This is a genomic window from Compostibacillus humi, assembly GCF_014637175.1.
GTDB lineage: Bacteria > Bacillota > Bacilli > Bacillales > Amphibacillaceae > Oceanobacillus > Oceanobacillus humi.
Window position 1 is genome coordinate 1 of the sequence record NZ_BMEV01000019.1, and the last position, 51,371, is coordinate 51,371.

General features: G+C 43.2%; 52 protein-coding genes, 1 other RNA gene, 2 pseudogenes and 2 riboswitches. Of the genes and pseudogenes, 48 read left to right on the forward strand and 7 right to left on the reverse strand.

The features are described from left to right. Positions 1–770 precede the first annotated feature (770 nt). The 3 genes from IEV18_RS06535 (at position 771) to IEV18_RS06545 (ending at position 2,900) form a co-directional block, all read left to right on the forward strand. Positions 771–1,739, forward strand: a complete 969-nt coding sequence (locus tag IEV18_RS06535; RefSeq protein ID WP_188391587.1) for a nucleoside hydrolase — start codon at positions 771–773, stop codon at positions 1,737–1,739. Positions 1,740–1,804: 65 nt separating this feature from the next. After that, the gene (locus tag IEV18_RS06540) at positions 1,805–2,299 is read left to right on the forward strand and encodes a DUF1648 domain-containing protein (RefSeq protein ID WP_188391588.1); all 495 of its coding nucleotides are present in this window, start codon (positions 1,805–1,807) and stop codon (positions 2,297–2,299) included. A gap of 16 nt (positions 2,300–2,315) precedes the next feature. Further along, positions 2,316–2,900, forward strand: a complete 585-nt coding sequence (locus IEV18_RS06545; protein WP_188391589.1) for a nitroreductase family protein — start codon at positions 2,316–2,318, stop codon at positions 2,898–2,900. Between the two features lie 36 nt (positions 2,901–2,936). On the opposite strand, the gene IEV18_RS06550 is transcribed toward IEV18_RS06545, so the two are convergent. After that, positions 2,937–3,848 (reverse strand): alpha/beta hydrolase, encoded by a 912-nt coding sequence (locus IEV18_RS06550; RefSeq protein ID WP_188391590.1) that lies wholly within the window; start codon positions 3,846–3,848, stop codon positions 2,937–2,939. Positions 3,849–4,039: 191 nt separating this feature from the next. Between IEV18_RS06550 and secG the strand changes: the two genes are divergently transcribed. The 6 genes from secG to ssrA all read left to right on the forward strand — a co-directional run bounded on the left by secG (position 4,040) and on the right by ssrA (position 9,643). Further along, the gene (gene secG, locus IEV18_RS06555) at positions 4,040–4,270 is read left to right on the forward strand and encodes a preprotein translocase subunit SecG (RefSeq protein ID WP_188391591.1); all 231 of its coding nucleotides are present in this window, start codon (positions 4,040–4,042) and stop codon (positions 4,268–4,270) included. A gap of 105 nt (positions 4,271–4,375) precedes the next feature. Then, positions 4,376–5,122: an alpha/beta hydrolase gene (locus IEV18_RS06560; protein WP_188391592.1), complete on the forward strand. Its 747-nt coding sequence runs from the start codon at positions 4,376–4,378 to the stop codon at positions 5,120–5,122. Between the two features lie 35 nt (positions 5,123–5,157). Next, a complete protein-coding gene (gene rnr / locus IEV18_RS06565) occupies positions 5,158–7,353 on the forward strand; it encodes a ribonuclease R (RefSeq protein ID WP_188391593.1) in 2,196 nt (731 codons plus the stop codon). Positions 7,354–7,805: 452 nt separating this feature from the next. After that, on the forward strand, positions 7,806–8,612 hold the full coding sequence (zupT, locus tag IEV18_RS06570; RefSeq protein WP_188391594.1) for a zinc transporter ZupT: 807 nt from the start codon (positions 7,806–7,808) through the stop codon (positions 8,610–8,612). Between the two features lie 64 nt (positions 8,613–8,676). Beyond that, positions 8,677–9,144, forward strand: a complete 468-nt coding sequence (gene smpB, locus IEV18_RS06575) for an SsrA-binding protein SmpB (protein ID WP_188391595.1) — start codon at positions 8,677–8,679, stop codon at positions 9,142–9,144. Between the two features lie 133 nt (positions 9,145–9,277). Next, positions 9,278–9,643: a transfer-messenger RNA gene (gene ssrA, locus IEV18_RS06580) on the forward strand. 87 nt (positions 9,644–9,730) lie between these two features. On the opposite strand, the gene IEV18_RS06585 is transcribed toward ssrA, so the two are convergent. Next, a complete protein-coding gene (locus IEV18_RS06585; protein ID WP_188391596.1) occupies positions 9,731–10,339 on the reverse strand; it encodes a LysE/ArgO family amino acid transporter in 609 nt (202 codons plus the stop codon). Positions 10,340–10,463: 124 nt separating this feature from the next. On the opposite strand from IEV18_RS06585, the gene pdxR reads away from it, so the two are divergent. The 3 genes from pdxR to arsC all read left to right on the forward strand — a co-directional run bounded on the left by pdxR (position 10,464) and on the right by arsC (position 13,754). Continuing rightward, complete coding sequence (gene pdxR, locus IEV18_RS06590) at positions 10,464–11,903, forward strand: MocR-like pyridoxine biosynthesis transcription factor PdxR (RefSeq protein WP_188391597.1); 1,440 nt, start codon at positions 10,464–10,466, stop codon at positions 11,901–11,903. A 94-nt stretch (positions 11,904–11,997) separates the two neighbouring features. Continuing rightward, positions 11,998–13,266 carry an MFS transporter gene (locus IEV18_RS06595; RefSeq protein ID WP_188391598.1) on the forward strand — a complete coding sequence of 423 codons (1,269 nt, stop codon included), beginning with the start codon at positions 11,998–12,000 and terminating at the stop codon, positions 13,264–13,266. A gap of 11 nt (positions 13,267–13,277) precedes the next feature. After that, positions 13,278–13,754: an arsenate reductase (thioredoxin) gene (gene arsC / locus IEV18_RS06600; RefSeq protein WP_188391599.1), complete on the forward strand. Its 477-nt coding sequence runs from the start codon at positions 13,278–13,280 to the stop codon at positions 13,752–13,754. Positions 13,755–13,833: 79 nt separating this feature from the next. Here arsC and uppS read toward each other — a convergent pair whose 3' ends face one another. Beyond that, the gene (uppS, locus tag IEV18_RS06605; RefSeq protein ID WP_188391600.1) at positions 13,834–14,625 is read right to left on the reverse strand and encodes an undecaprenyl pyrophosphate synthase; all 792 of its coding nucleotides are present in this window, start codon (positions 14,623–14,625) and stop codon (positions 13,834–13,836) included. 277 nt (positions 14,626–14,902) lie between these two features. Here uppS and IEV18_RS06610 point away from each other — a divergent pair, with 277 nt between their 5' ends. Continuing rightward, a complete protein-coding gene (locus IEV18_RS06610; protein WP_188391601.1) occupies positions 14,903–16,618 on the forward strand; it encodes a sulfate adenylyltransferase in 1,716 nt (571 codons plus the stop codon). A 716-nt stretch (positions 16,619–17,334) separates the two neighbouring features. Here IEV18_RS06610 and IEV18_RS06615 read toward each other — a convergent pair. Then, positions 17,335–17,883, reverse strand: coding sequence for a short-chain dehydrogenase (locus IEV18_RS06615; RefSeq protein ID WP_188391602.1), 549 nt, complete (start codon positions 17,881–17,883; stop codon positions 17,335–17,337). A gap of 366 nt (positions 17,884–18,249) precedes the next feature. Between IEV18_RS06615 and IEV18_RS06620 the strand changes: the two genes are divergently transcribed. Continuing rightward, entirely contained in the window at positions 18,250–19,551 is a 1,302-nt protein-coding gene (locus IEV18_RS06620) for an aspartate aminotransferase family protein (protein WP_188391603.1), read from the forward strand. 49 nt (positions 19,552–19,600) lie between these two features. Here the strand turns inward: IEV18_RS06620 and IEV18_RS06625 are convergent, their stop codons facing one another. Both IEV18_RS06625 and rocF read right to left on the reverse strand, forming a co-directional pair. Continuing rightward, entirely contained in the window at positions 19,601–20,476 is an 876-nt protein-coding gene (locus tag IEV18_RS06625) for a LysR family transcriptional regulator (protein ID WP_188391604.1), read from the reverse strand. A gap of 182 nt (positions 20,477–20,658) precedes the next feature. After that, positions 20,659–21,582: an arginase gene (gene rocF, locus IEV18_RS06630; protein WP_188391605.1), complete on the reverse strand. Its 924-nt coding sequence runs from the start codon at positions 21,580–21,582 to the stop codon at positions 20,659–20,661. Positions 21,583–21,873: 291 nt separating this feature from the next. Here rocF and IEV18_RS06635 point away from each other — a divergent pair, with 291 nt between their 5' ends. The 34 genes and pseudogenes from IEV18_RS06635 to IEV18_RS06800 all read left to right on the forward strand — a co-directional run bounded on the left by IEV18_RS06635 (position 21,874) and on the right by IEV18_RS06800 (position 50,455). After that, on the forward strand, positions 21,874–23,238 hold the full coding sequence (locus tag IEV18_RS06635; RefSeq protein WP_229733573.1) for a YjiH family protein: 1,365 nt from the start codon (positions 21,874–21,876) through the stop codon (positions 23,236–23,238). Between the two features lie 25 nt (positions 23,239–23,263). Further along, complete coding sequence (locus IEV18_RS06640) at positions 23,264–24,619, forward strand: FAD-binding oxidoreductase (RefSeq protein WP_188391607.1); 1,356 nt, start codon at positions 23,264–23,266, stop codon at positions 24,617–24,619. Positions 24,620–24,696: 77 nt separating this feature from the next. Next, positions 24,697–24,882, forward strand: a riboswitch (cobalamin riboswitch). 699 nt (positions 24,883–25,581) lie between these two features. Next, positions 25,582–26,154 carry an ANTAR domain-containing response regulator gene (locus IEV18_RS06645; protein WP_188391608.1) on the forward strand — a complete coding sequence of 191 codons (573 nt, stop codon included), beginning with the start codon at positions 25,582–25,584 and terminating at the stop codon, positions 26,152–26,154. Further along, complete coding sequence (locus IEV18_RS06650) at positions 26,141–27,529, forward strand: histidine kinase N-terminal domain-containing protein (RefSeq protein WP_188391609.1); 1,389 nt, start codon at positions 26,141–26,143, stop codon at positions 27,527–27,529. The genes IEV18_RS06645 and IEV18_RS06650 overlap by 14 nt, the downstream gene beginning before the upstream one ends. Positions 27,530–27,646: 117 nt before the next feature. Further along, positions 27,647–29,074 carry an ethanolamine ammonia-lyase reactivating factor EutA gene (gene eutA, locus IEV18_RS06655; RefSeq protein ID WP_188391610.1) on the forward strand — a complete coding sequence of 476 codons (1,428 nt, stop codon included), beginning with the start codon at positions 27,647–27,649 and terminating at the stop codon, positions 29,072–29,074. A 34-nt stretch (positions 29,075–29,108) separates the two neighbouring features. Next, positions 29,109–29,894, forward strand: a pseudogene (gene eutB / locus IEV18_RS06660) (ethanolamine ammonia-lyase subunit EutB); the annotation flags it as partial. A 38-nt stretch (positions 29,895–29,932) separates the two neighbouring features. After that, entirely contained in the window at positions 29,933–30,106 is a 174-nt protein-coding gene (locus tag IEV18_RS06665; protein WP_188391611.1) for an ethanolamine ammonia-lyase light chain EutC, read from the forward strand. Positions 30,107–30,136: 30 nt separating this feature from the next. Then, the gene (locus tag IEV18_RS06670; protein ID WP_188391612.1) at positions 30,137–31,504 is read left to right on the forward strand and encodes an ethanolamine ammonia-lyase subunit EutB; all 1,368 of its coding nucleotides are present in this window, start codon (positions 30,137–30,139) and stop codon (positions 31,502–31,504) included. A gap of 11 nt (positions 31,505–31,515) precedes the next feature. After that, positions 31,516–32,400: an ethanolamine ammonia-lyase subunit EutC gene (gene eutC, locus IEV18_RS06675; RefSeq protein WP_188391613.1), complete on the forward strand. Its 885-nt coding sequence runs from the start codon at positions 31,516–31,518 to the stop codon at positions 32,398–32,400. Positions 32,401–32,442: 42 nt separating this feature from the next. Next, entirely contained in the window at positions 32,443–33,096 is a 654-nt protein-coding gene (eutL, locus tag IEV18_RS06680; protein WP_188391614.1) for an ethanolamine utilization microcompartment protein EutL, read from the forward strand. A 9-nt stretch (positions 33,097–33,105) separates the two neighbouring features. Beyond that, a complete protein-coding gene (locus IEV18_RS17520; protein ID WP_308421551.1) occupies positions 33,106–33,678 on the forward strand; it encodes a BMC domain-containing protein in 573 nt (190 codons plus the stop codon). Positions 33,679–33,747: 69 nt separating this feature from the next. Then, positions 33,748–34,038 carry a BMC domain-containing protein gene (locus IEV18_RS06690; RefSeq protein WP_188391615.1) on the forward strand — a complete coding sequence of 97 codons (291 nt, stop codon included), beginning with the start codon at positions 33,748–33,750 and terminating at the stop codon, positions 34,036–34,038. 139 nt (positions 34,039–34,177) lie between these two features. Beyond that, positions 34,178–34,963, forward strand: a complete 786-nt coding sequence (locus IEV18_RS06695; protein WP_188391616.1) for a cobalamin adenosyltransferase family protein — start codon at positions 34,178–34,180, stop codon at positions 34,961–34,963. Beyond that, a pseudogene (gene eutD, locus IEV18_RS06700) lies at positions 34,963–35,595 on the forward strand (ethanolamine utilization phosphate acetyltransferase EutD); the annotation flags it as partial. The gene IEV18_RS06695 and the pseudogene eutD, both read left to right, overlap by 1 nt. Positions 35,596–35,831: 236 nt before the next feature. Then, positions 35,832–36,098 (forward strand): EutN/CcmL family microcompartment protein, encoded by a 267-nt coding sequence (locus IEV18_RS06705; protein ID WP_188391617.1) that lies wholly within the window; start codon positions 35,832–35,834, stop codon positions 36,096–36,098. Positions 36,099–36,138: 40 nt separating this feature from the next. Further along, entirely contained in the window at positions 36,139–37,260 is a 1,122-nt protein-coding gene (eutH, locus tag IEV18_RS06710; RefSeq protein ID WP_188391618.1) for an ethanolamine utilization protein EutH, read from the forward strand. Between the two features lie 90 nt (positions 37,261–37,350). After that, positions 37,351–37,698, forward strand: a complete 348-nt coding sequence (gene eutS / locus IEV18_RS06715) for an ethanolamine utilization microcompartment protein EutS (protein WP_188391619.1) — start codon at positions 37,351–37,353, stop codon at positions 37,696–37,698. Between the two features lie 18 nt (positions 37,699–37,716). Further along, positions 37,717–38,238: a EutP/PduV family microcompartment system protein gene (locus IEV18_RS06720; protein ID WP_229733569.1), complete on the forward strand. Its 522-nt coding sequence runs from the start codon at positions 37,717–37,719 to the stop codon at positions 38,236–38,238. 42 nt (positions 38,239–38,280) lie between these two features. Then, a complete protein-coding gene (locus tag IEV18_RS06725; protein ID WP_188391620.1) occupies positions 38,281–38,487 on the forward strand; it encodes a hypothetical protein in 207 nt (68 codons plus the stop codon). A gap of 36 nt (positions 38,488–38,523) precedes the next feature. Continuing rightward, the gene (locus IEV18_RS06730) at positions 38,524–40,032 is read left to right on the forward strand and encodes an acetaldehyde dehydrogenase (acetylating) (protein ID WP_188391621.1); all 1,509 of its coding nucleotides are present in this window, start codon (positions 38,524–38,526) and stop codon (positions 40,030–40,032) included. A 15-nt stretch (positions 40,033–40,047) separates the two neighbouring features. Continuing rightward, entirely contained in the window at positions 40,048–40,323 is a 276-nt protein-coding gene (locus IEV18_RS06735; protein WP_188391622.1) for a BMC domain-containing protein, read from the forward strand. Positions 40,324–40,412: 89 nt separating this feature from the next. Continuing rightward, complete coding sequence (gene mdh / locus IEV18_RS06740; protein WP_188391623.1) at positions 40,413–41,357, forward strand: malate dehydrogenase; 945 nt, start codon at positions 40,413–40,415, stop codon at positions 41,355–41,357. Between the two features lie 78 nt (positions 41,358–41,435). Continuing rightward, positions 41,436–41,616: riboswitch (cobalamin riboswitch) on the forward strand. Between the two features lie 139 nt (positions 41,617–41,755). Next, entirely contained in the window at positions 41,756–42,730 is a 975-nt protein-coding gene (locus tag IEV18_RS06745; protein ID WP_188391624.1) for an ABC transporter substrate-binding protein, read from the forward strand. 93 nt (positions 42,731–42,823) lie between these two features. Next, entirely contained in the window at positions 42,824–43,516 is a 693-nt protein-coding gene (locus tag IEV18_RS06750) for an adenosylcobinamide amidohydrolase (protein ID WP_229733570.1), read from the forward strand. Further along, positions 43,516–44,496, forward strand: a complete 981-nt coding sequence (gene cbiB / locus IEV18_RS06755; protein ID WP_308421552.1) for an adenosylcobinamide-phosphate synthase CbiB — start codon at positions 43,516–43,518, stop codon at positions 44,494–44,496. The genes IEV18_RS06750 and cbiB overlap by 1 nt, the downstream gene beginning before the upstream one ends. Next, positions 44,453–45,529: a threonine-phosphate decarboxylase CobD gene (cobD, locus tag IEV18_RS06760; protein WP_188391625.1), complete on the forward strand. Its 1,077-nt coding sequence runs from the start codon at positions 44,453–44,455 to the stop codon at positions 45,527–45,529. Before cbiB ends, cobD begins: the two co-directional genes overlap by 44 nt. Further along, the gene (locus IEV18_RS06765; RefSeq protein WP_229733571.1) at positions 45,511–46,074 is read left to right on the forward strand and encodes a bifunctional adenosylcobinamide kinase/adenosylcobinamide-phosphate guanylyltransferase; all 564 of its coding nucleotides are present in this window, start codon (positions 45,511–45,513) and stop codon (positions 46,072–46,074) included. The genes cobD and IEV18_RS06765 overlap by 19 nt, the downstream gene beginning before the upstream one ends. Beyond that, positions 46,071–46,877 (forward strand): cobyric acid synthase, encoded by an 807-nt coding sequence (locus IEV18_RS06770; protein ID WP_188391626.1) that lies wholly within the window; start codon positions 46,071–46,073, stop codon positions 46,875–46,877. The genes IEV18_RS06765 and IEV18_RS06770 overlap by 4 nt, the downstream gene beginning before the upstream one ends. Beyond that, positions 46,874–47,665: an adenosylcobinamide-GDP ribazoletransferase gene (gene cobS, locus IEV18_RS06775; protein WP_188391627.1), complete on the forward strand. Its 792-nt coding sequence runs from the start codon at positions 46,874–46,876 to the stop codon at positions 47,663–47,665. The genes IEV18_RS06770 and cobS overlap by 4 nt, the downstream gene beginning before the upstream one ends. Continuing rightward, on the forward strand, positions 47,635–48,249 hold the full coding sequence (locus tag IEV18_RS06780; RefSeq protein WP_229733572.1) for a histidine phosphatase family protein: 615 nt from the start codon (positions 47,635–47,637) through the stop codon (positions 48,247–48,249). Before cobS ends, IEV18_RS06780 begins: the two co-directional genes overlap by 31 nt. Then, entirely contained in the window at positions 48,201–48,641 is a 441-nt protein-coding gene (locus tag IEV18_RS06785) for a bifunctional adenosylcobinamide kinase/adenosylcobinamide-phosphate guanylyltransferase (RefSeq protein ID WP_188391629.1), read from the forward strand. The genes IEV18_RS06780 and IEV18_RS06785 overlap by 49 nt, the downstream gene beginning before the upstream one ends. Further along, complete coding sequence (locus IEV18_RS06790) at positions 48,638–49,132, forward strand: ECF transporter S component (protein WP_188391630.1); 495 nt, start codon at positions 48,638–48,640, stop codon at positions 49,130–49,132. The genes IEV18_RS06785 and IEV18_RS06790 overlap by 4 nt, the downstream gene beginning before the upstream one ends. Then, positions 49,129–49,821 carry an AIR synthase family protein gene (locus tag IEV18_RS06795; protein WP_188391631.1) on the forward strand — a complete coding sequence of 231 codons (693 nt, stop codon included), beginning with the start codon at positions 49,129–49,131 and terminating at the stop codon, positions 49,819–49,821. The genes IEV18_RS06790 and IEV18_RS06795 overlap by 4 nt, the downstream gene beginning before the upstream one ends. 10 nt (positions 49,822–49,831) lie before the next feature. Next, entirely contained in the window at positions 49,832–50,455 is a 624-nt protein-coding gene (locus IEV18_RS06800) for a histidine phosphatase family protein (protein ID WP_188391632.1), read from the forward strand. A gap of 643 nt (positions 50,456–51,098) precedes the next feature. Here the strand turns inward: IEV18_RS06800 and IEV18_RS06805 are convergent. Further along, on the reverse strand, positions 51,099–51,371 hold a 273-nt coding region (locus IEV18_RS06805; RefSeq protein ID WP_188391633.1), incomplete at its 5' end, for a transposase.

Sequence of the window (51,371 nt, forward strand, 5' to 3'; positions counted from 1 at the left end):
TCAAACCGAAAAGCTAGTAACACAATAATTATGCCTTTTTTACCCCTCAAAACCTTGATACACAAAGCTTTGAGGGGCATTCGTTTACCTAGCAACTGTCGAACTCGGGTTTAAAAAGGCGGCTCTAAACTCCGTCTCGGTCGATTGTGCGGAAAAAATCGTAAGAATCAGCCGAGAGAAAGCCTATCACGGTCGATTGTGCGGAAAAAATCGTAAGAATCAACCGAGAGAGAGCTTATCACGGTCGATTGTGCGGAAAAAATCGTAAGAATCAGCCGAGAGAAAGCTTATCACGGTCGATTGTGCGGAAAAAATCGTAAGAATCAGCCGAGAGAGCGCTTATCACGGTCGATTGCAGGAAAAAATGCGTAAGAATGAACCGAGAGAGCGCCTGTCACGGTTGATTGTGCGGAAAAAAGCGTTAGAATCAGCCGAGAGAGCACTCATCACGGTCGATTGTGCGGAAAAAAGCGCGAGAATCAGCCGAGAGAAAGCTTATCACGGTCGATTGTGCGGAAAAAAGCGTGAGAATCAGCCGAGAGAAAGCTTATCACGGTCGATTGTGCGGAAAAAAGCGCGAGAATCAGCCGAGAGAGCGCTTATCACGGTCGATTGTGCGGAAAAATCGTAAGAATCAACCGAGAGACCACTCATTATGGCCGATATCCGAAAAAAGAATTAAACAGACCAGATGGTCGCATCCCTTGTTAAGACACAGGACAAAAATATATTATCATAAGCTAATATAAAACGATGGAAGGAACATAAGAATGGGGCAAAAGGTTCTTGTTTTTGGGGATATTGGCATTGATGATACGTTGGCGATAATTTATTCATATCTGTCGGATGAAATTGATTTGGCTGGCGTTGTTGCCGATTATGGCAACATACCAAGGAAAAATGCGGTTCGCACCATTCAATATATAACAGATTTATTTCCTACGAGTGAATCCCAGTCATTGCAAATCTTTGCCGGTGCTGAAATTCCGATGACGGCTGAAATTCCGACATATGTTACCGAGATTCACGGGCCGTTTGGGCTTGGCCCGATCATTCCGCCGCTTGAGACGGAAGAAGTATTTAATGAAAATTTTTATGATGTAGTTTCGTTAATCAGGGAAAATTTAGATGATCTTGTAATTGTAAATATCGGCCGTCTCACTTCATTGGCGACGTTGTTTATTTTATACGGGGATTTGATGAAGCAGGTAAAAGCTTATTACATTATGGGCGGTGCTTTTTGGGTGCCCGGGAATGTCACTGCCGTTGCCGAAGCAAATTTCCACGGTGACCCGGTTGCAGCACAAATTGTTTTAACGTATGCTGAAAATGTTACGATTATCCCGCTGAATGTTACCCAGCAGGCCATTGCCACACCGGAGATGGTCGATTATATCGATACCGTTGGAAAAGTTCCGCTTGTAAAAACGTTATTAGATTATTATTTTGATTTTTATAAGAAAAGAGACCCGTCCATTCAGGGAAGTCCGCTTCATGATGTTCTCACTTTAATGGCGATCAGTCATGAAGATATGTTCACCTTTAACGAACTTCCGGTCCACGTAGTTCAAGCACCCGAGGGGACAGAAAGGGGCCAAAGTATTGCGGATATAAGACCTTTTGGGAGTTTAGAGGAAGAAACTGAAAAAGAAATTAAAACCCATCGCATTGCCTTTGATCTGGATTATCCGAAATTTTTCCGGAATTTTATGACGACGATGTCCGGTGTCCGATTTTAAGCGAAACAAAAGATTTGGGTTAATCGTATAACAGATAGATGCAGAATAATAAAGGGGGAAGGACTTTGCAGCCAAAAATTGATATTGAAAAGCCGGTATTTCTAAAATATTTTGACCTTGTTGCCGTAACTATATTTTTGCTTCAGCTCGGATACGTCATTTCCATGTGGGCGTCCCTTCCCAATAAAATTCCGGCCCATTACAATGTTTTTGGAGAAGTGGACGCTTGGGGCGCAAAACCGATGCTTCTTATTTTTCCGTTAATCGGCATTATTATGTGGCCGATTCTCCATGCGTTGGAGAAAAATCCCCACTTACATAATTACGTTGGTCTTACGGAAGAGAACCGGGAGCGGCTATATAAAAATTCCATGATGATGATGAACGTTCTAAAAAATGAGATACTTATTATTTTCAGTCTGTACAATGTAATGAATGTTTATATCTCCAAAAACAATCTCACTGTTAGTCCTTTAGGAGAATGGGATTTTATCATCTTTATTGTCGTCATCTTAGGAACCCTCGGCTTCTTCGTTTGGCGTTCCTTTAAGCTGAGATAAAAGGGAGAGTGGACATGTGTCGCTGTTCGAGACAATCAAAAATCGGCGTTCCATCCACGTCTTTAAAAATGAAGAAGTGGATGAAAATATATTGCGCAATATTTTTACGTATGCCTCTTATGCGCCGTCCCATTATATGAAGGAATCATGGAATATAAAGCTATATCAGAAAAAGGGGAAAGTTGCATTTGTCCGGGAAATATTAAACAGCTACGTGCGAATCGGTATGATTCCTAAAGATGGACAACCAAAAACGGAGAAAATGATGGCATCCATAAAAAAGTTTTTGGAGGACATTCCCCATCACGCTTTAATTTATTTCGAAAAACCGGAAGACCCAATCCGGTATGAAGAGGAATATGCTTCCATTTGCGCTTTTATTCAAAATGCCCAGCTGGCAGCATGGGAGTACGGTGTCGGCATGTTATGGACGATAACCCCGTATATGCATGACGCAAAATTTTACGAGGCGGTTGGACTAAATGCGGATAAGCATAAAATTGCCGCCGTAATGCAAATCGGCTATCCGAAAAAAATTCCTCGGGCAAAGCCGAGGACGCCGATTGCCGAAAAATTACATATTATAGATGAACCATTTTAAAAAACAGCTGGCAACAGTCTGACCAGCTGTTTTTAATTAAAGATGCTGCTCCATCCATTTTAAGATGGAGGAAAACACTTCTTTCCGATTTATTTCGTGCAGTAACTCGTGCCTTGCTTTTTCGTAAAGAAGGACGGTAATATGCCGAAAACCAAGACTTTCGTAAAGTTCCGCGCTTTTCCAAACGCCTCGGCCGTAGTTGCCGACAGGATCATGGTCCCCGCTGATGAAAAGCAGCGGCAAATCTTTATGAACTGCTCTGTTGGCATTTTTATTTTGCATTTGCTCAATTCCGGTGAATAAATCAACAAAGAAACGTGCCGTCGGGATGTAGCCGGATAATGGATCTTCCACATATTTTTGCACTTCTCTGTCGTCCCGGGAAAGCCAGTCAAAAGCCGTTTTCGGGTAGGAAATTTTCCGGTTATATCCCCCGAATGCTAGTTTGTTCATTAGCGGTGAAGCTTTCTTTTGCTCCAGCCGGAGGGCGATTTGTTTTCCAAAAGCTGTTAAATGGTAAGGAAAGTATCCCGTTCCCGACAAAATTACTCCGTCTATTTCCTCACTATGCTGCTGCATGTAGCATCTTGCCAGAAATGAACCCATACTATGGCCGAATAGAAATAATGGGGTATCAGGATAATCATTTTTCATTTGCTTTGTGATTTGGTAAAGATCTTTTGCAGCTTTTAAAAATCCGTCCCTTTCCGAAAAGTAGCCTAACAATCCCTGTTTTAAGCCGGATTCACCGTGTCCCCGATGGTCATTGCCGTATACGAATATACCTTGTTCCACAAGAAATTGAGCAAACTCGTCATATCTTTGAATATGTTCCGCCATCCCATGCGCTATTTGCACTAACGCTTTCGGCTTTTTATCGGAAAAGAATTTTTTCGTGAAAATGGGTGTACCGTCAGCTTCCGATTGAATCCAAAAAGTTTCCTCCATACACGATGTTCCTTTCTGTTTCTGTTACTTTCATCATATTCCTTTCGCAGGACCCCATTCAAGTTTGAAGTGAGATTTCCATCGAACCAAAGGTGTTATCCCGGAAGGAAGAAACTATTGCGCGCATACATTGCTTTATGCTAAAGTAGGTATGAGTGATTTGTCGGTAATGTAGGAGGTGTCTTGGGCACATGGCTGGATTAGTCAACGTACTATTAATCATTGATGCAATTATTTTAATTACGCTGATCCTATTGCAGTCCGGAAAAAGTGCAGGTTTGTCCGGTGCCATTTCCGGAGGAGCGGAACAGTTATTTGGAAAGCAAAAAGCACGGGGAATGGATTTAGTATTGCATCGTTCCACCGTTGTTGCAGGTATCATTTTCTTTGTATTGGCATTCATAAGCGGATATTTAGTATAAACATAAGACCCTTGTCACCCGGCCGTGATAAGGGTTTCCTTATTTTATTTGAATGTAGTACAATTGCTTATTGCGGGTATAGTAATAGTATAAGGAGACAGAAAGATGAAGATAGTACAACCAAAACCATTTACCTTTGAAGCAGGAAAAAGAGCAGTATTATTATTACACGGGTTTACCGGCCATTCGGCGGATGTACGGATGCTCGGCAGGTTTCTTGAAAAGAAAGGCTATACATCCCATGCGCCGATTTATCGCGGCCACGGTGTTCCTCCGGAAGAGCTGGTAAAAACGAACCCGAGCCAGTATTGGGAAGATGTGCAAAAGGCGTATCAGCATTTGCTTGACTTGGGCTATGAGGAGATTGCCGTTGCCGGGCTTTCCTTAGGCGGCGTTCTCGGGCTGCGGCTCGCTTACTCCACGAAAGTGAAGGCAGTCATTCCAATGTGTGCGCCGATGTTTTTCGATAATCAGTTCCAATTATCGAAAGGGTTCCGGAAGTTTGCGAAAGAATATAAACAGCTGGAAGGAAAAGACGAGGCGGCCATTGAAAGAGAAGTTGAAGAACTGATGGAAGAATCGAAGCCATTATTCCAGGCATTAGGGGAAACGATTACCGACGTCAAAGAAAACGTCGATACGATTTATTGCCCGACTTTTGTTGTGCAAGCCCGGAACGATGAAATGATCAATACGGATAGTGCCAACTATATTTACGAACAAGTCGAAGCCGATTTGAAAGAAATCAAATGGTACGAAAACTCCTCCCATGTCATTACATTGGATCAGGAAAAAGAGCAGCTCTATGAAGATATTTATCAGTTTTTAGAAAAACTGGATTGGAAAGAATAAATAAGAGAAATTATAACTAGAAAGAAGGTGAAGAAATGAAAGAACGGGTTTTGACATTTTTTAAAGAATCCGGGACGAAACCGTTAAGCGTCCACGAAATTGAAGAGGCGCTTGGCATAAATAATGCGGTAGAATTTAAAGAGCTTGTCGTCGCGTTAAACGAACTGGAATATGCCGGGGAACTCGTCATGACACGGAAAAATCGCTACGGCCTGCCGGAAAAGATGAATCTCGTCCGGGGCCGGATTCAGATGCATCAAAAAGGTTTTGCCTTTTTGCTTCCCGATGATGAGGGAATTGGCGATGTGTACATACATTTTTCCGATTTAAACTCGGCGATGAATAACGACAAAGTGTTAGTCCGGATTGAAAAGGGAGATATCGGCGACAACCGTCCTGAAGGAAAAGTAATCCGCATTTTGGAACGGGCGGTGACCGAAGTTGTCGGCACTTATGAAGACAGCCGCTCCTTCGGTTTTGTCATTGCCGACGATAAGCGAATTCCGAATGATATTTTCATTCCGAAGGGTAAAACGAATGGTGCAGTTGACGGCCATAAAGTAATCGTCCGCATTACGAAGTATCCTGAGGGAAGAAAAAGTGCTGAGGGAGAAATTATCCAAATTCTCGGCCATAAAAATGACCCGGGCATCGATATTTTGTCGATTATTTACAAACATGGCATCCCGATTGAATTTCCGGAAGAAGTGCTGGAACAGGCAGCCAATACGCCGGATACGATTACGGAAAAGGATTTAGAAGGGCGCCGTGATCTCAGAAATGAGATGATTGTTACGATTGACGGGGCCGATGCGAAAGATTTGGACGATGCGGTCAGCGTCAAACGATTGGATAACGGCAATTACAAGCTTGGCGTATATATTGCGGATGTCAGCTATTATGTGAAGGAAAATAGCCCGATTGACAAAGAGGCGCTCGAGCGGGGGACGAGTGTTTATCTCGTCGACCGGGTCATTCCGATGATACCCCACCGGCTGTCCAATGGGATATGCTCCTTAAATCCTCAAGTGGACCGGCTGACGTTAAGCTGTGAAATGGAGATTAACGATAAAGGTCAAGTAGTAAGCCATGAAATCTTTCCGGCAGTGATCCGGACGACGGAGCGGATGACCTATTCTGATGTAAATAAAATACTCGTTGACAAGGACGAAGAATTAAGGAATAGGTATGAGCCTCTCGTTCCGATGTTCGAAATGATGGAAGAGCTGGCCAGCATTTTAAGGAAGAAACGGATGAGCCGTGGTGCCATCGATTTTGATTTTAAAGAAGCAAAAGTAATAGTCGACGAAGAAGGAAAGGCCATTGATGTCGTCATTCGGGAACGGTCGGTAGCGGAGCGGCTGATTGAAGAGTTTATGCTGGCCGCCAATGAAACGATTGCCGAACATTTCCACTGGCTCGATGTGCCGTTTATTCACCGGATTCACGAAGACCCGGACGAGGCGAAACTGCAAACATTTTTTGAATTTTTGGCCGGACTCGGCATTTCGGTGAAGGGGACTGCAAACGAAGTCCATCCGCAGGCATTGCAAAAAGTGCTGGATGATATTCAGGGAGAACCGGAGGAAATGGTCGTTTCCAAACTCATGCTCCGATCGATGAAACAGGCAAAATACGATCCGATAAGCGTCGGCCACTTTGGCTTGGCGACGGAATTTTACACTCATTTTACTTCCCCGATCCGCCGTTATCCGGATTTAATCGTTCATCGTCTCATTCGCACTTATTTAATCGAAAAGAAAATGGACGCAAAAACGATTTCCCACTGGAAGGAACGCCTGCCGGAAATTGCGAGACACGCTTCCATGATGGAACGCCGTGCCGTCGATGCAGAAAGGGATACGGACGACCTGAAGAAAGCCGAATTTATGCAAGATAAAATCGGTGAAGAATTTACCGGAATTATTAGCTCAGTAACAAACTTCGGCATGTTTGTCGAACTGGAAAACACCGTAGAAGGGTTAATCCACGTCAGTTTCCTGACCGATGATTATTACCGCTATGATGAACAGCATCAAGTTCTTATCGGGGAGCGGACGGCCAACGTGTTCCGGGTCGGGGATGAAGTGCGGGTGCGGGTTGCCGGCGTCAATATGGATGAATTTACGATCGATTTCGAGCTTGTCGGCATCGAATCGAGAAAACAGCGTCGGAACAATACGAACGAAAGAAAAAGCGAGCCGAAGAAAAAGAAGAAAAAGAAAAAATAGAATCATTACAAATCCAGGGCATTCAAGAAGCCGGCCAAGCTGCTTTTTGGAGGCTCTTTTTATTTCTGCATTATCTTCCATATGTATTTTTTCATTTCGCTGCAAGATGACTGCCAAATGGTCCTTTTGCCTATTTTCAGCGGGAGCGGTCATCCCTGACCTTTTTTCGAAATAAATTGCGATTCCGGGAATGAATAAATAAAGCCAAATCATCTCTTTCCTTTTTTTCATTAAGCATTCTCACGGAGAGATGGATACGAACAAACTGGGATGCCAAACTAATAAAAATAAGCAAAACGAAAAGTTGCACTAAGTAAAATTTATTGTTGACACCAAAGAAAGAGGCGCATATACTACTAATTAAAAGAGATCCTTTGCATTGCACAACTTATTTCTTGCATACATATAGTTACTGGGCGAATAATCGTTTCTTCTCGGAAGGAGTAACATCAATGAGTGTTCTTTCACTGGCATTTTTGCTGACATTTTTGGCCGGATTGGCTACGGGAATCGGGAGTCTGTTAGCTTTTTTTGCGAAAACGACGAATACGAAGTTTCTATCTTTTTCCCTCGGTTTGTCTGCCGGGGTCATGATTTACGTGTCAATGATTGATATTTTTTTTAAGGCGAAGGATGCTTTAACGGATGCATTAGGGGAAACGGAAGGGTATTGGGTAACAGTACTCGGTTTCTTTGCCGGCATGGTGCTCATCGCCCTGATCGATAATTTGATTCCAAAATATTCGAACCCCCACGAAGTGAAAAAAGTAGAAGATATGGATAAACCAAAATCTGCAGTAAATGACCCGGATTTAATGAAAATGGGGGTGTTCACCGCACTGGCCATCGGGATTCATAACTTTCCCGAGGGAATTGCCACCTTTGTTTCTACGCTGCAGGATCCGGCCATCGGGGTCGCTATCGCCATTGCGGTTGCCATTCATAATATCCCGGAAGGAATTGCGGTGTCCGTTCCAGTCTACTATGCAACGGGAAGCAAAAAGAAAGCATTCCGGCTTTCCTTTTTATCCGGATTGTCCGAACCCATCGGTGCCATTGTTGCTTACTTAATTTTAATGCCGTTTTTGAATGACATGGTTTTTGGCATCATTTTCTCCATGGTTGCTGGAATTATGATATTTATCTCCATTGACGAATTGATTCCAGCCGCAAAGAAATACGATGAAACCCATTTGTCCATTTACGGAATTATGACGGGAATGGCGGTTATGGCCCTTAGTCTTCTTCTTATCAGTTAATCCGTTGGAATGAATGGAAATTTTTGATAGAATAGTAACGATGGAAACAGTAGGAGGAAGGCTTATGCCAAAAGGACAGGGAAAGGTCATTGCCCAAAATAAAAAAGCACATCATGATTATTTTATTGAAGAAACGTACGAAGCAGGGATTGTGTTAAAAGGTACGGAGATTAAGTCAATTCGCAACGGGCGAGTGAACTTGAAAGATGCTCATGCCCGTATTGACAAAAATGGCGAAGTGCAGCTCGTCAATATGCATATTGCCGAATACACCCAGGGGAACCGCTTTAACCATGACCCGACGAGAACGCGGAAACTGCTCCTACACCGGAAGGAAATCGATAAGCTTATCGGGTTAATTCAGCAGCAAGGGTACACCCTCGTGCCGCTAAAGCTGTATATAAAAAACGGGTTTGCCAAAGTGCTGTTAGGTCTCGGAAAAGGGAAAAAGAAATATGATAAACGGGAAGACTTGAAGAAAAAACAAATGAAGCGGGATATCGACCGGGCATTAAAGGAGCAGTACCGGTAAAGGCTGGCAGAAAGCTCAGTCAAAGCTGGCCAGCTTGTGTTTGGCAATATTTGCCAGCTCTTGATTTCCGCTTCATATCTGTTATAATAAACATACAAGCTCATAATTGTTTATCTGAGCGTTTCTCATGCATGGGGACGTTTTGGATTCGACAGGGATAGATCGAGCTTGAGCTGCGCGTCGAGGTTACGTCTCGTAAAACGTTAACGCCTAAATATAACTGGCAAAGCTAACAATCAACCTGCTTTAGCTGCTGCGTAAGCGCACCTAAAGCGATCCTTCCTGACATCGCCCGTGTGTCAGCCTGAAGGGTCTCACATGGAGCGGGCTTTGACAATCTTCCGCCGTCTGAGGAAGGTTGTTGAAACAAATCAGACTAGCTATCTGGAAGCCTGTTGGTAGGCTGAAGGAATAGCGAAGGATAATATACCAACTACACGCGTAGACGCTTAAGTGGCGATATCTCTGGACGTGGGTTCGACTCCCACCGTCTCCACCAATACATATGTTGGTGGTAAAAATTTTTTATATTGACTACAACAACTAGACTAGTCGTAATGACTAGTCTTTTTTAGTTGCCCATGATTCATATCAACTGTATTCCTAAATATACCGCCATAATCCAAATAATCAGGGCAGAAAAACGATTCATGCGTTTCAGCAATTTTCCGCCTTGATCAATTTGGCCAATCTTTTTCCCGGCAAATGCAATCGAGAAGAACCATAGCCAGGAAATTAGAATACAGGCTGCCGTAAACATTAGCTTATCGTGCCCGGTATAAATTAATGAGCTTGTTCCGATGACGCCGATTGTGTCCAAAATCGCATGGGGATTCAGCAAGGAAACGGAAGCGGCAAAGAGTACTTGCCTCTTCGCAGTAAAAGAATTGGATACTTCGTTAAGACTTACTTCACTAGCATCTCTCCACATAAGCCAGCCCATGTAAACGAGGAAAAGAAAGCCGACCAAAAACAGAAAGGTGCGCAGCCACGAAAAACTTAATATGATAATGGATACACCGGCGACAGCCAATAAAATAAGCAACGTATCACAAACACTTGCGGTAATGATGGCAGGAAATGCGCGGATGAATTTTTTATGTACAGCTCCTTGATTAAATATAAAAACATTTTGTACGCCTAAAGGCAAGATTAAGCCAAATGCAAGCACAACTCCATGGATAAAAACTTCCAACACGAATCCCTCCCGTTATTATATAGAATAGGAAAGAAAACATAATTTGTCTCCAACCAATTGGACGGAAATTGAACCAACCATTTGCTAACATAATACGAGAGATAGTGGAGGTCGGTGCAACGTGGATTGGAAACCGGATAGATCTTCTTCCATTCCTTTGCATGTACAAATCACGGAATATGTAAAAAGGAAAATTTTGTATGGAGAATGGACAGTTGGTACGAAGCTGCCTTCGCAACGAGCATTAGCGGAGCAGTTCAGCGTCAATCGGAGCACCGTTGTTACGGCACTGCAGGAGCTGGCAGCGGATGGATTTATTGAATCAAAAGTGGGAAGCGGCACGATGGTCGCGAATAATACGTGGAGTCTTCTTGCTTCCGCACCCCCTCCGGATTGGATTAGTTATGTCCGTTCCGGCATACACGAGCTGAATTTAACGGTTATTCAAAAAATTAACGAGGCAGAAGCAGACCCGAATATGATTCGCTTAAGTACAGGTGAACTTTCCCCGGAATTAATGCCAAAGGAGCAAGTAATCGAGAACTTGCTCCGTGATAAAAAGAAAAATCTTTCATTAAATTATGAAGAGCCGAAGGGAAATCGAGAACTGCGGGAAACGATTAGTCAATATTTGAAAGGAAAAGGGATTGAAGCTGGACCTTCATCCATCTTAATCGTTTCAGGAGCGCTGCAGGCATTGCAATTAATTTCCGTCGGTCTGCTGAAACGGGGCTCCATCATCCTTCACGAAACACCATCCTATTTAAACTCAGTCCATGTGTTTCAGTCGGCTGGGATGAATTTAATGGGTATCCCGATGGATGAGGAAGGGATAAAAATTCAAGCTATTAGCCGGTTAAAACGCCAGCACCGTGCGGCATTGCTTTATACAATCCCATCCTTCCATAATCCGACAGGGACATTAATGACTGCTGAAAGAAGAAAGCAATTATTAAACATCTGCATGAAAGAATCCCTTCCGATGATTGAAGATGATGTTTACGGCGAGCTCTGGCTCGATGCTCCTCCGCCAAAACCGATGAAAGCTGATGACAGTCAGGGAGTTGTTTTATACATTGGCAGTGTTTCGAAATCTTTAAGTCCGGGTCTTAGGATTGGCTGGGTTGTCGGCCCGGAACCGGTAATTGAACGTCTCGCGGATATTAAAATGCAAACCGACTACGGTTCCAGTTCTGTTTCCCAATGGATTATCAATCAATGGATTAAAGGCGGTCACTACGAGGAATATTTGCAGCGTGTAAGAGCCGAGCTGAAATACAGACGGGATTTTATGGTCCATCTGTTAAACCGATACTTCTCCCAGCTTGCCGTTTGGAAAATTCCGCCCGGAGGGTTTTATATTTGGCTCAAACTAAAAACCGGCAGTTCGGTTAGAAAATTATTCGATATCGCCCTCCGGGAAGGCATATTAATAAATCCGGGAAGTATTTATGATAGCGATTGCCAAGAGTATATTCGGCTATCCTACGCTTATGCGTCTTTGGAGGAACTGGATAAAGGGCTAAAAATATTATCTGAACTCATTCAGAGATTGAAGTAGCTTATTTAGAAAAGAGTCCGGTGAACGGGGAATGTAGTTGTAATTTATCGTACGGTAAGGTTTTACCCTAATAAAAGAGGAGCAAAAATTTTTTATGAAAGAAAAACAAAGCATGAAAATAATTAAAACAATTGCTTTGGTAACGGCATTAAGCCTGCTGGGCGATTCCATGCTGTATATCGTTCTTCCGTTATATTGGGAACAGGCAGGCTTGGATGCTTTATGGCAAGTAGGGGTACTGCTTTCGATTAACCGTTTTGTCCGCCTGCCTGCTGCACCAATTGTTGGATGGCTATACCATCGGATTTCATTAAGAACAGGTCTTTTCATTGCCACCTTATTAGGCGGATTATCTACTTTAGGATACGGATTATTCCATGGATTTATTGCTTGGCTCATTTTAAGATGTCTATGGGGAATCGCCTGGTCCTTCTTTAGAATTGGCGGGTTGACTAGTATTTCTTTTTATTCGGATGAAAATGAGGTTGGAAAAGCGATGGGCACGTATAACGGGCTTTTCCGGCTCGGAAGTTTATTTGGCATGCTTCTTGGCGGAATATTTGTGCCTGTTATCGGACTGAAGCTGACAGCAATGATTTTTGGAATATTATCCCTGCTGGGTTTGCCGCTCATTTTGTATGCTTTTGAACGGAAAAAAGCCAAGCCGGCAGATAAAAAAGTTTCAACGAAAGTAAAAATATTTTCCTTACGTGAAATCAGGAATAAACAGAAAATCGTGCTGATCTATGCAAGCGGTTTTTTCATCACCTTTCTGATACAAGGAGTGTTGACCTCTACATTAAGCTCCGTCATTGATTATCATTATGGAGAGATTGTAAAGGTATTCCATTTTATCTTAAGCGCTGCCCTGTTATCAGGGATTATACAATCGTGCAGATGGGTCTGGGAACCATTTTTAGCAAGGCGAATCGGAATTTGGTCTGATGGAAAAATAGGAAGGATTCCGCTTTTTGTATTTTTCTTGGCTGCCACAGGGATGCTGTATGGCATGGTATTATATGACTCTTCTGTCATCCTGTGGATCATCATTACGTTACTTGTTATGGTTGGAACGACTGCCATTACAACTTTAATCGATTCGATTGCGATTGAATATTTAAAGTCATCGGCTGTAACATTTATTACATTGTACACAGTTATTCAAGATGTTGGCGCAGCGGCAGGCCCTTTTATCGGTTATATGGTAATCGAATTGGAAGCAGGATTTTTGTATTTATACTTAGGCGGAGCCGGGATATTTATCATATTAGCTTTCTGTTGGCTGCTGCTTTATCTAAAAGACAATAAGTCTAAACTAGGTAAGCTCACACTAAAAGGGAACATTATAACTTTATGTAAATGAAGGAGATTTTTATGGCTAAAAAAACAATTTACTTTTTATGTACAGGCAATTCTTGCCGGAGCCAAATGGCGGAAGGCTGGGCAAAGAAGCTTCTTGGGGAGGAATGGGAAGTTCGCAGTGCCGGAATTGAAGCCCACGGCTTAAATCCTAAAGCGGTGAAAGCAATGAAGGAAGTAGGAATCGATATTTCGAATCAGAAGTCGGAAACGATCGATCAGGAAATTTTAAATCATGCTGCGATGGTCGTTACGTTATGCGGGGATGCTGCCGAACGCTGTCCCGTAACACCTCCCCATGTCCGAAGAGAACATTGGGGATTTCCGGATCCGGCAAAAGCAGTAGGGTCAGAAGAGGAAATATGGGCGGTTTTCCAGCGGGTTCGGGATGAAATCGGCGAACGGATTAAAAAATTTGCGACAGACATGGGAATAAATACGGAAAGGAAAGAGCCCTTTCTGCCAAAGCAAAAAGGGGAACATCTCCGATAGAATGTGGAAGCTTAGCAGAAAAAAGCACATGTAAACTGCCTTAATAAAAAATCCATCCATCAAAGGATGGATTTTTTTCTTAATAACTGCTATGCAAAGTTCCATTCACTTTTTCTTCAATTCCGCCAAATCTTCTTTTTCGCTTTCGGTATTCCTCAAGAGCACATAGAAATTCTTTCTCAGAGAAATCGGGCCAAAGTACATTGGTAAACCAAAATTCGGTATATGCCAGCTGCCAAAGCAAGAAATTGCTCAACCGTTTTTCTCCGCCAGTGCGGATAAGAAGATCTGGTTCAGGCAAACCGGATGTATATAAGTATTGTGAAAACTGCTCTTCATTTATTTCCTCGTTTGCTAATTTTCCGTTGTTTATATCCTCCAGTATTTTTTGGATAGCGTGGATTACCTCATGTCTGCCTCCGTAATTTAAGGCAAAATTTAAAAGAAGACCGTCATTATTCTTTGTTTTGTCCATTGCATATTGCAAAGCATCACGGGTATAGGACGGGAGCTGCTCCAGATCCCCAATAGCCTGAATCCGTACGTTATTCGCGATCAGCTCCGGCAAATACACATTTAGAAATTCCTCTGGCAGTTTTAAAATAAATTCTACCTCAGACTTGGGACGTTTCCAGTTTTCCGTCGAAAAAGTATAAAGCGTTAAAATTTTTACCTTGTACTTCACAGCTGCTTTTACAGCTTTCACAACTGCAGACACGCCCTCCTTATGTCCGATAAACCTCGGCATTCCGCGCTTCTTTGCCCATCGCCCATTTCCGTCCATAATAATTGCTACATGCTTTGGGTTTTGTTCTTCTGAAGAACGGAAGGGTTTTGTTAAATTGTGTTTATTTAAAATCGAGATTTTCATCATCCATCATCCTTTTACAGTCAAAATGGTCCCCTGGCTCACAGGAGGACATTAGTAAAAAAATTATATTTTTAAAAACAGTTTACCATGTCATTTATCGTTTATCAATAAATATTTTATATTTTAGGATATTTTTTTATTGTATCTTGGTGTAGAAGCGGCTTCATATGCGTTGGCTTTGAAGGGATAAATGTTATTTATCATTTATGAATTTTTTGATTTTTAGGAAGGATTTTTTAGAATGAAATAGAATAGGAGTACTAAGGAGGGAGAAGAAATGAGTCAAGAAGCAAAAGTACTGGATAAGAAAAAGTATCCGCAACAGCCTCATGGAGGAAAGCTCGTTAATCGTGTTCTGACAGGAAAAGAACTGGAAGAAGCGATGGAAAGAGCAAAACAGCTTCCGAAGATTATGGTCGATTTGGAAGCCGTTATCACGCTTGAGATGATTGCAACCGGGGTTTTATCTCCAAATGAAGGCTTCATGAACGAAGCAGACTACAAATCAGTTCTTACGAAGGGAAGATTAAGCGATGGGACAATTTGGCCTGTTCCATTAAGTTTTGCGCCGATTGGCGACCGCAATAAGGAAATCATTCAAACATTATCCGTTGGCGATGAAGTAGCACTGGTTGATCATACGACGGAACCGGTTGCTTTGCTCAAGCTGGAGGATATTTTCCATTATGACAGGGAATTTCGTGCATCCCACTTGTTCGGAACGACGGACCGCAACCATCCGGGAGTAGATGCCATTTATCGCCGCATGGGAGATACTGCCCTGGCAGGTCCGATTCAATTGCTCCGCCGCGTTCATTGGGGACCGTTTGAAGAACTGCGGATGGAACCGAAAGATACGTGGAAACTCTTTTATGAAGAGAAGAAGTTTAAGTCTGTCGGAGGATTTATTACCGGAGCAAATCCGCTGCATCGAGGACATGAATATATCCACCGCAACGCGCTGGAGGAGCTGGACGGGTTATTTGTTCAACCGCTCGTAGAAATGGCAAAAAGAGAATATACGCGGCACGAGTTCCGCATGTTATCTTACCGGAGCGTGCTGGATACATATTATCCGAAGGAAAGGACGATTCTGGCACCGCTTAGAGTAACTTACATTTTTGCCGGACCACGAGAAGCGGTACTGCATGCTTTGATTATGAAAAACTACGGTTGCACCCATGCCCTTATTGGCCGGGACCATGCAGGAATTGGGGACTTTTATGATAAATATGCAAGCCATACCGTTTTTGACGAATATACGCCGGAAGAATTAGGGATTGATATTCGATTGTTCCATGAAGTATTTTATTGTACCCGCTGCCATACGCAAGCGACGGAACAAACATGCCCGCATGATGAAAAGTATCGGATCAACATTTCCGGTACGGGCATTCGGGAATTGCTGCGGTACGGTGTGCTTCCGCCGAAGGAAATCGTCCGGCCGGAATCTGCCCGGATTGCCATGCAAGGAGTACAGCCAAAAGGGGTGGACGAAAACAATCAGGCAATCTCCCCTGTCGGCAAGACAATCAAGAGCATTTTCCCTTATTACTTAACGCGAAAAGGAATCGGCGGACCGGAGCGGGAAACACCGCTTAACGTGGAAGAGCTGACGATTGAAGATTTAGAGTATGCGATTAAAGATGTTCGGGAAAACGCCGACCGAATTTACAAAGAAATCTTTAATGAATTCAGTTATGTATCCGATACGCTCCGTACGACCCAGCCGGATTGGGTAGCGGCAGCCCGGGAACAAATTCAAAAACAGCAGCAAATGGTAATTGCGAACTTGGAGGAAAAAGTGGATAAAGCTCCAGAAGAAGCATCGGATGAATTTATGTATCAAGATCGGGCAGAGGCAGAGCGCGAATTGGAAGTAGCACGCAAAATTTCCGAAGATATTCCTTCCCCGCTACGGAAAGAAGATTTGGAATACCGTGTCTGGAACCCGCTTCCATACCGACGCTACCGGGGCAGTGATGAAGAGTAATGTAAAAAAGCACCTGCGAATGGATTTCGCAGGTTTTTTTTGGAAAATAACAACATGCGACAGATTATTTTTGCACTGGCTTCTATAGTCCGATAAAAGAGGAGAATTCAATCATTTCTTCTCTTAGAATGTTTCTATGGACCGTTTGAGGATGAAGAACTGATTAAAACTGCTTATATAAAGAAGCTAATGCCCAATTGAGGATGGAATCTTGATAAAAACGGCTCATAGAGAACTTCTATGGGACGTTTGAAGATAAAATTCCGATTAAAACAGCTTTTTGAGGGCATCTAAAGCCCATTTGAGAATGGAAAACCGATTAAAACGGCTTATAGAGGGCATCTAAAACCCATTTGAGAATGGAAAACCGATTAAAACGGCTTATAGAGGGCATCTAAAGCCCATTTGAGAATGGAAAACTGATAAAAACGGCTTATAGAGGGCATCTAAAACCCATTTGAGAATGGAAAACCGATTAAAACGGCTTATAGAGGGCATCTAAAGCCCATTTGAGAATGAAAAATCGATTAAAAGTGTTTATAAAGAACATCTAAAGCCCATTTGAGAATGGAAAACTGATAAAAACGGCTTATAAAGAGCATCTAAAGCCCATTTGAGGAAGAAAAACCGATAAAAACTGCCTATAGAATGGTTCTAAATACAACAGAATAAGGAATGTTGAGTAAACGAGACAATGGAAAAGTTAAAACGTTGAATTAAGGACGCTTCTCCCAAGGTTCCAGCTGTCCTACGGTTAAAATTTTCTTTCGATGGCGTATTGCATCAATTACCCCAACTGAAATTTCTTTATGGCTTAGCCACCTGGAAAATTCACCTTCCAAGACAAACCCTAATTGAACTTGATAATAGTTACACCCTTCAGGCGCAGGAAATCCTTTCTTGATTTTCTCTAGATTGGAACTGCTTCCTAATACGTGGAACAAATCCCAATCATTTTGATGTTCGGTGATCTCATTTACTATTACATTCAACGCATTCGGTGCATTGGAATGGATCCAGGCAATCGCCAAATCAATAGGGCCATGTTTTTCAATGGCAGCACGCACTTTTGCTTGTAATGCATCATCTTTTTTATAATCAACAAGGAGCGGTGTGATGTTGTGTTTGTTATTTGTCCTTTCCAGCAAGCTGTTCATCCGAGCGGGATTTCTTGCAATAATGGAAACTTGATACCCTTGATTTACAAGCCATATGGAAACATCGGCCAGCATTCCTGTCCCGCCGACAACTAAAGCATGTTTCATTGCGAACACCTCTATTTTTCTTATTATTTAATCATTAGGAGGTCATCTTGTAAATATGCTCTCATTGTTCATTTGGCAGTCTGATTGAACCATCAGCTCCCACCAGATAATCCGATCCCGGACAAAAAATATTTCGTCATTCCCCTGGAACTCCAAGAGCATTCCCCGGAAATCTGCTTAGAAAAAAGGATATAATTTGTCTCAGTAATACCTATTTTCAAAATGAATTTCCAGCTCTTCTATTAGAGATGTTCAAGTTTAGCAAGACTATAAATTATTTTAATAATAGGAAATTGACGGATTGTTTCTCATATGAAAAGATGAAAGCAAATTACAGAACTTTTGCAACTGACAAAAGGGGTTGAGATGATGGCGGATTGGGAAAAAATCAATGAGGAAGGTTTACTGGCTCCTACGATGGCAAAGGATTTTCCGAACTTGCCTGTCATAAAATCAGAAGGTTTTTTTTATATCGGAACTGACGGGAAAAAATATTTGGATTTTACCTCTGGAATTGCAACAGAAAATACGGGGCACCGGCATCCAAAGGTAATTAAAGCGATAAAAGACCAAGCCGATGAACTGATTCACGGGCCGATTGGCATTATTAATTATAAATCGATTCTGGAATTGGCGAAGAAACTGACGACAATCCTTCCGAAACCGTTAGATTGTTTCTTCTTTGGAAACAGCGGCGCGGAAGCTATTGAAGGGGCGGTCAAATTAGCCAGACATACGACGAAAAGGCCATATGTAGTTTCATTTATCGGCGGATTTCATGGCAGAACGATGGGAGCGTTAAGTTTGACCGCATCCAAAAGCAAATACCGGAAATATCTTCCCGTTGGCGGAAATATGACATATCATTTGCCTTATGCAAATGTAAAGGAAACACCAAAGGGGGCTGACCCGGACGTTTATTGGACGGAACAAGCGGAAAAGGATTTTGCCCGGCTGTTTAATCATCAAGTTTCTCCGGAAGAAGTGGCAGCAGTTATTTTAGAACCGGTACTTGGCGAAGGGGGATATGTTATTCCGCCAAAGGGATGGCTGAAGAAAATCCGGGAAATTTGCGATCGTCATGGCATTCTACTGATTTTCGATGAGGTGCAGACCGGTTTTGGGAGAACAGGGGACTGGTTTGCCGCTAGCCGGTTTGGGGTTACGCCGGATATTATGGCGATCGCGAAAGGAATAGCTAGCGGATTGCCCCTCAGTGCAACCGTAGCATCCAAGGAATTGATGGCGAAATGGGAAGTTGGCAGCCATAGTACAACTTTCGGCGGAAACCCGGTAGCTTGCGCTGCAGCATGTGCAACCATTGATGTCCTCCAGGAAGAAGGAATGATTGAAAATGCGAGAGCAATGGGGGACTACGCGCTGGAAAAACTGCAGAAAATGAAAGAAAACCACCCAGCCGTTGGAGATGTAAGAGGCATCGGTTTAATGATCGGCATTGAAATCGTAGATCCGAAAACAGGACAGCCAAGCGGCGACGGCTTAATGAAAGTATTGGAAAAAGCATTGGAAAAAGGTGTTATCCTTTACTTAAGCGGAAACCAGGGGGAAGTCATTCGGATGATGCCGCCGTTAAACATTGATAAGGAACATCTCGATTTAGGAATTTCCTTGTTAGAAGAAGCGATAACAGAATACGAACAAGAATAAAAATAATCCCAACTACTTATTGCCTGGTAGTTGGGATTTTTACATTATACTAACTTAATGTTGGCCATGTTTGCTGCAAAATTTGGGTAAAGGTTTCAATGTTCGGTTCCTGCGAGCGCTCTTTTAAATGAATCGCATACGTATTAATCGGATCATCGATTTGCTGGAGAATCGAAATCTTGCCGTTTTTTATTTCATCTTGAATAATATTTCCTCCCAAGATGGCATACCCTGTATCGTTTAATACTGCCTGCTTAATTGCTTCATCTGTTCCGCAAATAATCGTGGATTTTGGTTTTATCTTCGTTTTATGGAAAAATTTTTCAATAATGTGATAGAAACTGCAATCTTCGTCATAAGAGATGAAAGGAAAATGATACAATATTTCCTGCAGATTTTTCCCTCTTGTCAATTGCGATGAGGCTACTAAAAAGGTTTGTTCTTTTTCAAGATAATATTTCTTCACTTTCGCCTCCCTTATTTCCCCTGCAACAATCGCAATATCAGCAACGGCATTTTTTACGCTGCGTATCCCGTGGGCGCTGTTTAGCGGAAGGAGACTAATATTAACATTCGGGTATAACATTTTATATTCCTGAATGACGGGGTGAAGATGGTGAGTCCAATAATATTCGGAAGCAGCGATGGTGAGCAGACCGCCCGGCTGACTATAAGCTTCCATATCGCTTTCGATTTCTTCCATAAGTTCAAATAAACGGTCCACGTGGGTTTTTAGTCTTTTCCCCGCTGCAGTCAGAACATTTTTATTGCCGACTCTAGTAATCAATGTTACATTTAGTTCTTTTTCCAATGACTGCAGTTGCAGAGAAATGGTCGGCTGGGTATATTTTAGCCGTTTTGCCGCTTTCGTCATATTCAGTTCTTCAGCAACTACCTGAAACGTTCTCAATTGCCTTAATTCCATTCCTTCACCCTCTGCTCAAATCTTTTAGACTATTATAAATGATAGTTCGGTATACGGCTATAGGGGTATAAGCAAAAAAATAGACAGGAAAATTAGAGGAGATGATTGAAGTATGATGCAAACGAAAGAATTCAATAAAAGACTTCTAGATCAGTGACATGCTCACTGATCTAGAAGATTCATTAAATAATTACCTTTTTTCCGGATGGTTCGAGAATTTTTTCCCCAAATAAGGAACCCATTAATGTTGCTGCCACATCGGCTGTTTTATTTTTTTCATCAAGAATTGGATTCACTTCCACAAATTCTGCTGAAGTAATAAGATTGGACTCGGCAAGCATTTCCATCGCCAAATGGCTTTCCCGATAGGTTACCCCGCCGATAACCGGTGTTCCTACTCCCGGACATTCCGTTGGGTCAAGGGCATCCAGATCGAGGGACAAGTGAACCCCATCTTTATCTTTTAAATATTCGATTGTTTCCTCGATTACCCGTGCCATTCCTAATCGGTCAATTTCATGCATGGAGTAAACTTTCAAACCTAATTTTTTTATCAGTACTTTTTCGCCCTGATCCAAATCCCGGACACCAATCATCACAACGTTTTCCGGCTTCACTTTCGGCGCAAAGCCGGCAATATTGGTCAGCAGCTCATGCCCGAAACCCATGCTGCTGGCCAGGGGCATCCCATGAATATTCCCGGAAGGTGAAGTTTCTGGTACGTTCAAATCACCGTGGGCATCGTACCAGATGACTCCCAGGTTTTGATAATTCTGAGAAATTCCGGCAAGAGTTCCTATGGAAATGCTGTGATCCCCGCCAAATACTAAAGGGAATTCGTTATTTTTTACAATTTCGTCTACTTTGCTTGCCAAAGCTTCGTTCGTCTTTACGATGGCATGGAGATTGTTTAAATTTTGTTCTGAAGAAGTATTATTTTTTTCCTCTGAAATGGCAATATTTCCAAGGTCCTGAACCGTGTAGCCAAGCCGTTGTAAGCGCTCTACAATTCCCGCATAGCGAATAGCGCTTGGACCCATATCCACCCCGCGGCGGGATTGCCCTAAGTCCATCGGTACACCTAAAATGGATATTTTCTTCTCCATCACAGTTCCCCCTCTCTTTATCTACGAATATTGTAGCCTTATGTATCGACATGCATCAACTAAGCAAAAAAGCTTATATATATGCAAAAAAATGCGAAATAATCGCTTTCAAAGTGCTGAATTTCTTCCATTGGAAAATTTATAAATGTTGTATTTTCAAAGAAAAATATTGGGAAAGGTCTGCTATTAAATTTTTTAATAATTGCATATTGACTTAGTTTTTGAATTATGGGAAAATTTATCCACTATTATTTATGTGGAGGTAGTCAAAAGGAGGAGTATTCATTGAGTGTGAACCCAAAGCAGGATGCAGTGTCGAAAGATTATCAGTTTACGAGAAAGGAATTTTTAAAATTCCTTTTGCCTTCATTGTTCGGGGTATTTATTTTCCTTTTTCCCATCATCGAAGACGGATCCTTCAATATACCGCTGGGGATTATTACAGAATTTTTTATTGATGCGCTTACCAGCATATTGCCAAGCGTGATTACGATTTTCATGGTTTTCTCCACTATAGTGACGATTATAGCAAAATTGGCAAAGCCGAAGTTTATTCAGCAGTCTGAATTTTTATCTTCCACCTTTGATGTATCGATTTTCTGGACAATTGTACGAATCTTGGGTGCCGTTTTTGCGGTAATGACATTTTATCAGGCTGGAGTTAATTTTGTTTACTCAGAAGTCACCGGCCAGGTCATGTTTGGGCTATTAACCAGCTTAATTATGTGGTTTCTTGTCGCATCCTATTTGATGCCATATTTAATTAATTTTGGCGCGATGGAATTTGTCGGTACGCTTTTGCGGAAGGTGATCAAACCATTATTTACGCTGCCGGGACGCTCGGCAATCGACTTGTTGGCGTCATGGGTAGGAAATGTAAACGTCGGTGTGGTCATAACGAGAGAGCAGTATCAAGATGGTTTTTATACCGGGAGAGAAGCAGCGGCAATCGCAACATGTTTTTCTACGGTATCTCTCCCGTTCTGTCTTGTCATAGCCGGTGTGCTCGGAGTCGATCACATGTTTCCGGTATTTTACTTAACGATTGTCATTGCCGGAATTGTCTGTGCCGTCATTATTCCGAGAATTCCGCCGGTTTCAAGAATTCCTGACACCTACTATAAAGAAAGCAATATTCAGGAAGATATTCCTAAAGACATGTCCCCTCTCCGTTGGGGAACCTACCAGGCGGTGCAACGGGCAAAACAGGCCGGAAACTTGCAGGCCCAATTAAAACAAGGTACAGAAATATTTCTGGGAATTGTCTTCGTATTGCTGCCGCAAGTAATGGCAATCGGTACGGTTGCATTGATCATTGCAGAATTTACGCCGTTTTTCCAGTGGATTTCCCAGCCGATGGTTCCGCTGCTCCAATTATTGCAGCTTCCGGAAGCTCAAAGTGCGGCGCCGGCAACCATTATTGGTTTTATCGACATGTTCCTGCCAGCAGTATTGGCGTCGGGTATTGAAGCAGAAATTACTAGATTTTTCGTAGGTGCTCTTTCCTTAATCCAAATCATTTATTTAACGGAAATGGGAACACTTCTGCTAATTTCGAAAATACCGATAAAACTATGGCATTTGCTCGTAATCTTTATTGAACGGACATTAATTTCCATTCCGATTATCGCTCTTATTGCCCATATCATCTATTAAAATTTAACAGCAAAGGATGATCTTCATGTATATTAAAAAATTGATTGCTGCCCTCGGTGAGTCGAAGGTCAGCCAGAATGAAACGGTGTTATTTCACCATAGTAAAGATGAGTCGATTCACCCGCCGGCATATCCGGATGTTGTCTGTTTTCCCGAGTCCCGGAAAGATGTGGAAGACATTTTGGCGATTGCATCGGAATATAACATTCCAGTAACCCCCTTTGGAGCAGGTACTGGATTGGAAGGACAGGCTATTCCTATTCATAAAGGAATCACAATCAGTTTTGAAAAGATGAACAAAGTAGTTGAATATTCACCGGAAGATATGCGCATTGTTGTTCAGCCGGGAATAACCCGGACTGCTTTAAATCAAAGGGTCAACCGGGATGGGTTATTTTTCCCGATTGACCCTGGTGCAGATGCAACGATCGGCGGAATGGTGGCGACAAATGCGAGCGGAACAACGGCGGTTCGCTATGGATCGATGCGGGATCAAATTCTCGATTTGGAAGTGGTGCTGGCGGACGGAACGGTAATTCATACCGGAACCAATGCGAAAAAGTCTTCCTCCGGCTATCATTTGACAGGGCTGTTTACAGGTTCAGAAGGAACACTTGGTTTAATTACACAAGTAACATTAAAGCTCCACGGCATTCCCGAGTATTCGATGATGGCAAGGTGTACTTTCGAATCGCTGGAAGATTGTATTGGGGCAGTACAAACATTGCTCCTGAGCGGCATTCCTTTTATGCGCATAGAATTAATCGATTCTGTCAGCATTGAAATGATGAATCAGCAAAGCGGACATTCCTTTCCGGTAAAACATTCGATTTTTATGGAATTTGCCGGATTTAAGAGGGCGGTAGAAGAAGAAGTAAAACTTGCTTCTGAAATATTGCTAGATTTTCATGCCTCGGATTGGGCAGTTGCAAGGAGCGAAAAGGAAAAAAGTGAAGTATGGAAAGCGAGACATGAATTATCCTATGCGTTCCAGCACTTGGACGGATTGGAAGAAATCGGCGGTGACGTTTGCGTTCCAATTTCCCGTTTGCCGGAGCTTGTTACGTTTGCCCGGGAACGCATCGATCAAAGCGGGCTGAAAGGCGCCATTTGGGGGCATGTCGGCGACGGAAACTTCCATACGAGTATCATTTACAATCCAAATATCGAGAGAGAAAGAAATGCAGCGATGGAAACAAATGATGCGATTGTGCATTTGGCGATAGAGGCGGGCGGCACCTGTACCGGCGAGCATGGAGTCGGACTGGGCAAGAAAAAGTTCCAGCAGAAAGAGCATGGCGCTGCCTTAGATGTAATGAAGCGGATGAAACAATTTTATGATCCAAAAGGAATATTAAATCCGGGGAAAATATTGGATTAAATATGCGTTAAAAATTGTTGCCCTGTTCATATTGCAATTTTACGATTATGCTGTATACTAAAAAGTAAGCAAAAACTAAATATTTAAATTATTTTGGTTCAATTACTGTTTCAGTAATTGATTAAAAAGGAATCAGGTGAAAATCCTGAACGGTCCGGCCACTGTGATGGGATGTTTGCTCCATGATGCCACTGGTGAAAGCTGGGAAGGCGGAGCAAATGGATGCCCTAAGTCAGGAGACTTGCCAAAATAATGTGTGCACATCAACCTTCCGGGAAAGGGGGATGCATGACTTTGGTATTGTATGAATTCATGTGTAAACTCTCATCCTGATGAAGGAGAGAGTTTTTTTAATTGGCTTTGACTGTTTAGCTTTACAATGAAGTAAGCTTCCCTAAATAAAAAAATTACAAGGATGTAATAACCATTTCCGGTTACAACGGCGTAGCCGGATAAATAAGGAGTTAGTTACAAAGATGTAGCTGCATTCTTATTCTATTAGTTACAATGGAGTAACTTTATTGATCTTACATTTCGATTCGGCCTAGCAAAATATTTTTGCTAGGCTATTCTTATTTATAATGTGAGATCTAAATACTTTGCTCGCTCTCGTATTTTGGCAATAGAAAAGACCTTTCAGCGCGAATTATATAATAAATGACAAGATATTTATTTAAATATTTAACATAAACAAAAAATTCAATAAACGAGTTGCGTGAAACCGCTTTTAGATATATAATATGTACAACAGAATAAGCACAATGGCGTGCTTAATTCATTGGAAATGAAAATATGAATCTAAAGCAAGGGGGCTTTGGAAAAGAATTCGTTCTTTTTCGGGGCTCCTTTGTGTATTTTTATAATAAAAGCTTTTTCCTGCTCCAGCTATTTCTAGGATTGAAGCAGAATCACTTCCTGCTCAACAGAAATAACGGCAATCATTAATTTTTAAGGAGGGGACCATGAGTTACAAAATTGTGATAGTCGATGATGAGCCTATTACAAAGATGGATTTGACCGAACTTTTAGAGGAAGCTGGCTACGATGTTGTAGGACAGGCTTCTGACGGCTTTGAAGCAATCGATGTTTGCAAGGAGACAAATCCGGATTTAGTCATCATGGACATTAAAATGCCTGTGCTTGACGGTTTGAAGGCAAGCAAAAAGATAATGCACGATCGCCTTGCCGGAGGAATTCTATTGTTGACAGCCTTTTATGATGAAGATTACATCAATAAAGCAAAAGAAGTCGGGGCATTAGGCTACTTGGTGAAACCCCTTGATGAAAAATCTTTCATTCCAACCGTCGAAGTATGTATTTCAAGAGCAGAACAAATCCGGAATTTGGAGAAGCAGGTAGAAAAGGTGACAAAGAAGCTGGAAGACAGAAAAGTAATTGATATTGCCAAAGGCTTGCTCATGAAGGAAAAAAATCTCAATGAAGATGAAGCATACAAATTATTGCGCAAAATGAGCATGGACGGCCGTACGTCCATGGGGGAGATTGCGAGGACGATAGCCCTTGTATACGACTGAAAAGACGAAAATAGTAGAATTGTGCAGAAAACATACGGATCTGACCGAACGTGAAATCGAAATTATTGTAAAAAAAGCACATGCATTGGACGAACTGGCAGAAATTTTTGATTGTGATATTTTCATTGATGTGCCTTTAACGAACAGTACTGCTTCTCTTGTCGTATATCATGTGTTCCCTGTAACAAAAAAATCTTTATATAAACAGTCCCCGGTAGGACAGCCGGCACTGAAAATGAACGAGCCGGGGGTATGGAAAGTTTCCCGGTTTGGCGGCTCGCTAAAAGGCTATAAAGCCTTTACTCAGGAAAACGTATTTATCCGGCAAAATATCCACGCTATTACAGATGGCGACAAAATACTGGGAACTTATATTATGGAGCGAGCTTTCCATGAGGCAACCGATGAAGGGGAAAATGCGGAAGACGACTATATGACGATGACCGCCAAGTTAAATAATTACATCGATGATGCTATTTACTTTTTCGATAACTCGGGAAAATTGATTTTTCAAAACGATAAAGCAGACAGTTTTTCCAATAATATTTCCAGTGAAAATGTATATTATAATGAATTATTCGGCGAGCAAGTGCCCTATGAGGAACTGATATCCAATGAGGATGAAAATTTCCATACGGAAATCCAGCTGGATGATCGGTTTTATATGATGAAGCGGGTGCTGCTTAAGGATGACAAGCTGAAATTTGCGATTATATTAAGAGATATTACCCAACTGAAAGATAAAGAGGCGGAAATCATATCGAAAACAGAGGCCATACGCGAAACCCATCATCGCATTAAAAACAATTTGCAGACGATGGCATCTCTTCTAAGAATGGAAAGAAGAAGGACGGATAGCATCGAAGCAAAACATATTCTGACAGATAATATGAACCGGGTTTTATCCATTGCTGCTACCCATGATATTTTGGCGAGACAGCTTGGCGATAAAGTGGAATTAAGCGAAGTGCTCAAATTTATTGTCAATAATATTTACCGCAGCTATTCTCTGATGGACAATATTGAACTTACCATAGATGCCGAGGAATCGATCATTGTCCTCAGTGAGGTTGCCACGTCGGTTTCATTAATCGTCAATGAACTCGTGCAAAATTGCTACACCCACGCCTTTCCGGAACATCGGGAAGGAAAGATAAACGTTTCTATGAAAAAAGAAAAGGAAGAAGTTGTCATAACGGTAACAGACAATGGTGTCGGTTTCTCGGTTCATGAAGTGGAAGGAAACAGTCTAGGACTGTTTATTGTCAGAAATTACGTCAATGAAAAGCTGAAAGGAAAAATACAATTTAATAGAAAAAAGCAGGGAATGGAAATATCATTCCGGTTCAAAGAAGGCTTTTACAACGGTGTATAAGCCAATCCGAAAGCAAAGAAGCTTAAGGTATAACCGTGTCCAGGTTTTCCGGGCAATATGTGTACCTTAAGCTTTTTTGCTTTCTTTTGTATTTACGGCTGATGGGAGGTGAACCGTATGGCAGAAAAAATATTAAGCGTTGGGATTGATATTGGAACATCAACGACCCAATTAGTTTTTTCCTTGCTGACAATTGAAAATGTCGCTTCAGCATTTAACGTGCCGAGAATTATTATTACCGACAAAGAAGTGATTTATAAAAGCGACATCATCCACACCCCGCTTTTAGAAGAGACTAGGGTGAACCAGGAGCTTATTCAGCAGTTTGTAGAAAAAGAATATAAAAAAGCCGGGATTGAAAAGGAAAAAATTCAAACCGGTGCCGTCATCATTACCGGAGAAACAGCGAGAAAAGAAAATGCGGAGGAAGTATTGCAAGGGTTAAGCGGTTTTGCCGGGGACTTTGTCGTAGCAACAGCAGGTCCTGATTTGGAAAGTATTATCGCTGCAAAGGGGGCGGGAATACATACCTATGCGAAAGACCAATCGGTAAAAATAGTAAATTTCGATATCGGCGGCGGAACTAGCAATCTCGCGGTAATAGAAAGGGGAAACGTGACAGACACCGGGTGTTTGGATATCGGCGGAAGGCTCATCAAGATGAACAGGGACACGAAGAAAATCGAATATATTTCCCCAAAAATAAAAGATTTAATTAACGATTTCGGCTGGAATATTCAAATTGGCCAGACCGCATCCCGGGAACTGCTGCAGCCGGTAGTAGACAAAATGGTCGAATTGCTGGAAGAAAGTGCAGGAGTGAGGCCGGCGAGTCCGCAGCTGGAAAAAATTATCACCCATAAAGGAATCAGGGATATGGAAAATATTACCCATATTTCTTTTACCGGCGGTGTGGCGGAAGCAATTTACAAGCCTGCTGAAGGAGACGTGTTCCAATACGGGGACATTGGCATCATGCTCGGGGAAGCCATTAAAAATTCAGCATTGGCAAAACATTTCGTACTAGTTGAGCCGAAAGAGCTCATTCGGGCAACGGTAGTCGGAGCCGGATCCCACACAACGGAAATCAGCGGAAGTACAATTGCCTATTCTGAGGATTTATTCCCTATAAAAAACATACCTGTCATTAAAATCCGGGATGAAGATATGAAGGAACCGGGGGAATTTTCCAAGACGATTCGCGAGAAATTGCAATGGTATGAAGTAGAGAAAAACAAGCAGACAGTAGCGATTTCATTTACGGGCAATCAGCATGCAAGCTTCCAGGAAATTGTTTATATCGCTGAAGAAATTGCAGCAGGAACGGAGGAGTATGTCCGTTTAGGCTTGCCGCTAATCGTTATTACGGAAAAAGATATCGCGAAAGTACTCGGGCAGACATTATTTGCAAAATTGGGCCTGGAACAGCAGTTGATATGCATTGATAGTGTCTTTGTGGAAGATGGCGACTTTATCGATATCGGCCATCCCGTTGCCAATGGCAGTGTGCTGCCTGTAGTCATTAAAACGTTAGTATTTAACTGATTCCGAATCTCATTTCAAAGGGAGGGGAAACGTGTTGAAACTAAGCGTTACGTTATCCGGCAATACGTATCAGTTCACATCAATTAAGGAAGTACTGGCGAAAGCAAGCGAGGAAAAATCTGGAGATAAAATGGCGGGGATTCAGGCAGAATCTTCATTGGAAAGAATGGCTGCGAAGTTAATGCTAAGCGAGCTGCAGCTGAAGGACATTTATGAGAACCCGGTCATCCCTTATGAAACAGATGAAGTAACGCGTGTTATCTACGATGATATTAATCAATTTGTCTATAAGGAAATTTCCGGATGGACGGTAGGGGAATTAAGAAATTATATTTTATCCCATAAAACGACCGCCAGTGATTTGAAAAGACTTAGCAGAGGGCTGACGAGCGAAATGATTTCCGCCGTCACAAAGCTAATGTCCAGCATGGATTTAGTATATGCATCGCAAAAGATGCGCCATCAGGCCCATTGCAATACGACGATCGGAGAGCCCGGAAGACTTGCCTTCCGCATTCAGGCAAACCACCCGATTGATGATCCGGACGGAATTATTGCTTCTGTGAAAGAAGGATTATCCTATGGCTCCGGGGATGCGGTCATTGGGATTAACCCAAACAATGAAGATTTGGAATCCGTCAAGAAAATATTTCATATCACCTACGACCTGATGCAAAAATGGGAAATTCCAACCCAAAATAGTGTCCTTGCCCATGTGACGACACAAATGAAAGCGCTCCAAAGCGGTGCTCCTGTCGGGTTATTATTCCAAAGTTTGGCAGGTACCCAAAGGGCAAATGAAGACTTTGGCGTTTCCAAAGGCCAGGTTTAGCAACGGCAAAAAGCATCAGTGCATACATGATCTATCGGCCAAATGAGCATTCGGTGGAAGCAGACCGGACTGTATATTCCAATATTCATAATAATGGCGTACCCCCGGCAGAAGCAGGAGCCCATTTAGCCGATACGATTGCAGAAATGCTGAAATACAAAATGAGCGGAGTGAAATTCGCTCGGCGTCATGAATCATAGACAGTTTTTATTATCGAGAGGAGGCTAATTATGAAATTACGTACAACTTTATTTGGAAGGACTTACCAATTCCATTCCATCAATGAAGTGATGGCAAAAGCGAATGAGGAAAAATCGGGAGATATTATGGCTGGCATTGCAGCGGAATCCGCCGAAGAAAGGGTGGCTGCAAAAGTTGTTTTATCCAACTTGACGCTGGAGGATTTGCGCAACAATCCTGCAATTCCTTACGAAGAAGATGAAGTAACGAGGATTATCCAGGATAACGTGAACGAAAAGATTTATAACGAAATAAAAAACTGGACCGTCCAGGAGTTGAGAGAGAAAATCCTTGCCACGGAAACGACGGGCAATGAAATAAGAAGGATTTCCCGGGGATTGACTTCAGAAATGGTAGCGGCGGTTACAAAACTGATGTCTAACTTGGATTTAATATTAGGAGCCAAAAAAATTACCGTCACCGCCCATTGCAATACAACGATTGGTCTGGAAGGAACATTGTCAACCCGCTTGCAGCCGAACCATCCAACCGATGATGATGACGGAATCGTCGCTTCCATATTGGAGGGACTGTCCTATGGAGCGGGCGATGCGGTTATCGGTCTGAACCCGGTTGACGATACAGTGGAAAGTGTTATTCGCATGTTCCATACACTAAGCGAAGTGAAAAACAAATACAAGATTCCAACCCAAACGAGCGTGCTAGCTCATGTCACAACCCAAATGGAAGCGATCAAACAAGGGGCACCTGCCGATTTAATTTTCCAGTCCATTGCCGGTTCAGAAAAAGGAAATACCGCCTTTGGCATCAGCGGGGATTTGATTGCTGAAGCTAGAGAGCTGGCTCTAAAAGAAGGAACGGCATCAGGTCCGAATGTAATGTATTTTGAAACTGGCCAAGGTGCAGAGCTTTCATCGAATGCACATCACGGTGTGGATCAGCTGACGCTGGAAGCCCGATGCTACGGGTTTGCGAAAAAATTCGAACCGTATCTCGTCAACACTGTGGTCGGATTTATCGGTCCTGAGTATTTGTATGATGCAAAGCAAGTAATCCGGGCCGGACTGGAAGACCACTTTATGGGCAAACTGACAGGCATTTCCATGGGAGTCGACGTTTGCTACACAAACCACATGAAGGCAGACCAGGATGATATGGAAAACTTAGGTGTTCTTTTAACACAAGCGGGGGTAAATTTCCTGATTACCGTGCCGCATGCGGATGATGTCATGTTAAATTACCAGAGCCTCGGGTATCATGAAGCACAGTCATTGCGGGAACTTGGCAATTTGCGTCCGATTAAAGAATTTGAAGAATGGCTGATGGAAAGAGGAATTTTGGATGAGAAGGGCAGGCTGACGAAAAAAGCAGGTGACGCCTCAATATTTTTAGGGTAGGAGGATGCGGAATGGTAAATGAAAAAGAATTAAAAACGATGATTGAAAATATTATTCATGAAATGTTAGGGAACAAGTCCAATGCTGCGGAGTCAAATTCAACCCCTGTCTCCGATTCTGATGGCATTTCCGATGATGCTTTGCCGGATATTACAAAAATAGAAATAAGAAAGGAATTGCTCGTGCCTGAACCGCTAAATCAGGAAGCATATATGGAGATGAAAGACAGTACGCCGGCAAGAATCGGGGTTTGGCGGGCGGGACCGCGGTATAAAACTTCTACGTCCCTCCGTTTTAAAGCCGATCATGCAGCGGCACAGGATGCGGTGTTCTCTTACGTAGATGAAGAATTTATAAAAAGAAATAATCTTTTCCCGACCATTACGCTCTGCAAGGACAAGGACGAATATATTACCCGCCCGGATTTAGGAAGACAATTTTCGGAGGAAGAGAAGGAAAGAATTAAAAAACAATGCGGCTCACCGACGGTGCAAATCATGGTAGGAGACGGATTGAGCTCTGCTGCAATTGAAGCAAATATGGAAGATACCCTTCCTGCCATTAAACAAGGGTTAAAAGTGTATGGCATTGATACCGGTGTTGACTTGTTTGTGAAGCATTGCCGTGTGCGAGCGATGGACGTTGTCGGCGAGCTGACGAATGCAGACGTCGTATGTCTTTTAATTGGCGAAAGACCGGGACTTGTAACTGCCGAATCAATGAGTGCCTATATAGCTTACAAGCCGACGGTGGACATGCCGGAAGCAAGACGGTCGGTAGTGTCAAATATTCATCAGGGAGGCACACCTCCAGTGGAAGCCGGGGCCCACATTGCTGAACTGATTAAAAAGATGATTGACAAGAAAGCTTCCGGACTGGATTTAAATTTAGCGTAACAGACTTGTCCGCAGGAAATATTGATAATTGGAGGAATGGGGATGAAACACGATCGAATTTATGGTCAAGTACTCGGTGTAAAGCTTATTCCGAATGTCAGTCCAGATTTGGCTAAACAGTTTAAGCTGTCTCAGGATCAAAGGAGTTTGGGAATTATTACCGGAGATGTGGATGACATTGTCTACACTGCATTGGACGAGGCGACGAAAAAGGCAGATGTGGAAGTTGTCTACGCCCAATCGATGTATGCAGGAGCAGATAATGCAACAACGAAGCTGGCGGGAGAAGTAATTGGCGTATTGGCTGGCCAAAATCCGGATGAGGTGAAGAGCGGTCTCGATGCCGCCATTAGCTATATTGAAAACGATGCCTATTTCGTCAGTGCCAATGATGATAATTCTATCAATTATTTCGCCCATTTAATTTCGAGGACTGGTTCGTTCCTTTCGAAACAGGCAAATATTCGCGAAGGAGAAGCGCTGGCCTATTTGATTGCTCCGCCGATAGAAGCAATCTATGCCCTGGATGCTGCCTTGAAAGCGGCGGATGTAAGGATGGCAGAATTTTTTGGCCCGCCATCGGAAACGAACTATGGAGGAGCACTGCTTACAGGAAGCCAGTCTGCCTGTAAAGCTGCCTGTGACGCGTTTGCTGACGCGGTAAATTATGTTGCTGATAATCCAAAAGGATACTAGGTGACGATGATGGATGCACTTGGCTTAATCGAAAACAGAAGCTATCTCAGTTCCATCGTGGCAGCAGATACCGCCTTAAAGGCAGCCAATGTAACACTGATTGATTTGGAGATTATTAGAGGAGGCTATGTCACCGTAAAACTGATTGGGGATGTGGGGGCGGTAAAGGCTGCTGTAGAAGCAGCAAAAGACGCTGCAGAATCCTTTGGAGCATTAATATCTGCCCATGTTATCCCGAGAATGCACGAAGAAACGGCGAAGTTAATTGAGAAACAAAAAGGCCGCCCTGCTGCCTCCCCGGAAGGGGCCAAGCCAACTGCCAAACAGGAAAAAGAGGAGACTGGGGAACAGGCAAAAACTGAAGCAGTACAGGAAGAGAGCCCGTCCCCAGCAGCAACAGAAAGGAACGAAGAAAACGGACAGGAGAAACTGACGCGTGAACAATTGGAAAAACTGACGGTAGTAAAATTGCGTCAGCTTGTCCGGGAGAGAAAAGCAATGGAAAGTGCGACACAAATTAATACAGCCAAAAAAGCAGAATTGATTCATAGTCTATTAGAAAAAATGGAAAAAAAGGAATAAGTTTTCTGCATGCTAAAGGCATGAATTAAATCATAGATTAATATAAACAATTTTAAGGAGGAGTTTTTCATGGCAAATACGAATGCACTTGGAATGGTAGAAACAAAGGGGCTCGTAGGAGCAATTGAAGCCGCGGATGCGATGGTAAAAGCGGCAAACGTTACGCTGATCGGCAAGGAACAAATTGGCGCCGGATTAGTAACTGTACTTGTCAGCGGAGACGTGGGAGCAGTGAAAGCAGCAACGGACGCTGGAGCAGCTGCTGCAGACCGGGTCGGCGAGCTCGTTTCTGTCCATGTTATTCCTCGTCCGCATAACGAAGTGGCTGCAATTCTTCCAAAACAGGAAAAAGCAGAATAAAAGGTTTGCTTTAATGCTTGAAATAAGATAGGGGGGATTGTCTTCTATCTTATTTCAAGCAAATGCACTTAAATATGCAGACGCGTTAAAACCGGAAATAAGACAAGCAGCGTGTTTTACGCGTAAAGGAAGTGAACATATGGCTGTACTTACGGAAAGCGTATTAAGAAGCCAATATTTTAAAAATCAAGCAAATAAATCGGTAATTAAACTTCCTAAAGATACGATTCTAACCCCGGCTGCAAAAAGCTATTTAAAGGAAAAGAAAATAACGGTTGAATATATTAGCGAGACCAATCAGGCAGAAAACAAAAGGGAAAAGTTATCGGGATCAAAACGTGAGGAAAAATCCTCGCCGCAGTTTCGCATTATCCAAGGCGGATTTCTGAACGAAAAGCCGGTCCATATGACTTCCCTCCATGGTAACCTGCTTGTTCCGAAAACTCATAAACGAATTATTTTTCGAGGAAAACTGGACTCGCTCGAAGCTAAAATTATCGAAGCCCAATGGATGCTGGCAGAAAAGAATTTGGACAAACTGGCGGAAGATTTGTCCGTCATCCTCGATTCGGTCCGCACAATTAAACGGTCCGAAATGGAGGGGGAAAAACTGGAAACTTTTTCCCTATTCCAAATGGATGAAAAGGAAATCCAGAAAAAGGCTAGGCATCCGGAAAAATATTTTGGCAAAGACGATGTTGAACCTGAATACCGGATGGGGATAGGGATTGTTCTATTAAATACAATCCGGGCGTTAATCAGAGAAACGGAAGTTGCTGCCTGTCAGGCATGGACAGACGAGGATGGAAGTGCAGAACGGGAAGAGCTGATTTCCGCCTTAAATAGTTTGTCATCCCTATGTAAAGTAATGATGTTCAAAGTGGATTCCGGATATTACAAGACAGAGAAGGAGGGAAAGAAGTGATGCAGCTTTCGGCTGAAACGATTGCAAAAGCCGTAAGAAAAGTGATGCTGGAAGAATCCCTCGTCGAGGTGGAAGCATCGGGCCGGCACGTCCATTTAAGCAGGGAAGCAATCGATTACCTATTTGGGAAAGGTTATCAGCTCACAAAGGATAAAGAGCTTTCTCAGCCGGGGCAATTTGCCTGCAAAGAAAGAATTACGATTGCAGGGCCGAAAGGGAAACTGGAGAATGTCGTAATATTAGGGCCGGAACGGAAAGAATGCCAAGCAGAAATTTCCATGACTGATGCAGTCACGTTAGGCTTAAAAGTCCCGGTCAGGGAAAGCGGCGATATTGACGGAACGCCGGGTATTACTTTAATTCATCAGGACCGAAAATTGCAGCTGGAAAAAGGACTAATCGTAGCAAAGCGCCATATCCACGTTTCACCAGAAGATGCGTTGAAATTAAATGTAAAAAACAAAGAAATCGTACAAGTAAAAGTGTTTGGCGAACGGTCGCTTATTTTTGACGATGTCGTCATTCGTGTACATCCAAATTTTCGGACACGCATGCATATCGATTATGACGAAGCAAATGCGTGCGGCTTTCAAAATGGAGCTTTAGGGAAAATCATTAAAAAAGGACGAAGTGTCCATGACATCTCCGAGCCTAAGGTAAGGAATGCGGCAGTTTCCGATAGGGAAGAGGCAACGGAGGACAAAGCAGAGCTGCATCAAAAACTGATTACAGAAAATGATTTGCAAAAATTATACTTGCAAAAAGTGAAAAAGATACGGATTCCTGCTTCCAGCATTATTACACCGCTTGCTGCCGATTATGTGAGACAGCACCAGCTGGAAATCGAACGGTTTAAGGAGAAGAGAAAATGATTATTGGAGAAGTTGTCGGGTCGGTATGGGCGACACGCAAAGACGAAAGACTGAACGGATTGAAGCTGCTAGTCGTAAAACCAACATATGCAAAAGATATGAGCTCTTCCTTCGTGGCTGCTGATTTGGCAAGCGCGGGAGTCGGAGATACGGTTCTCGTCACGAAAGGAAGCAGTGCGAGGTCCGCCTTCGGAAAAGAGAGGATTCCAATTGATTCCGTCATCGTCGGTGTCGTTGATTCAATCGATTTAGCAGAGTCATAGAAACTTAGTTCCTATTCACTGCAGACAAGGAGGAGAAGAGATGGGGATTAATGAGATTGTAATTTACCTTATGGTCATTTTTATGGTTGTCGGTGCAATCGATAAAATCTTTAAAAATAAGCTGAAGCTTGGGGATAAATTTGATGAAGGCTTGATGGCAATGGGTTCCCTAGCCCTCGCCATGGTCGGAATTATTGTCATGGCACCAATTCTGGCAAAAGTACTTAGTCCGATTGTCGTTCCCGTATATACTGCTCTCGGTGCAGATCCGGCGATGTTTGCGGGAAGTTTGCTCGCCATTGATATGGGCGGATTGCCGCTGGCACAGGAAATGGCATTAACGGAAGATGCGGCCATGTTTTCCGGCATTATTTTAGGTGCGATGATGGGGGCGACCATCGTATTTTCTATTCCTGTATCACTCGGAATCATTCGGAAGGAAGATCAAAGCTATCTTGCAACAGGAATGCTGGCCGGTTTTATCTCGATTCCTGCGGGGGGAATCGTAGGCGGTTTAGTGGCAGGATATTCCTTTATGATGGTCATTACAAACTTAATTCCAATCTTTATTTTAGCTGCACTGATTATCTTGGGGCTGTGGAAAATTCCGCAGCAAATGATTAAAGGCTTTACGATTTTTGGCTACGGGGTAGTCATTGTTGCTACTGCAGGTCTTGCCATCGGCATTATCGATGTGCTTACTGGCATAACGATTATCCCGGGAATCGGTTCGCTGGAGGAAGGTATTCAAATCGTCGGCAGCATTGCCATTGTTTTGGCAGGAGCTTTCGTCATGGTCGAAGTAATTACCCGGGTTTTCAAGAAGCCGCTAATGCGGGTCGGCAAGATGCTCGGAATGAATGATGTATCCGCAGCGGGAATGGTTGCAACTTTGGCCAATAATATTGCCATGTTTAATTTGATGAAGGACATGGATAATCGCGGAAAAATCATTAACGTCGCATTTTCTGTACCGGCTGCTTTTATGCTGGGTGACCACCTCGGTTTTGCTGCTGGGGTAGCACGGGATATGATTTTCCCGATGATTGCCGGAAAAGCTGCTGGCGGAATCGTCGCTATTATAATCGCCATCGTAATTTCGAATATTATTTTAGGAAAACAAGTGGAAAGTACGGAAGAGAAAAAGGCTTCCGCTAATTAGAATGGAGCCTTAAAACACCTTTGTTTGTATTGCCGGAGTATTCATAGAAGATGACTCAACCTGCAGGAGGAGAAGAAAGAGGGAAAGCAAATGGAAGAAGGTAAAGAAAAAAAGCGATTTATCCAGGAATTTGTTCCCGGAAAACAGGTAACATTAAGCCACCTAATTGCCAACCCGGATAAGGATATGTTTGATAAGCTTGGAATCCAGCAGGCGGGAGCCCTCGGAATCCTGACATTGACCCCAAGTGAAACGGTCATTATTGCAGGAGACCGGGCAACGAAATCGGCAAATGTGGAAATCGGATTTTTGGACCGTTTTACCGGCAGTCTCGTTATTGTCGGCAGTGTATCCGAAGTTGAAACTGCGTTAAAAGAAATTAATAATTTTCTGAAAGAGGTACTTGCCTTTACTCCGGCAATAATTACAAAATCCTAACGGAAAGGCGGGCTGCCAGTGCAAAGGCAAAATCGGGCGATGATTATTGGCGGGATCGATGCAGGAAAAACGACGCTAACCGATGCACTGCTGAAAAGACAGCGAAAGCGAAAAAAAATAAAAACCCAATCTTTGATCTATGATGACTGGATTGTAGATACCCCGGGGGAATATACAGAAAACCCCCTCTATTACCGGAATCTTATGGCAACTTCGCTGGAGATTACCCACGTCCTGTTTATTCAGGATGCGACAAACCGAAAGTCAATATTTGCTCCGGGGTTTAGTTCCGGCATAAACAAACTGTCCATCGGCGTTGTCACAAAGGCAGATGCCGAGCAGGCGGACATCGATCATGCCATTCATCTGCTGAAGAAGGCGTTGGTCAGAGGTCCCATCGTTATCACTTCTGCTTATACAGGGCGCGGTCTGAGCGAAATTGCTGATTTGATGAAGCTAAATTCCATGAATGAGATGAAAAAGTATACGGAATCGAGCGAATCCGAGGATATTATTTATCACGACATTATGCAATCATAGTATGTATCCCCGTATTCTCTATAAAGTTTGGAGGTGCGGAAATTGGATAAGGACATTGTAGAAAAAGTAACCCGACTTGTCATCGAAGCTCTGGAAGAAATGAAGGAAAAAGAGGGGAGTCCAAAGGAACAGGGAGTGAAAATTTGGCCCCACGAAACACCATTGCCTAAGCCGATTGTTTTATCGGGGGCAAAGGCAGAGGATCCGGGAATAAGGAATCAAATTATTACAATTTCTCCTTATGTATGACATACGAGACAGAACGTTAGAAAGGAGCATGCCAATTTGAATTTCGATAAAGATTTGCAAGCCATTCAAGAGATGCGTAATGCGGTGCAGAGGGCGAAGGAAGCACAGGAAAAATTGATGGCTTTTTCCCAGGAGAAAATTGATTCCATCGTAGAAGCAGTGGCGATTGCCGCATATAACCATTCGAAAAAATTAGCGAAAATGGCTGTGGAAGAAACGGGCATGGGTGTCGTGGAACATAAAGTTTTGAAAAACCAAGTCGGTTCCATGGATGTTTTTCATTCCATCAAGGGTGAAAAAACAATCGGAGTAATTCACGAAGATAAAGTAAATAAAGTAAAGGATATTGCATATCCTTACGGTGTTATCGCAGCAATTATTCCGACGACAAACCCGACATCAACGGCGATGTTTAAAACGTTAATTGCCCTGAAGGCAGGAAACGGAATCGTTGTTAGCCCCCATCCGCGGGCGAAGCGCTGTACAGTAGAGACTTTGAAAATTTGCAGCAAGGCAGCCGTTGAAGCAGGTGCTCCGGAAGGGATTATCGGCTGGATAACTGAACCGAGCTTGGAAGCAACGAATCAGCTTATGAAACATCGTGACGTAAACTTGATTCTGGCTACAGGCGGCAGCGGTCTGGTGAAAGCTGCCTACAGTTCCGGCAAACCGGCATACGGTGTAGGTCCTGGAAATGTGCCGGTATATATAGAAAAAACCGCCAATGTAAAAAACGCGGTAAAAATGATTGTTGACAGCAAAACCTTTGACAATGGAACGATTTGCGCGACGGAACAATCAATTGTTGTCGATCAGAGCATAAAACAATCCGTCATCAACGAGCTGAAAAATAACGGTGCTTATTTCCTTAACGAGGAAGAGAAAAAGAAAATGGAAGCAATTATCTCTCCCGGAAAAGGAGTAATCAACCCTGAGATTGTCGGTCAGCCGGCGGCAAAAATTGCAGAAATGGCCGGTGTATCTGTGCCTTCAAACACTCGACTGCTTATAGCGGAAGAGGACCGAGTCGGAAAAGAAGTGCCGTTTTCCTTGGAAAAGTTAGCGCCTATCTTTGCCTTATATACGGCAAATACGCAGGAAGAAGCACTAGACCGGTGCCAAGAACTTCTTAACCTTGGCGGAAGAGGCCACACCTATTCCCTCCATACCAATGATGATAAGGTGGTCGACAAATTTGGCAAAGCAATGCCGGTGTCCCGAGTTCTCGTAAATACCCTCTCATCGATTGGTTCAGTAGGAGCAACCACCGCCCTCATCCCTTCCATGACGTTGGGGTGCGGAGCGTATGGAGGCAATATTAGTTCCGACAATATTACAGCCCGTCATTTATATAACGTGAAAAAAATAGCCTATGGCATTAAAAATGTCCAAGTTCCTCAGCCGGGAAATGCGGCTGAGGATAACGACACCATCGAAAACAGGGTAAAAGAAGCAATTATCGACTCCAACAGAAGTGATTCAATAAGTATGGATAAAATCGAACAGATTGTAAAACAGGTTCTGAAAGAATATCAAAATCAGTAAAGGGAGGAATGGGAAATGGCGAATGTAAATGGAGCATTAGGAATGGTAGAAACAAAAGGTTTAGTAGGAGCCATTGAAGCTGCGGATGCCATGGTGAAAGCAGCAAATGTGAAACTGATCGGCAAGGAACAAATCGGTGCCGGATTAGTAACCGTACTCGTCAGCGGGGATGTCGGTGCCGTGAAAGCCGCGACCGACGCGGGAAGTGAAGCTGCAAAACGGGTTGGCGAGTTAGTATCGGTACACGTAATACCACGTCCGCATCAAGAATTAGGAAGCATTCTGCCTTAATCGGCTTTTGTTGGGGATAGCAGTTTGCTATCCCTCTTTCACCCACGTATACAATCCTATTTCAAGAGAGGAAAGGATGGAGGCAGCCAGTGACAACATTCAAACGGAGAAAATTTGCCGTCATCGGAGCCGGGTTTACCGGTGCGACAACCGCATTTCTGCTTGCGCAAAAGGAAATGGGAGACGTTGTCTTAGTGGATATCCCTGAGCAAACGAATCCGACGAAAGGAAAAGCCCTCGATATGCTGGAATCCGGTCCGGTATTAAAATTTAACGGAAATGTAACCGGAACTTCCGACTATGCAGATATTAAAGATGCCGATATGGTGATCATTACGGCAGGCATGCCAAGAAAACCGGGAATGAGCCGGGACGACTTAGTGAACACTAATGCGAAAATCATGATGGAAGTTTCCAGGAAAATTGCAAAATATGCGCCGGACAGCTACATCCTCGTATTAAGCAATCCGGTCGATGCCATGACGTATACTTGCTTCAAAACGACCGGTTTTCCAAAAAATCGGGTTATCGGCCAATCGGGCGTTTTGGATACAGCAAGATTTAACACCTTTATCGCCCAAGAATTAAACGTGGCGGTAGAAGATGTTACCGGTTTTGTACTTGGCGGCCATGGGGACAGTATGGTGCCCTTAATCCGATATTCCAATGTTGGCGGAATACCAGTGAGCCAGCTGCTCCCGGAAGAAAAAATTGCGGCCATTGTAGAGCGGACCCGAAAAGGAGGAGGAGAAATTGTCAACCTTCTCGGCAATGGCAGCGCATATTATGCCCCTGCAGCTTCTTTAGTGGAAATGGTCGAGGCAATTGTCTATGACAAGAGAAAAATCCTTCCGTCGATCGCCTATTTAGAAGGGGAGTACGGATATAAAGATATTTATTTGGGAGTGCCGACGATTCTCGGAGCGAGAGGCATCGAAAGTGTCATCGAACTTCCGTTAACAGCGGAGGAAAAACAGCAGCTGGATCGATCAGCGGAAGATGTCCGCAAAGTAATCCGCATGCTTCCGGTATAATAACCGCAATTCTAATGTTGGAAATAAAATTATTTCTATGCTTTTAGGAAGGATACGGTATAATAGAATCATGGAAAACAGAATACATAGGAATCAGGTGTCTAGTTTACTAGACATAATTGGGAAGTTGGTGAAATTCCAACGCGGTCCCGCCACTGTGATTGGGAGTAAACTGCGAATGCCACTGTACGAAAGTATGGGAAGGTGCAGTTTTACGATGACCATAAGCCAGGATACCAGCCTGATTCCGTTGCACCAAACCTACGAGGATAGGCAGGGGTGTGGTCTCTTTATGCAATCATGCTTTTATGATTAAGTGTGTAAAGAATCGCCAGCATCCTCACATTCCTTTGTGGGGGTGCTTTTTCATTGGGTTCACAATTAAAGGAGGAAAAAAGATGAAGAAATGGTATACCGTATTCATTTTGCTAGTATTCGTATTGATTGCGTTAGCAGGCTGCGGTGAATCAAAAACAGATAGCAGTCCGGGTCAGGAAGACGAGCCGGAAGTTACCGAGGAAGCAGGAAATAGCAGTTTTCCGGTAACGATTACCGATGCGCTTGAGGAAGAAGTGGTCGTGGAAGAAAAACCGGAAAGAATTGTTTCCCTCGTTCCCGGCAATACGGAAATCGCCTTTGCATTAGGATTAGGTGATTTCATTGTAGGCGTAAGCGACCACGACAATTATCCGGAGGAAGTTTTTGAGATAGAGAAGGTCGGCGGAATGGAGTTTGACATCGAAAAGATAATTGCGCTTGAGCCGGACATTGTACTAGCCCATGAATCGAGTGCCCTTAACTCCATAGAAGGACTCGAGCAGATAAAAAATAGCGGAATCGCTGTACTTGTCGTCAATGAAGCAAACAGTTTTGATGACGTTTACCATTCGATTGAACTGATCGGGAAAGCGACTGGTACTGAGGAGCAGGCTGCAACGATCATCGGAACGATGCAAAATGAAGTGGAAAAAATAAAGGAACAGGCAGCACAAGTAAGTGAAAAGAAATCCGTCTTGTTTGAAATCTCTCCAGCGCCGGAGATTTATGCTGCCGGAAAAAACACGTTCATGGATGAAATGCTCTCCATTATTAATGCTGATAATGCTGCAGGGGATTTGGAAGGCTGGCCAAAATTGGATGAAGAAGTCATCCTTGAATATAATCCGGATGTTATTGTGACGACATATGGTTTTTACGTTGATCATGCAATTGAAGATGTGAAAGCACGGGAAGGCTGGCAAGATGTGACAGCAATTAAAAATGGCGAAGTATATGACGTCCATTCCGATCTGCTGAGCCGTCCAGGACCAAGGCTGATTGACGGAGTAAAGGAACTGGCACAAGCCGTTTATCCGGATGTATTTAACGAATAAACGCAGTGAAGATTCTAGGCAGCTATTTCTAAAGTGTAAGAGCTTCCCCGCTAGATTAATAGAAACAGAGTCCTCTTATGGAATATATACGAATTGGGAAAGGACGAAATAGCAGTAATGATTCATCCGAACATGTTGAAAATAACGGAAAAACATATTGTACTCCAATCACCCGTTAAGCTGAAAACATTATCCTCTGGGGTTGTCGGGCCAGGGTTTGGCTCGCATCACATCTTTGTAAACCGGCATGTAGACAAAAACTATCAATGCACCAATCACCGGGAGGACATGGAGCGGTACTTAGAGGAAAACGGCTTTCAACCGAAAGAATCCGTCGGCATGATGACGGCGGTAAAGCTGGAAGATGTCGCGTACACCTGGCTGGAGGAGCAGGACATGTCCCTGTTAATCGTCGTTACTGCAGGAACAGGCAATGCAGTAGATGCTGCAAATAGCGAGAATCATTCTTCGGAGTTTCAGCCGGGAACGATCAATACGTGGATTTTCGTCAATGGCACGTTAAGCGAGGAAGCCTTCGTCCAAAGCATCGTAACAGCAACAGAAGCAAAAGTTCGCGCCCTAGAGAGCCTGGAGGTAAAGGACCCAATAACGGGAACTTCAGCAACCGGAACTTCGACAGACAGTATTTTAGTGGGAGCCACCCAACAGGGAACAAATTTGGAGTATGCAGGAACGATTACTCCGTTAGGAAAATTAATCAGCAAGGGCGTATATACTTGTACCCGGGAAGCGGTCGAGAAATCTTTAAAAAGGAAAATGCACTGATGGAACATCATATGCTGGCAATTTTATTAGCGGTTGTTATTGATTTTATGATCGGCGATCCGCCAACATGGCCCCATCCGGTACGGTGGATAGGGAGCGGGATAGGATATTTGGAAAAAAGGCTGAATCAAGGAAAGCATCGGAAAGCTAAAGGATTTTTTATGGTATTGCTGATCATCAGCATCACTTTCCTCACAACGCTGATGCTTGTTTCGGTTTTTTATCAGCTCCATCCGGTACTAGGAATTGTTGCTGAAGGAATAATCATTGCTTCTGCCATAGCCCAAAAGGGATTGAAAGATGCAGCCCTGGCAATCTATCATCCGTTACGAAAAGGAGACATGAAGAAAGCTAGGGAGAAGCTATCCTATATCGTCGGAAGGGATACGGAACATTTGGATGAAAAAGAAATTGTCAGAGGAACGGTGGAAACGGTGGCAGAAAATACGAGTGACGGCGTCACCGCCCCGTTATTTTGGGCGCTAATTGGCGGAGCGCCACTAGCCATGGTATACCGGGCGATAAATACGTGTGACTCCATGGTCGGATATAAAAATGAAAAGTACCGGGAATTTGGCTGGGCATCGGCCAGATTGGATGACCTGGCTAATTGGATACCGAGCCGGTTGACGGCATGTTTAATCGTAATCGGAAACAAGCCGGAAGTGATGAATTGGAAAAAGGCATGGAAATTATTTTTTCGGGATGCGAGAAATCATCCCAGTCCTAATAGCGGCTGGCTCGAATCGGCGGTAGCTGCCATTTTAGGAGTTCAGCTTGGAGGAATTAATTATTATCAGGGGCAAATTTCTGAACGGGCGAAAATAGGGGAGCCTGTCGTCCCGTTAAATAAAGAACATATTGTAAAAACGAACAACATTCTTTTTCGGACTACGTTACTATTTTTGCTCGTTTTAATGATGGGAGGTTGGCTGTATGAACTGGCCGCAGCATGGTTCGAATCCGCAATACATATATAAAGAAGCCGGAATTCCGATGCCGGAATATATAGTCGATTTTAGCGCCAATATAAACCCCCTCGGTCCGCCTGCCTTCGTCCAAGAAAGGTGGGGTGAGTTTTATCGTGGCATTAGCGATTACCCGGATCCCTTCGCAATGAATTTAAAAAGGCAAATTGCGAAACAGGTGAATGTTCTTAAGGAGTCCATATTCATTGGGAATGGCGGAGCGGAAATTATTTTCTTATTAGGAAGATTTCTCTCAGGTAAAAAGGTGCTGATTATCCAGCCGGCCTTTTCCGAATATGAAAAGGCATGTCGCGCCAATGGCTGTGAGATTTTTTACTTCCAATTGGAAGAACCGGATTGGCTATTAAATACAGAAAAGATAGCCGAGAAACTGGAAGAAGTGGATGCGGTATTTCTTTGCAATCCAAACAATCCGACGGGCGTATGCTTCCCTTATTCCCAAATCGTCGAGCTATTGGAGCATTGTCAGCAAAAGAGGACGTATCTTATTATCGATGAAGCCTTTTATGATTTTTTGGAGGAAGACTCTTCTCTTCCTTCTCTAGTGGACAAGTATCGTTATTTAATTGTTCTCCGCTCCATGACGAAAATGTTCGCCATCCCGGGCTTGCGGCTCGGATATATGCTGGCAAATAAGGAAATCGTCCAGAAGGTTGCTGCTTTTCAGCCCCACTGGAGTGTCAATGCCATTGCTTTGCACGTTGGGGAAGGATGTTTGGAAAATCATCACTTCGTCAAGGAATCGAAACGTTTTATTCGTGAAGAACGGGAAAGATTATTTGCTTTTTTTGAGCAAAATAGATTCACCGTTTCTCCGTCTGCAGTAAATTTTTATTTGCTGCGGGATCCGGAAGTGCAAGAACAGAAGACTTTGTTCACTTTTCTGTTAAAACGGGGAATTGTACCGAGGCATACGTATAATTTCCCAGGGTTGGATGGAAGATGGCTGCGGTTTGCTATTAAAGGAAGCGAGGAAAATGACCGGCTGATGGAGGTGCTCACCGAATGGCGCCAGCAGAAATAATTTTTGTCACCGGCGGAGTGCGCAGCGGAAAAAGCTCCTTTGCTGAACACCTCGCCAAAGCGAAAGCATTAGAAATCGGCGGTAAGCTCCACTATATTGCTGCGGGAATGCCGACCGACGAGGAAATGAAAGAACGGATTCAAAAACATCAATGGGACAGACAAAAAAGCGGATACCGCTGGCAGACATGGGAACAGCCGACGAATATTGCAACATTGGCACCTTTCTTTTCCGAAAAAGATGTTATTCTTTTAGATTGCTTAACGACTCTGCTGACGAATGAACTCTTTTCGGCTAAAGAAAATGCGGATGAGAAGGAATTATACAACCGGATACTGACGGGCATCGGGAAAATAGCAAAAAGCAGCCATCAACTCGTGATTGTGAGCAACGAAGTATTGTTAGATTCTTTCCCTGACAGTGCATTGGTCTGGAAGTATTGCCGGCTTATCGGAAAGCTGCACCAGAAAATTGTAAGCATCTCTGCTCAAGCATATGCAGTGGAAGCAGGAATTCCGCTGTTAAAGAAGGGAGCGGCATCATGAAAAGTTTGATGATTCAAGGGACCGGGTCTGATGTCGGGAAAAGCCTTGTTGCTGTCGGACTTTGCCGACTGTTTGCCAACGAAGGAGCAAAAGTGACCCCTTTTAAATCCCAAAATATGACGGCGGATGTATATGAAACTCTTAATGGAAAAATAATCGCCCAATCCCAAGGGATGCAGGCGGAAGCGGCAAAAGTTGAGGCAACAGTATGGATGAATCCGATTCTTTTAAAACCAGGAGAAAATATGGAAACCGAAGTTATTTTCTTTGGGGAAAAGGAGGGGGAGTTGTCCGGTTTCGAGTATCGGGATAAGTTTTACCAAACCGGGCTTGAGGCGATTAAAACTTCTTTGCAGCAATTAAGGAAAGATTTCGATGTAGTTGTAATCGAAGGTGCAGGGAGTCCCGCAGAAGTCAATTTAAAAGACCGGGAACTGGTCAATATGAAGGTGGCGGAAATAGCCGATGCTCCTGTCCTCCTCGTCGCAGATATTGAACGGGGTGGTGTCTTCGCCAGCATTATCGGCACATTGCAGCTGCTTGCACCAGAGGAAAGAAATAGAGTAAAAGGGATTGTAATCAATAAATTTCGCGGTGACGTGAAGTTTTTCCGGGACGGCATTCAATGGCTGGAAGAAAATACAGGCATTCCAGTAATGGGAGTCCTGCCTGTGCTTGAATATATGGAGGCGGGCAGAATTTTTCGTGAAGATCAATATGACCGGCTGGCAGACGATATGAAACGTTTCTTAGATTGGGAAAAAATTAAAGCCATCACCGATGAATGGAGCAAGGAAACATGAAGACCATCCAAGGATTTCTCATAGCCGTACAATTTTTAACGGCCATCCCGATTTACAAAAATTTACCAATGGACAGGGAATATATTGAAAGAAGCATTCGCACTTTTCCCCTGCTCGGATTCGTGCAAGGAATCTTGTATAGCAGTTTCTTGTTCTGTCTCGTGGAATGGATACCCTTTTCTCCGCTTGCTGCGGCTTTCCTGCTTTGGCTGTTTATGATTGTTTTGACAGGCGGAATTCATCTGGACGGATGGATGGATGGTAGTGATGCGTATTTTTCCTATCAGCAGAAAGAAAAACGCCTGGAAGTAATGAAAGACCCGAGAATCGGGGCCTTCGGAGTGCTGTCGGTCATCGTATTGCTAAGTTCCCGGTTTCTATTTATCTATGAAATTACAGCGTCGATACATTTCTATTCTTTTATTCTTATTCTGCTAATCCCGTTTTTAGGAAAGAGTGTGATGGGCATGGTGCTGTTAAACGTGCCAGCAGCCAAAAAAGATGGGCTGGCAGCCTTTTTTCAAGATGCCAGCAATGATCGAACTTGGAAAGTATTTCCGCTTTATTTGATTGTGCTGATTGGGATTAGTTTAATGCTCGGGAAAATGACGGTGCTTCTCTTCCTCATCTTCATTGCCGTTGCCATTGGCTGTTATTATTTTATTCGCAGGAAAACCGTGAAATGGTTTGGCGGGATTACCGGAGATATTCTTGGCGCTGCTGCAGAAGGGACGGAAAATATACTATGGATGACATTGTGGCTGTTACATTATTTCGTCATGGTCTGACGGAGGAAAATAAACGCAAGGCGTATTTAGGATGGAATGATTCGCCTTTATGTCAGGAAGAAGCGAAAGCCTTGTCCTTCTATTCCTTTCCGCACCAATCTTATGACTTGTTTGTATCCAGCGATTTGAACCGCTCTCTGTCTACCTTGGAACTATTATTCGGGGAAACTGCCCCAATCGTGCTTTCGGAATTGCGGGAGATGAATTTTGGCATATTTGAAGGAAAAACATATGCCGAATTAAAAAATGTTAATGAATACGAGCAGTGGCTGCGTAACTATTTTACGTACGCTCCGCCCCAAGGGGAATCCTTCCAGAAATTTGCCGAAAGGGTGGATCAGGGCTGGGAAAAGATAAAGGAATTTGTGTTGCAGCAAGGGTATCAGCGGCCGTTTATCATGACCCATGGCGGGGTTATCCGCTATCTTCTCAACAAATATTCAAACGAAGAAAAGGAGTTTTGGGATTGGGAAGTTCCCCATAGTGCCGGGTGGATCCTGAAATTCACCAGGGAAGGTTTAAGGAGGGGTGAGCGTTGCATTTCGTTACAGGCGGTTACTTTAACGGAAAACGGAATTGGGTAAAAGAAAATTATACTGCGGATCAATGGATTTCAGCCTACAACAATGCGGCTTTAATTGAAGATGATAGCTTATTTTCCGGTTCAACCGTCGTTCTGGAAGGGCTGGAACAATGGACAAAGAATCTTTCGGAAAAAATGGTGCTGGATGAAGCACGAGTATATCTGTCCCGGATTTTCGACAGGTGGCTTCAGTGGGAAAAGGAGGATGCCTGCCGCCGGCTAATCATTATCGGTACGGATATTACTAAAGGAATTGTGCCGATGGAAAAAGCGGACAGAAATTGGCGGGACTTGACTGGCTGGGTGTATCAGGATTTAGTTACCAGATGCAGTCGTGTGGACATTATCTGGTACGGATTACCGCAAACAATAAAAGGAGGAGATAACAAATGAACGTGCGAAAAATAAGTTTATTGGCTTTGTTTATTGCGTTAAGTGTTGTTGGAGCAGCAATTAAAATTCCTGCAATTATTGGAAGCATTGCCTTAGATGCGTTCCCGGCGTTGCTTGCTGCCGCCTTTTTTGGTGCAGGACCGGGCGCGATTGTAGGCGGTCTCGGACATCTTGTTTCTGCCGTAATCGGTGGAATGTCCATGGGTCCGCTGCATTTTCTCGTTGCTCTTGAAATGGCCTTGCTTTGTGCCATTTTCGCTATTTTTTATAAGCGAGGAAAAAGGATGTTGGCGGGAATTATTTTCCTGGTCGGAAATGCATTTATTGCTCCGCTGCCGTTTATTTTAATTTTTGATGTTGCATTTTTCTTAGCGATCGTTCCTTCTTTATTCATCGGTTCTCTTTTAAATACGGTTATTGCACTTGTCACCATCCCGCGCCTGCAGTCGATTTTTCAGGGAGCTTATTTTAAAGCGGAGGCAAAGGGATGAGAAATGCCCTAATTATCCCATTAGGCGAGGAGGAACTCGTGATTACCAGTGACAACAGCGGCGGCATCGGCCAAAAAGAACAGGATCTTGTGAAAGTATCCTACGATGTTGTGGGCTATCATTCTTTCCGGGTAGCGGTAATGGAATGTATGGCTGCCGGCGCACAGCTCATTACCGTCGTCCTGCAAAACTTTTGCGGGAACGAAGCGTGGAATTCGCTGATGGAGGGTGTTCAGAAAGGCTTGAAAGAACTGGATATTGACATTCCGATTACCGGGAGTACGGAGACTAATTTTTCCTTGTCTCAATCGGCCGTTGGGATAAATATTATTGGGAAAAAGCCTGTTCAGGAAAGCCGGCCTTTGGGCGACTGGAAAAACATGCAGATCGCCCTTATCGGACTGCCTTTAGTCGGAGAAGAGGTGATGACCCAGAGCGATCAGGTTGCTCCGCTAGCCCTGTTTAAAAAGATTTGTGAAATGGACCAAGTTGTCGTCTGGCCGGTCGGATCCAAAGGCGTGCTCCATGAATTGGAGCGGATGGTGCCTGGCAGGGGGAAGAGAATAAACTCGGTGGAAATTGATATTTATAAATCCGGCGGACCATCGACTTCTTTTCTAGTTGCGTATCCTGAGGAACAGGAACAGACAATAAAAGCTATCTCAGGAAACTATTTTCATAAGCTATAGAGGTGGAAAGGTGCTAAATTTATTTTTTGTCAGACACGGGGAAACGGAATGGAATGTGGAACGCCGGCTGCAGGGAAGGCTAGATTCGAAGTTAACTTCCAAGGGAATTCACGACGCCAGATTGCTCGCGAAAAGATTAGCAACTACTGAATTTGAGGCAGTTATTTCCAGCCCGAGCAACAGAGCAGTTCACACCGCAAAAATACTGACAGAAAACCGTTCGTTGTCAATCGTAACAGATGAAAGACTAATGGAAATACACCTGGGACATTGGCAGGGCAAAACGATTGATGAAATTCAAACAATCGATTCAAAGAAATACGATTGTTACGTAAACCATCCGCATCAATATAAGAGAGATGATGGTGGGGAGGATTTTCTTGATGTAAAGGATAGACTGGAAGAATTCCTGGCAAGTGTGGAAGAAAAGCATGATTCGGGCAATGTTCTCATTGTTACCCATGGTGTTGTCGTTAAAGTGCTGCAACTGATTTGTAAAAATCTCCCCCTAAATCGGCTATGGGACCCGCCGGAAATAGACGGGACAAGCTTAACGATTGTTCAGTCAAGTCAAGGGGAACGGAAGCTGATCATGGAAGGGGACGTGGCACATAAGCGGGTTTCTGTTGGTTAGGAATGTATAGGAATATATAGATAATATGAGGCCTGTTTCCAATGTAGTGGGACAGGCATATTTTGTATTAAAGAGATCAGATTGAGGTATATCCGATAATTTTAGATGAATAAAAGTTTGATATATCATATGCTGGACATTAATCTTCAACTTTGATTTAAAAGATTTTTTCTTCAAATTTACCGCGTGTTGCAGCCTTTTCTTTCTTTATTTCTTCTATTTGATCTAAGGAAATCCCATGCACTTTTGCTTTGTTGTGTGTCGACTAGAAATCTTCCAAAGTATAGTATTAATTACACTAATTCTGGGATTGTATGTAGAGAAGAAACAATAGATTTTAAAATATGTTATAAAAGGTGAAAATCAAATAGCGGATGACGAGAGTATGGATAAATAGACGGATTAAAGAGTGATAGACGAAATAAGTCTCACATATCACTAAATATTAAGTAAAAATACGGAGAAAACTGTTATAATTAGTATAAAAATAGGCACTAGCATTGCATAAATATAGTTGGAATATTCCGTAAATAATTTTCTCATAAATTAAGCCAAAAAGTCAAAGTCCAACTAAAGGTGGCTTTATCCATTTTTTGAAAATTATATACAGTTCATCCAAAAGGGACAACGACATTTGCCTTTGTTATGGAACGGCTTTTTTCTCAAACCTTCGCAGCCAAATGTAAGCTGGCTTCCATAATGCTGCCTTTAACCAGCGGCTAATTCGAAGCAGCGACTTTTTACTTTTTGTTTCTAATTGAATCAGTACATGTAAACAGTAGGTGATGAGTGCGATGTAAATATGATTTTGTAACGCCGTCTTACTCATTCCGTAAAAATGTTTGATTTCCACGTGCTGTTTCAGCCATTTAAAGAACAACTCGATTGCCCAGCGGGAGCGGTAAATATCACTGAT

Bases quoted from the DNA above. Each gene is read 5' to 3' on its own strand.
- eutH (WP_188391618.1), top strand. From the start codon at position 36,139: ATGGGGATTAATGAGATTGTAATTTACCTTATGGTCATTTTTATGGTT.
- IEV18_RS06770 (WP_188391626.1), top strand. From the start codon at position 46,071: ATGAAAAGTTTGATGATTCAAGGGACCGGGTCTGATGTCGGGAAAAGC.
- secG (WP_188391591.1), top strand. From the start codon at position 4,040: ATGGCTGGATTAGTCAACGTACTATTAATCATTGATGCAATTATTTTA.
- IEV18_RS06625 (WP_188391604.1), bottom strand. From the start codon at position 20,476: ATGGAATTAAGGCAATTGAGAACGTTTCAGGTAGTTGCTGAAGAACTG.
- IEV18_RS06615 (WP_188391602.1), bottom strand. From the start codon at position 17,883: ATGAAACATGCTTTAGTTGTCGGCGGGACAGGAATGCTGGCCGATGTT.
- rocF (WP_188391605.1), bottom strand. From the start codon at position 21,582: ATGGAGAAGAAAATATCCATTTTAGGTGTACCGATGGACTTAGGGCAA.
- IEV18_RS06595 (WP_188391598.1), top strand. From the start codon at position 11,998: ATGAAAGAAAAACAAAGCATGAAAATAATTAAAACAATTGCTTTGGTA.
- IEV18_RS06735 (WP_188391622.1), top strand. From the start codon at position 40,048: ATGGCGAATGTAAATGGAGCATTAGGAATGGTAGAAACAAAAGGTTTA.
- IEV18_RS06695 (WP_188391616.1), top strand. From the start codon at position 34,178: ATGGCTGTACTTACGGAAAGCGTATTAAGAAGCCAATATTTTAAAAAT.
- uppS (WP_188391600.1), bottom strand. From the start codon at position 14,625: ATGAAAATCTCGATTTTAAATAAACACAATTTAACAAAACCCTTCCGT.
- IEV18_RS06690 (WP_188391615.1), top strand. From the start codon at position 33,748: ATGGCAAATACGAATGCACTTGGAATGGTAGAAACAAAGGGGCTCGTA.
- cbiB (WP_308421552.1), top strand. From the start codon at position 43,516: ATGGAACATCATATGCTGGCAATTTTATTAGCGGTTGTTATTGATTTT.
- IEV18_RS06645 (WP_188391608.1), top strand. From the start codon at position 25,582: ATGAGTTACAAAATTGTGATAGTCGATGATGAGCCTATTACAAAGATG.
- IEV18_RS17520 (WP_308421551.1), top strand. From the start codon at position 33,106: ATGGATGCACTTGGCTTAATCGAAAACAGAAGCTATCTCAGTTCCATC.
- IEV18_RS06665 (WP_188391611.1), top strand. From the start codon at position 29,933: ATGATCTATCGGCCAAATGAGCATTCGGTGGAAGCAGACCGGACTGTA.
- rnr (WP_188391593.1), top strand. From the start codon at position 5,158: ATGAAAGAACGGGTTTTGACATTTTTTAAAGAATCCGGGACGAAACCG.
- zupT (WP_188391594.1), top strand. From the start codon at position 7,806: ATGAGTGTTCTTTCACTGGCATTTTTGCTGACATTTTTGGCCGGATTG.
- IEV18_RS06550 (WP_188391590.1), bottom strand. From the start codon at position 3,848: ATGGAGGAAACTTTTTGGATTCAATCGGAAGCTGACGGTACACCCATT.
- cobD (WP_188391625.1), top strand. From the start codon at position 44,453: ATGAACTGGCCGCAGCATGGTTCGAATCCGCAATACATATATAAAGAA.
- arsC (WP_188391599.1), top strand. From the start codon at position 13,278: ATGGCTAAAAAAACAATTTACTTTTTATGTACAGGCAATTCTTGCCGG.
- smpB (WP_188391595.1), top strand. From the start codon at position 8,677: ATGCCAAAAGGACAGGGAAAGGTCATTGCCCAAAATAAAAAAGCACAT.
- IEV18_RS06640 (WP_188391607.1), top strand. From the start codon at position 23,264: ATGTATATTAAAAAATTGATTGCTGCCCTCGGTGAGTCGAAGGTCAGC.
- eutC (WP_188391613.1), top strand. From the start codon at position 31,516: ATGGTAAATGAAAAAGAATTAAAAACGATGATTGAAAATATTATTCAT.
- IEV18_RS06705 (WP_188391617.1), top strand. From the start codon at position 35,832: ATGATTATTGGAGAAGTTGTCGGGTCGGTATGGGCGACACGCAAAGAC.
- IEV18_RS06670 (WP_188391612.1), top strand. From the start codon at position 30,137: ATGAAATTACGTACAACTTTATTTGGAAGGACTTACCAATTCCATTCC.
- IEV18_RS06560 (WP_188391592.1), top strand. From the start codon at position 4,376: ATGAAGATAGTACAACCAAAACCATTTACCTTTGAAGCAGGAAAAAGA.
- IEV18_RS06745 (WP_188391624.1), top strand. From the start codon at position 41,756: ATGAAGAAATGGTATACCGTATTCATTTTGCTAGTATTCGTATTGATT.
- eutL (WP_188391614.1), top strand. From the start codon at position 32,443: ATGAAACACGATCGAATTTATGGTCAAGTACTCGGTGTAAAGCTTATT.
- IEV18_RS06610 (WP_188391601.1), top strand. From the start codon at position 14,903: ATGAGTCAAGAAGCAAAAGTACTGGATAAGAAAAAGTATCCGCAACAG.
- IEV18_RS06790 (WP_188391630.1), top strand. From the start codon at position 48,638: ATGAACGTGCGAAAAATAAGTTTATTGGCTTTGTTTATTGCGTTAAGT.
- eutA (WP_188391610.1), top strand. From the start codon at position 27,647: ATGGCAGAAAAAATATTAAGCGTTGGGATTGATATTGGAACATCAACG.
- IEV18_RS06535 (WP_188391587.1), top strand. From the start codon at position 771: ATGGGGCAAAAGGTTCTTGTTTTTGGGGATATTGGCATTGATGATACG.
- IEV18_RS06620 (WP_188391603.1), top strand. From the start codon at position 18,250: ATGATGGCGGATTGGGAAAAAATCAATGAGGAAGGTTTACTGGCTCCT.
- IEV18_RS06765 (WP_229733571.1), top strand. From the start codon at position 45,511: ATGGCGCCAGCAGAAATAATTTTTGTCACCGGCGGAGTGCGCAGCGGA.
- cobS (WP_188391627.1), top strand. From the start codon at position 46,874: ATGAAGACCATCCAAGGATTTCTCATAGCCGTACAATTTTTAACGGCC.
- IEV18_RS06795 (WP_188391631.1), top strand. From the start codon at position 49,129: ATGAGAAATGCCCTAATTATCCCATTAGGCGAGGAGGAACTCGTGATT.
- eutS (WP_188391619.1), top strand. From the start codon at position 37,351: ATGGAAGAAGGTAAAGAAAAAAAGCGATTTATCCAGGAATTTGTTCCC.